This is a genomic window from Micromonospora sp. WMMD987 (assembly GCF_029581435.1).
Taxonomy (GTDB): Bacteria; Actinomycetota; Actinomycetes; order Mycobacteriales; family Micromonosporaceae; genus Micromonospora; species Micromonospora rifamycinica.
On record NZ_CP120861.1, the window covers coordinates 2932421 to 2990091 of the forward strand.

General features: G+C 73.2%; 47 protein-coding genes and 1 riboswitch (2 of these 48 running past the window's edge). Of the genes, 23 read left to right on the top strand and 24 right to left on the bottom strand.

The genetic code is table 11. The features are described from left to right. The 4 genes from O7612_RS12365 to O7612_RS12380 form a co-directional block, all read right to left on the bottom strand. On the bottom strand, positions 1–380 hold the 5' portion of the coding sequence (locus O7612_RS12365; RefSeq protein ID WP_282273246.1) for a class I SAM-dependent methyltransferase. It extends 319 nt beyond the left edge of the window; only the first 380 of its 699 coding nucleotides appear in the window; the start codon lies at positions 378–380; its stop codon lies beyond the left edge, outside the window. Further along, on the bottom strand, positions 377–1198 hold the full coding sequence (locus O7612_RS12370) for a glycosyltransferase domain-containing protein (RefSeq protein ID WP_282273248.1): 822 nt from the start codon (positions 1196–1198) through the stop codon (positions 377–379). Before O7612_RS12370 ends, O7612_RS12365 begins: the two co-directional genes overlap by 4 nt. Positions 1199–1393: 195 nt before the next feature. Beyond that, entirely contained in the window at positions 1394–2425 is a 1032-nt protein-coding gene (locus O7612_RS12375) for an AfsR/SARP family transcriptional regulator (RefSeq protein WP_348774286.1), read from the bottom strand. Between the two features lie 46 nt (positions 2426–2471). Beyond that, positions 2472–2750: an acyl carrier protein gene (locus O7612_RS12380; RefSeq protein ID WP_282273253.1), complete on the bottom strand. Its 279-nt coding sequence runs from the start codon at positions 2748–2750 to the stop codon at positions 2472–2474. A gap of 563 nt (positions 2751–3313) precedes the next feature. Here O7612_RS12380 and O7612_RS12385 point away from each other — a divergent pair. Next, positions 3314–4165, top strand: a complete 852-nt coding sequence (locus O7612_RS12385) for an SDR family oxidoreductase (protein WP_282273255.1) — start codon at positions 3314–3316, stop codon at positions 4163–4165. Between the two features lie 27 nt (positions 4166–4192). Then, entirely contained in the window at positions 4193–5452 is a 1260-nt protein-coding gene (locus O7612_RS12390) for a glycosyltransferase (RefSeq protein ID WP_282273257.1), read from the top strand. Positions 5453–5470: 18 nt separating this feature from the next. Here the strand turns inward: O7612_RS12390 and O7612_RS12395 are convergent, their stop codons facing one another. Then, positions 5471–6583, bottom strand: a complete 1113-nt coding sequence (locus O7612_RS12395) for a methyltransferase (RefSeq protein ID WP_282273258.1) — start codon at positions 6581–6583, stop codon at positions 5471–5473. Positions 6584–6737: 154 nt separating this feature from the next. Here O7612_RS12395 and O7612_RS12400 point away from each other — a divergent pair, with 154 nt between their 5' ends. From O7612_RS12400 to O7612_RS12410, 3 genes are all read left to right on the top strand, one after another. Next, a complete protein-coding gene (locus tag O7612_RS12400) occupies positions 6738–7307 on the top strand; it encodes a 4'-phosphopantetheinyl transferase superfamily protein (RefSeq protein WP_282273260.1) in 570 nt (189 codons plus the stop codon). Then, entirely contained in the window at positions 7307–8656 is a 1350-nt protein-coding gene (locus O7612_RS12405) for an FAD-dependent oxidoreductase (protein ID WP_282273262.1), read from the top strand. Before O7612_RS12400 ends, O7612_RS12405 begins: the two co-directional genes overlap by 1 nt. A gap of 143 nt (positions 8657–8799) precedes the next feature. After that, entirely contained in the window at positions 8800–9642 is an 843-nt protein-coding gene (locus O7612_RS12410; protein WP_282273264.1) for an AfsR/SARP family transcriptional regulator, read from the top strand. 6 nt (positions 9643–9648) lie between these two features. On the opposite strand, the gene O7612_RS12415 is transcribed toward O7612_RS12410, so the two are convergent. The 8 genes from O7612_RS12415 to O7612_RS12450 all read right to left on the bottom strand — a co-directional run bounded on the left by O7612_RS12415 (position 9649) and on the right by O7612_RS12450 (position 22980). Beyond that, positions 9649–11046, bottom strand: coding sequence for a condensation domain-containing protein (locus O7612_RS12415; RefSeq protein ID WP_282273266.1), 1398 nt, complete (start codon positions 11044–11046; stop codon positions 9649–9651). Positions 11047–11051: 5 nt separating this feature from the next. Then, positions 11052–12410, bottom strand: a complete 1359-nt coding sequence (locus O7612_RS12420) for an MATE family efflux transporter (RefSeq protein ID WP_282273268.1) — start codon at positions 12408–12410, stop codon at positions 11052–11054. Positions 12411–12436: 26 nt separating this feature from the next. After that, positions 12437–16030 carry a type I polyketide synthase gene (locus O7612_RS12425; RefSeq protein ID WP_282273270.1) on the bottom strand — a complete coding sequence of 1198 codons (3594 nt, stop codon included), beginning with the start codon at positions 16028–16030 and terminating at the stop codon, positions 12437–12439. A 15-nt stretch (positions 16031–16045) separates the two neighbouring features. Further along, positions 16046–16837 carry an acyltransferase domain-containing protein gene (locus O7612_RS12430; RefSeq protein WP_282273272.1) on the bottom strand — a complete coding sequence of 264 codons (792 nt, stop codon included), beginning with the start codon at positions 16835–16837 and terminating at the stop codon, positions 16046–16048. Then, positions 16785–17981, bottom strand: a complete 1197-nt coding sequence (locus O7612_RS12435) for a hypothetical protein (RefSeq protein WP_282273274.1) — start codon at positions 17979–17981, stop codon at positions 16785–16787. Before O7612_RS12435 ends, O7612_RS12430 begins: the two co-directional genes overlap by 53 nt. Before the next feature lie 338 nt (positions 17982–18319). After that, the gene (locus O7612_RS12440) at positions 18320–19297 is read right to left on the bottom strand and encodes a ribonucleotide-diphosphate reductase subunit beta (RefSeq protein ID WP_282273889.1); all 978 of its coding nucleotides are present in this window, start codon (positions 19295–19297) and stop codon (positions 18320–18322) included. Between the two features lie 53 nt (positions 19298–19350). After that, entirely contained in the window at positions 19351–21726 is a 2376-nt protein-coding gene (locus O7612_RS12445; RefSeq protein ID WP_282273276.1) for a ribonucleoside-diphosphate reductase subunit alpha, read from the bottom strand. 119 nt (positions 21727–21845) lie between these two features. Continuing rightward, a riboswitch (cobalamin riboswitch) is annotated at positions 21846–22064 on the bottom strand. Between the two features lie 28 nt (positions 22065–22092). Continuing rightward, positions 22093–22980, bottom strand: coding sequence for a helix-turn-helix transcriptional regulator (locus tag O7612_RS12450; RefSeq protein ID WP_282273278.1), 888 nt, complete (start codon positions 22978–22980; stop codon positions 22093–22095). A 128-nt stretch (positions 22981–23108) separates the two neighbouring features. Between O7612_RS12450 and O7612_RS12455 the strand changes: the two genes are divergently transcribed. Both O7612_RS12455 and O7612_RS12460 read left to right on the top strand, forming a co-directional pair. Then, a complete protein-coding gene (locus O7612_RS12455; protein WP_282273280.1) occupies positions 23109–24011 on the top strand; it encodes an oxidoreductase in 903 nt (300 codons plus the stop codon). Between the two features lie 55 nt (positions 24012–24066). After that, complete coding sequence (locus O7612_RS12460) at positions 24067–24786, top strand: hypothetical protein (protein WP_282273282.1); 720 nt, start codon at positions 24067–24069, stop codon at positions 24784–24786. Between the two features lie 92 nt (positions 24787–24878). On the opposite strand, the gene O7612_RS12465 is transcribed toward O7612_RS12460, so the two are convergent. From O7612_RS12465 to O7612_RS12485, 5 genes are all read right to left on the bottom strand, one after another. Next, positions 24879–25472 carry a TetR/AcrR family transcriptional regulator gene (locus O7612_RS12465; RefSeq protein WP_282273285.1) on the bottom strand — a complete coding sequence of 198 codons (594 nt, stop codon included), beginning with the start codon at positions 25470–25472 and terminating at the stop codon, positions 24879–24881. A gap of 7 nt (positions 25473–25479) precedes the next feature. Then, complete coding sequence (locus O7612_RS12470; protein WP_282273287.1) at positions 25480–27918, bottom strand: PEP/pyruvate-binding domain-containing protein; 2439 nt, start codon at positions 27916–27918, stop codon at positions 25480–25482. 87 nt (positions 27919–28005) lie between these two features. Then, positions 28006–29796 carry a HAMP domain-containing sensor histidine kinase gene (locus tag O7612_RS12475; RefSeq protein WP_282273288.1) on the bottom strand — a complete coding sequence of 597 codons (1791 nt, stop codon included), beginning with the start codon at positions 29794–29796 and terminating at the stop codon, positions 28006–28008. Further along, positions 29793–30482 (bottom strand): response regulator transcription factor, encoded by a 690-nt coding sequence (locus O7612_RS12480; RefSeq protein WP_282273290.1) that lies wholly within the window; start codon positions 30480–30482, stop codon positions 29793–29795. Before O7612_RS12480 ends, O7612_RS12475 begins: the two co-directional genes overlap by 4 nt. Before the next feature lie 231 nt (positions 30483–30713). Next, the gene (locus O7612_RS12485) at positions 30714–31271 is read right to left on the bottom strand and encodes a hypothetical protein (protein ID WP_282273292.1); all 558 of its coding nucleotides are present in this window, start codon (positions 31269–31271) and stop codon (positions 30714–30716) included. Between the two features lie 352 nt (positions 31272–31623). Between O7612_RS12485 and O7612_RS12490 the strand changes: the two genes are divergently transcribed. Continuing rightward, positions 31624–32334, top strand: coding sequence for a ThuA domain-containing protein (locus O7612_RS12490; RefSeq protein WP_282273294.1), 711 nt, complete (start codon positions 31624–31626; stop codon positions 32332–32334). Then, entirely contained in the window at positions 32304–33407 is a 1104-nt protein-coding gene (locus O7612_RS12495) for a Gfo/Idh/MocA family oxidoreductase (protein WP_282273295.1), read from the top strand. The genes O7612_RS12490 and O7612_RS12495 overlap by 31 nt, the downstream gene beginning before the upstream one ends. 109 nt (positions 33408–33516) lie before the next feature. Here the strand turns inward: O7612_RS12495 and O7612_RS12500 are convergent, their stop codons facing one another. Then, a complete protein-coding gene (locus tag O7612_RS12500) occupies positions 33517–34593 on the bottom strand; it encodes a bifunctional NAD(P)H-dependent oxidoreductase/GNAT family N-acetyltransferase (RefSeq protein ID WP_282273296.1) in 1077 nt (358 codons plus the stop codon). A gap of 31 nt (positions 34594–34624) precedes the next feature. Between O7612_RS12500 and O7612_RS12505 the strand changes: the two genes are divergently transcribed. Beyond that, positions 34625–35122, top strand: coding sequence for a MarR family winged helix-turn-helix transcriptional regulator (locus O7612_RS12505; protein WP_282273297.1), 498 nt, complete (start codon positions 34625–34627; stop codon positions 35120–35122). 86 nt (positions 35123–35208) lie between these two features. On the opposite strand, the gene O7612_RS12510 is transcribed toward O7612_RS12505, so the two are convergent. The 3 genes from O7612_RS12510 to O7612_RS12520 are packed head-to-tail and all read right to left on the bottom strand — an operon-like array spanning position 35209 to position 39381. After that, positions 35209–36153, bottom strand: a complete 945-nt coding sequence (locus O7612_RS12510) for an acyltransferase domain-containing protein (RefSeq protein WP_282273298.1) — start codon at positions 36151–36153, stop codon at positions 35209–35211. A gap of 56 nt (positions 36154–36209) precedes the next feature. Then, the gene (locus tag O7612_RS12515; protein WP_282273299.1) at positions 36210–37826 is read right to left on the bottom strand and encodes a fatty acid--CoA ligase family protein; all 1617 of its coding nucleotides are present in this window, start codon (positions 37824–37826) and stop codon (positions 36210–36212) included. Beyond that, on the bottom strand, positions 37816–39381 hold the full coding sequence (locus O7612_RS12520) for an NAD(P)-binding domain-containing protein (RefSeq protein WP_282273300.1): 1566 nt from the start codon (positions 39379–39381) through the stop codon (positions 37816–37818). Before O7612_RS12520 ends, O7612_RS12515 begins: the two co-directional genes overlap by 11 nt. A gap of 63 nt (positions 39382–39444) precedes the next feature. Between O7612_RS12520 and O7612_RS12525 the strand changes: the two genes are divergently transcribed. The 11 genes from O7612_RS12525 to O7612_RS12575 all read left to right on the top strand — a co-directional run bounded on the left by O7612_RS12525 (position 39445) and on the right by O7612_RS12575 (position 51381). Beyond that, complete coding sequence (locus O7612_RS12525) at positions 39445–40962, top strand: aromatic amino acid ammonia-lyase (protein ID WP_282273301.1); 1518 nt, start codon at positions 39445–39447, stop codon at positions 40960–40962. Further along, positions 40943–42514 carry an NAD(P)-binding domain-containing protein gene (locus O7612_RS12530; protein ID WP_348774287.1) on the top strand — a complete coding sequence of 524 codons (1572 nt, stop codon included), beginning with the start codon at positions 40943–40945 and terminating at the stop codon, positions 42512–42514. The genes O7612_RS12525 and O7612_RS12530 overlap by 20 nt, the downstream gene beginning before the upstream one ends. Next, positions 42501–43577, top strand: a complete 1077-nt coding sequence (locus O7612_RS12535) for an alpha-hydroxy acid oxidase (protein WP_282273303.1) — start codon at positions 42501–42503, stop codon at positions 43575–43577. Before O7612_RS12530 ends, O7612_RS12535 begins: the two co-directional genes overlap by 14 nt. Then, the gene (locus O7612_RS12540; RefSeq protein ID WP_282273304.1) at positions 43574–44911 is read left to right on the top strand and encodes a cytochrome P450; all 1338 of its coding nucleotides are present in this window, start codon (positions 43574–43576) and stop codon (positions 44909–44911) included. Before O7612_RS12535 ends, O7612_RS12540 begins: the two co-directional genes overlap by 4 nt. Next, positions 44908–46173, top strand: coding sequence for a cation:proton antiporter (locus O7612_RS12545; RefSeq protein ID WP_282273305.1), 1266 nt, complete (start codon positions 44908–44910; stop codon positions 46171–46173). The genes O7612_RS12540 and O7612_RS12545 overlap by 4 nt, the downstream gene beginning before the upstream one ends. 50 nt (positions 46174–46223) lie before the next feature. After that, positions 46224–46895, top strand: coding sequence for a response regulator transcription factor (locus O7612_RS12550; protein WP_282273306.1), 672 nt, complete (start codon positions 46224–46226; stop codon positions 46893–46895). Then, positions 46895–48175, top strand: a complete 1281-nt coding sequence (locus tag O7612_RS12555) for a HAMP domain-containing sensor histidine kinase (RefSeq protein ID WP_282273308.1) — start codon at positions 46895–46897, stop codon at positions 48173–48175. Before O7612_RS12550 ends, O7612_RS12555 begins: the two co-directional genes overlap by 1 nt. Positions 48176–48338: 163 nt before the next feature. Next, positions 48339–48746 carry a YciI family protein gene (locus O7612_RS12560; protein WP_282273310.1) on the top strand — a complete coding sequence of 136 codons (408 nt, stop codon included), beginning with the start codon at positions 48339–48341 and terminating at the stop codon, positions 48744–48746. Between the two features lie 4 nt (positions 48747–48750). Continuing rightward, complete coding sequence (locus O7612_RS12565; RefSeq protein WP_282273312.1) at positions 48751–49899, top strand: DUF6596 domain-containing protein; 1149 nt, start codon at positions 48751–48753, stop codon at positions 49897–49899. A gap of 160 nt (positions 49900–50059) precedes the next feature. Continuing rightward, on the top strand, positions 50060–50185 hold the full coding sequence (locus O7612_RS12570) for a hypothetical protein (protein WP_255554102.1): 126 nt from the start codon (positions 50060–50062) through the stop codon (positions 50183–50185). 128 nt (positions 50186–50313) lie between these two features. Then, a complete protein-coding gene (locus O7612_RS12575; RefSeq protein ID WP_282273314.1) occupies positions 50314–51381 on the top strand; it encodes a TauD/TfdA family dioxygenase in 1068 nt (355 codons plus the stop codon). Positions 51382–51655: 274 nt separating this feature from the next. On the opposite strand, the gene O7612_RS12580 is transcribed toward O7612_RS12575, so the two are convergent. Both O7612_RS12580 and O7612_RS12585 read right to left on the bottom strand, forming a co-directional pair. Next, positions 51656–53914 (bottom strand): cytochrome P450, encoded by a 2259-nt coding sequence (locus tag O7612_RS12580; RefSeq protein WP_282273316.1) that lies wholly within the window; start codon positions 53912–53914, stop codon positions 51656–51658. Between the two features lie 209 nt (positions 53915–54123). Continuing rightward, a complete protein-coding gene (locus O7612_RS12585; protein WP_282273317.1) occupies positions 54124–55206 on the bottom strand; it encodes an NAD(P)-dependent alcohol dehydrogenase in 1083 nt (360 codons plus the stop codon). 73 nt (positions 55207–55279) lie between these two features. Here O7612_RS12585 and O7612_RS12590 point away from each other — a divergent pair, with 73 nt between their 5' ends. Both O7612_RS12590 and O7612_RS12595 read left to right on the top strand, forming a co-directional pair. Beyond that, positions 55280–56749, top strand: a complete 1470-nt coding sequence (locus tag O7612_RS12590) for an aldehyde dehydrogenase family protein (protein ID WP_282273318.1) — start codon at positions 55280–55282, stop codon at positions 56747–56749. Then, positions 56746–57671: the 5' portion of a helix-turn-helix domain-containing protein gene (locus O7612_RS12595; RefSeq protein ID WP_282273320.1), read on the top strand. It continues 340 nt past the right edge of the window; only the first 926 of its 1266 coding nucleotides appear in the window; it begins with the start codon at positions 56746–56748; the stop codon falls past the right edge of the window. Before O7612_RS12590 ends, O7612_RS12595 begins: the two co-directional genes overlap by 4 nt.

The window sequence follows — 57671 nt, forward strand, 5'->3', positions numbered from 1 at the left end:
GACTGGACGGGCGTCAGGGGCGCGTGCACCACGGTGACCACGTCGGCCAGGCCCTCGTCGGCCAGCTCACGACCGATCAGCTCCGCCCAGCGCCGGTCGTGCTCGACGGTCCAGAGATGCCCGCCGCGCTGGCGCAGCAGCCGACCGAGGTAGAAGGTGGAGACGCCGCTGCCCAGTTCGACGACGCACCGACGCCGGTTGACGAAGACCTCGTTGAGTACCGCGACGACCCCGCTCGGCCGCATCGCGCTCTCGCTCCACGGCAGGTAGGTCGGGGAGAGCGGGGCCAGCGCCTGCATGGCCAGCAGGTCGTTGCGCTGGAGTTCGTTGCGCTGGAGCGTCGGGCGACGGCGCTCCTCGTAGGACGCCAGCTCACTCATCGCGGCAGCACCTCCGTCAGCCAGGAGGGCAACTGTCCCTCGTCGAGCAGGTCCAGCACGACGGCCTTCGTCAACGAGGAGGCGAAGTGGACCTGGGCGGCACCGCTGGGCGACTGGAGCCGCGTCCGGAGCCGGGCGTGTTCCCGCCGGTAGCTGGGCGCCTGTCTGCCCCGGGCGCGGAAGTCGCTCGACCAGCGGGACAGTTCGCAGAAGTTGGTGACGGCGGGCGCGAAGTTCTCGAACAGGACCGCGCCGTTGTCGAGCCCGACGGTGTCCGGTTCGAGGAGGCGGACGAGGGTCCAGTAGTACTGGTCGCTGGGGCCGTACAGCCGGTCGGCGTCGAAACCGTGGGTGCGTAGCTGGTCGAGGAGGGGGAACCGGTCGCTGGGCGGCGTCGGGTACCTGGCGCAGAGGGCGAGGATGTCACCGGCGGGGCCGATGAAGCCGCCGCTGTTGAGGTAGGGGTAGGGAGGGACGGGCGGATCCGGGTGCAGGGCGAGGCCGACGGTGCCGAGCGGCCAGCTGTTCGACTCGGCGCTGAACACGACGGGCTGGGGGAAGGTCGCGTACGCGGTGCGGAGGTGGTCCTCACCCCGCAGGAACATGGTGTCGTACGCGTCGGTGAACACGATCAGTTCGTCCGGCGCGACGTGCCGGGTGAGGTGGTCGGTCAGGCAGGCCCGTTTGTCCCGGGGACGGAACCCCTTCTGGTCGGCCACCAGGACGACCAGTTCGAGCCCGACCGCCTCGCAGGAGGGTGCCAGCAGCCGCCGCAGGAAGGGATGCTCGGGGTCGGTCGCAATGGTGATGACCTTCATGTTCGGCGTCCCATCGTGCTGGTGGCTCGTGCCGCTGGACCGCGCCGGACGCGGGGGGACGGCCGCCGGTGGCGTGGCGGGTGGCGACCGGACGCCAAGCTATCGATCAACCGTGGTCGCTGTCGAGGGTGACCGCCCCGGGCCATGCCGGTCGTCGAGCCGTTCTCAAGCCCGGCTGCGGTCGGCATCCCGGCGTCACCGTCCCCGGGCCTGTTCGAGGACCAGGTGGTCGAGGACCTGGGTCAGCCCGTCGTCGCGCGGCGCCACCTCCAGCACCGGATCCTCGGCCAGGATGGCCCGTTGCAACAGGCGCAGCCGGTGGGACGGTTCCAGCCCCAGCTCGTCGACCATCGAGACGCGCAGCCGGTGGAAGGCCTGCAACGCCTCCTGCCGCCGCCCGCTGCGGTGCAGGGCCACCATCAGCTGGGCGCACAGGTTCTCGTTCAACTCGTGCTCGGCCGTCAGCATGGTGAGTTCGGCCAGCACGTCCTGATGGTGGCCGAGCCGCATGCGCGCCTCGATGCACTGTTCCAGGGTGTGCAGACGGATCTGTTCCAGCGCCCGCAGGCGGGGTCCGATGACCGCACCGGCGCGGATGTCGACCAGTGCCGGCCCCCGCCACAGGTCACGGGCGCGCGTGAGCAGCGCCGCCGCCTCGACGTTCTCGCCGGCCGCGAGGGCCTGCCGCCCGGCGGTGGCGAGCTGCTCGAAGGTCCGCAGGTCGAAGTCGGTGGCGTCGAGGCGTAGCTGGTATCCGCCGGGCACGGTGACCAGCATCCGCTTGGCGATCTCGGCCACCGCCGCACCCAGCAGCTGGCCGAGGCACTTGCGGACCTGGAGGATGTACGTCTGGAGCGTCGTCTGCGCGCTGGCCGGCGGGTTCCTGCCCCACAGGTCCTGGATCATCGTCGATGCCTGCACCACCTGATCGGCATTGAGCAGCAGCAATGCCAGCACACTGCGCGGTTTGGGTGCCGTCAGGGCGATCGTGCGATCGGTGTGGCTAAGGACAAGTGGGCCGAGGATGCAAATTTCCATATCCACCCTCAAAAGAAGGGAAAATAGGACCCCCATCGGAGGACCCGATCGAGAGGCTAGCGTGTCCCGGCATCCGTGTCCGCAGTTTCTCGAGCCATTCCGTCGATCGTCGGGAGGTCCGGTCCGGAGCGGTCCCACGAAGTGCCGACGCGCGCGATGGCGGTGACCGGCCATTCCGGTCACCGCCATCGGTCGTACGGTCAGTGGGTCGTCGGACCCGGGGTGCCGGTCGTCGTCAGCCCCGCACCCCGTCGGTCTGTGCGACCAGCGCCGCCCGCTTGGCCACCTCCGCGGCGAACTCGCCGAGGGTCATGATGGCCAGGGTCTCGATGTCGTCGTCGTCGAACGTCACCCCGTACTCGTCCTCGATGCGCATCGCGAGCTCGGACACGGCGAGCGAGTCGAGGTCCACGCCGGCCGGTCCGAGCAGCGAGTCCGGACCGGTGTCGTCGGTGTAGTAGTTCATCTCCTGGAGCGCCTGGACGGTGAACGCCATGACGTCGTCGGCTGACATGGTTCAGCTGCCTTCCTTTCGCGGGGTGGTGCGCGGCGGCAGGCCGGTGGGCGGTGCCGACGTCCCCGGAGGGAGCCGCCGCCGACCCGACGCCCGGCCGCGCCGCCGGACCGGGGGCGTGGCCGGCTGGTCGGGCAGGTGCCGACCCGTCCGGGATCGACCGCGATTCCACCGAACGCGGTGGATTCAGGCGGTAGAGTCGATTTCTGCCACCGACGGCCTCCAGGATTGTCGCGCCTACCGAGCACGCATTTCCGAAATGCGTCGTTCGACGTTATCAGCGGACTGTCGGGCCGGTCAATGCGGGACAATGCGGTCTCCAACTGTGCTACAGCAGGAGCGGCGACCGGGTTCAAGCATTTCTCAGCCCGCCGTCGAGGCCGTGGGTACCGCCTCCGGCAGGGTTTCCACTAAGGTTCCTCCGGAAACCCCGGCCGACCGAGTGGAGCGACGCGGTTGAATGTCACTAGCGTTTGCCGGTGTCCCCCGGGTGTGTTTCCGCCGGCCGTGACCGACACCGGCCGGACCCGCCGGACCGGCGTCGCCCCGACGGGGAACCGGGCATGACCGCACCCACCCGCACCTGGCTCGTCACCGGAAGCTCGGCGGGGCTCGGCCGGGCGCTGGTGACCGAACTGCTCGCCCGCGGCGAGACGGTGGCGGCCACCGCCCGGGATCCGGCCGCGCTGTCCGACCTGCGGCCCGCCGTGCCGGGCACCCTGTGGACGGCGCAGCTCGACGTCACCGACCCGGACCGGATCCGGCGCGTCGTCGGCGAGGCCGTCCACGCGCTCGGCCGCATCGACGTGCTGCTCAGCAACGCCGGGTACGCCCTGGTCGGCGCGGCCGAGGAGGCCAGCCCCGAGCAGATCGAGCGGCAGCTCCGGACGAACCTGACCGGACCCGTCCACCTGGCCCGGGCGGTGCTGCCGTACCTGCGGGCACAGGGGCGCGGGCGGATCGTCCAGATCTCCAGCATGGCCGGACAGCGCGGATCCCCCGGCACCGCGGTCTACTGCGCCAGCAAGTGGGGCGTGGAGGGCTTCTTCGAATCGCTGGCCGCCGAGGTGAAGACCTTCGGGATCGGGGTGACCATCGTCGAACCGGGCACGGTGCGCACCGGCTTCTTCGGCCGGGGCAAGGAGCTGACCGCCGCCCTGCCCGCGTACGCCGACACGCCGGCCGCGATCCTCCGCCGCCGGGCCGAGGACGGCCGCCTGCCGTGCCGGGGCGACCTGACGAAGATGGCCCGCGCCATCGTCGACGTCGCCACCCGCCCGACCGCCCCGCTGCGCGTCGTCCTCGGCAGCGACGCGTACGGCTCGATCCGACGGGGACTGACGGCACGCCTGGCGGACCTCGAAGCCCAGCGGGACGTCGCGTTCTCCACCGACCTGGCCGACGGGTCCGCGTGACGACGCCGCGACCGGAGAGGAGCGGGCATGCGCATCGCCGTCCTGGCGCTCGGCAGCCGCGGTGATGTCTACCCGTTGACGGCGCTCGCGGCCGAGCTGGCCCGCCGTGGCCACGAGATACGCATGGGCGCGTCGCCCAACCTGGTGGACCTGCCCCGGCGGCTCGGGCTCGACGTGGTGCCGGTCGGCTGGGACCAGCAGCGGATGATGCAGTCCGAGCAGGGCCGGGAGTGGGTCACCACGACCGACCTCGACCTGTTCCTCCGCCGCTCGCACGAGTCGTACCAGGAGCACGGCGACCGGTTCGGCGAGGAGGCGGTCGCGCTCAGCGACGGCTGCGCGGCGATCATGTGTGCCGTGGTCAGCGAGCAGTGGGCCACCGCGCTGGCCGAGGCGCGCGACGTGCCGCTCGTCGCGTACGACCTCACCCCGGCCCGGCCGAACGACGTGGTGCCGCATCCGCTGGTGACCCCCGATCCGCTGCCGGACGCCGCCGCGAACCGGGCGACCTACGTGCACTACGCCCGACGGGCCTGGCGGTACCGACGCGACCAGGTGTTCCGGTTCCGCCGCCGGCTCGGCCTCGCACCGATGCCGCCGCGCCCGGCCCGGCTGCGACGGCCGTTGGAACTCCAGGGCTACAGCCCCACCCTGGTGCCCGGGGTGACCTGGGACGCCTACCGACCGATCGTCGGCGACCTGCGGCTGACCCCGGCCGACCTGCACCGCGTCGGCATGTCGACCCTGGACCCCGACCTGGTGCGCTGGCTGGACGCGGGCGAGCCGCCGGCACTGGTCACGTTCGGCAGCACCCACATGCCGGATCCGGAGGCGATGCTGGCCGGCATCGGACGGGTCTGCCGCTCCCTGGGCGTGCGGGGCCTCGTCGTCACCGGCTGGGGCCTGGCGGGCGTCGAACCGGCCGCGACGCCGTGGCTGCGCGTGCTGCCCTACGTGGACTACGACCTGGTCCTGCCGCGCTGCGCCATGGTGGTGCACCACGGCAGCGCCACCATCACCGCCGCCGGGGTGCGCGCCGGCATCCCGACGATGGTCTGCTCGTCCTTCGCCGACCAGCCGTTCTGGGGCCGCCAGCTGGAACGACTCGGTGCCGGCGTGCACGTGCGGTTCACCGAGCTGTCCGAGGAGGTGCTGCGGGCGGGCATGACCCGGCTGACCGCGGAACCGCTGCGGCGGCGCGCGGCCGAACTCGGCGAGCGGATACGCGCCGAGCCGCACGGCACGCTCGTCGCCGCCGACGCGGTCGACGGCTACCTCGCGGGGTGAGGCGGGGTGCCGGCCGGATCAGGCGGGGACCGCCTCGATCGCCCCTGCGGTCACGCTCCTGACCGTGAAGCCGGCGTCCGCGAGCAGCCGCCCGTACTCCTCGGCGGTGCGGTCCCGGCCCTCCATGAGGACCAGCATCAGCAGATCCACGATCCGGTTGCGGGGCGCGGCCCAGGCGCCCGCGCCGGCACCGGACCGCTCGGGCTGTTCCGGTAGCAGTTCCTCCAGCACCAGCAGCCGCGCGTCGGCCGGCATCGCCGCACGGACCCGGGCCAGCACCCGGGCGGCGTTGCCGTCGTCCCAGTTGTGCAGCACCCGGCGCAGCACGTACAGGTCGCCACCCGGGGGCACGTGGTCGAAGAAGCTGCCGACGACGACGTCCACCCGGTCCAGCACACCGGCGGCGGCGAGCCGGTCGCGTCCCCGGGCGGCGGCCTCCGGCAGCTCCACGAGCACCCCGCGCCGGTGCGGACAGTCGGTGAGGACGCCGACGAGCAGGCCCCCGTCACCGCCGCCGACGTCCACCACCGTGCGTACGCCGTCGAACAGGCCGGGCGGGGGTGGTGGTGGTTCGGGGACGGCGGACATCGCACCGTGGAAGGTCGCCGCCACCGACGGGTGACCGCCGAGGTACCGGTAGAAGGACTCGCCGAACCGGTCGGTGAAGGCCGGCCGGCCGGTCCGGACGGTGTCGAGCAGGCCGGCGAACGAGGTGAAGACCTCCTGGCCGTAGAGCACGGCCGTGTCGCGGACCGAGCCGGGCACGTCGGAGCGCAGGTACTCGCCCATGCCGGTCAGCTCGAAGCGGTCGGGGCCGGTCTGGCGCAGCACTCCGGCGTCGGCGAGCGCGGCGAGCAGCCGGCGTAGCGCCACCGGGTCCAGCCCGGCGGCGGCGGCCAGGTCGGCCCCGCCCGTGGTGCCCCCGGCGATCCGGTCGGGCAGGCCGAGCAGGGCGAACACCGAGCAGGCCTGTGCCGTCCAGGTGGCACAGAGGACGTTCAGCAGCCGCTTGCGGAAGTAGTCGCCGTCGCGCGCGACCGGCGACCCGCCCCGCGACCCGTGCCGTGGCGGGACCGGGGTCCGGGACCGGTCGGTGGACGGTTGCGGGACCTCGTGCTGCGACGGCGTCATCGTTCTCCACTGAGGCTCTAGTGAATGTCCAGAGAAGCGTGGGTCGCAAATGCGTGCCACCTCGGTATCGTCGATACCGGTCCGAGGGATCCTCGCATCGGCCGGGGTGTGCTGACAATTCTCGGAACGGACCTGTGGGGGCCGGGTGGGTGTGGTGCTGACCGCGGTGCCGCCGGATCTGGTGGTGCGGCTGGGCCACGGTGCGGGCGACGGACGGGCGACGGCCCGCGCCCTGCTGGCCCGGACGGTCGCCGCGATGGCCGGTGTCCCGGTGGGGGCGGTCGTGGTCGACCGTGCCGCCGGGGGTGCGCCGCTGCTGCGCGGCGTCGCCGCCGGGTGGCACGCCAGCGTCAGCCACACCCGTGGACTGGTCGCGGTGGCGGTGTCCCGGCTCGGACCCGTCGGCGTCGACGTGGAGGCGGTCCGACCGCTGCCCGCGCTCGCGCTCAGCCGGCGGTGGTTCGCCCCCGAGGACACCGACTGGCTCCGGGAGCAGCCGGTCGAGCGCCTCGGCGTCGGCTTCCAGTCCCTGTGGACCGGCAAGGAGGCGGTGGCCAAGCTGTACGGCACCGGGCTGCGTGGCGGCCGGCTGCTCCGGTTGCGCACCGCGCCGCCGCAACCACCGGCCTGGCGGTCCACCATCGACGATCCCGACGTCCTGGTCACCCATCGGGAACTGCCCGGCCACCTGCTGGCGGTCGCCCACCCCCGGGTGGGCCACTGATGGAGACCGCCCTCGTCCTCGGCGGCAGCATCGCCGGCCTGGTCGCCGCGCGGGTCCTGGCCGACCACGCCGACCAGGTGTGGATCGTCGAGCCCGACCTGCTGGAGGACGCGCCGGTGGTCCGCCGCGGCACGCCGCACGGCGGGCAGGCGCACACCCTGCTCGGCCGGGGGCGGACCGTCATCGACCGGCTGCTGCCCGGCATCGTCCGGCAGTTGGTGCGCGAGGGCGGTCAACTGGTCGGTAGCGGCCCCGGCGGGGCGCAGTGGTTCCTCGACGGCCGGCCCAAGGTCCCGGTGCGCGGCGGCAGTGTGGTCAGCGTGTCCCGTCCGTTCCTGGAGTGGCACATCCGTCGGCGGGTCCTCGCGTTGCCGAACGTCGCCCTGCTCGGGGGCACCGCCGTCGGGCTCACCGCGACGGCCGGCCGGGTGGACGGCGCGCTGGTCCGCCCGCCCGGCGCGACCGGTGCCCAGCGCCACGGCGCGACCCTGGTGGTGGACGCCACCGGGCGGTCCAGCCGGCTGGCCGACTGGTTGGGGCGGATCGGTTACCCGGCACCGGACAAGCGCCGGATGGCCCTGGACCTCGGCTACGCCACCTGCCTGTTCCACCGGGAGCCCGGCCAGCGGCTGGCCGGGCACGTGGCGGTGTACTCGGTCCACACGCCGAGCAGGGCACTGACCGGCCCCAGTTCGATGACCCCTGTCGAGGGGAACCGCTGGCTGACGCTGGTCAGCGGGTACGGCGACCGGCGACCGGGCCGTGACCTGGACGACTTCCTGGCCCGCTGCCGGTCCGATCCGGCCCCCCCGCTGCAGGCGCTGCCGGCGGCGTGCGAGCCGGCCGGCGAGGTACGCGTGCACCGTTTCCCGGACAGTGTCCGCCGCGAGTTCGACCGGCTGGACCGGTTCCCGGCCGGCCTGGTCGCGATCGGCGACGCGGTCGCCTCGTTCAACCCGACCTACGGGCAGGGCATCTCCGTGGCGGCGATGCAGGCGGTCGCGTTGGCCGAGTGGCTGGCCGAGCCCGGCGCGGTGGACGGGCCGGCGCACGCGTACTTCCGGCGGGTGCGCGCGGTGGTGGACGACGCCTGGGAGTTCTCCGCCGCGCAGGACTGCTACCTGCCGCACGTGACCACCGCCAGGCCGTTCGGCTGGCGGTTGCGCCGCGGCCTGGCCGAGGCGGTGCAGAGCGCGACGGTGACCGACGAGGTGGTGCACCGGGCGTTCCTGGAGGTCGTCAACCTGACGGCCGGTCCCGCCCGGTTGCGTCGCCCGGACGTCCTGTGGCGCACCGGGGTCGCCGCGCTGCGCCGAGCCCGGCCCGGGCCGTCCTCGAAGACCGCTTGAGCAATCGACGACGGCGGCCCGAAAACCCGCTAGCATCGCAGTCGAATCTGACGTCCATCTATGGCGACGGGTAAGGCTCTCGCCATTTTTCGGGGCCCCGCAGCACGTCGCGCAGAAGGCAGCTCGCTCCCGGGGGAGAGACCATGGAAATCCAGATCCTGGGACCGCTCGTGCTCGCCCACCGCGGTCGCACCGCCACGCCGACCGCCCCGAAGACCCGCAGCGTGCTGGGCCTGCTGTTGCTCAACGCCGACCAGGCCGTGCCGGCCGCCGCGTTGACCAGGGAGCTGTGGGGGGCGTCCCCACCGGTCAGCGCGCCGACCACCGTCCAGACGTACGTGCTCCAGATCCGCAAGTGTTTCGGCACCCTGCTCGACGTGCCGGTCGCCGAGGTGGCCCGGCGGGTGCTGGTCACCGTCCCCGGCGGTTACCTGCTACGGGTCGACCCGGACGGGTTCGACCTGCGCCGGTTCGAGCGGTTGGCCGGGGCCGGCCGGCGGGCGCTGGCGGCCGGTGACCTCGTCGACGCGGCGGCCCTGCTGGTGCGGGCCTGTGCGCTGTGGCGCGGGCCGGTCCTGGCCGACGTGCGGGCCGGCGTGGTGGCCGGGCCCCGGCTCAAGGCGCTGGAGGAGACCCGGCTCACCACCGTCGAGCAGTGCATCGAGGCGCGCATGCGGCTCGGCCACCACCAGGACGTGCTGGCCGACCTCACCCTGCTGATCGCCGAGCACCGGCTGAACGAGAACCTGTGCGCGCAGCTGATGGTGGCGTTGCACCGCAGCGGCCAGCGACGCGAGGCGCTGGCGGTGTTCCAGCGGCTGCGGGCGTCGATGGTGGGGGAGCTGGGGTTGGAGCCGTCCAAGCGGCTGCACCTGCTCCAGCAGGCGATCCTCACCGACGACCCGGCACTGGAGGTGGCGCCGCGCGACGACGGGTTGACCCAGCTGCTCGACCACCTCGTCCTGCAGCGTGCCCGCGCCCGTTAGCCGCCGTCAGTCACCGTCCCGGGCGTACCGTGCACGACTCTCGGTGAACCAGCGTGCGACCTGGTCCAGCCCGACGTCCTCGAAGGCGAGCGTCACGGCGGTCCGTTCGAAGGTGTCGAGGAAGGCCCGGATGTCACCGGGGGGTAGCAGGGCCGTGTCGACGAAGAGCGAGAGGTGGATGCGCTCAGCGGTGCCCCGGATGCCCATGAAGAGGTCCTTGTTCTTCTCCGCCACCCGCTCCACCCAGGAGAAGCTGCTGCCGGCGGTGACCGCCGACAACTCCGCGAGCGTGGCGGGCGGACGGGGGCGTCCGGGCAGCTGCGACCAGATGTCGTTGAACTGGCACCCGCGTCGCGCGGCCGCCCTGCTGATCAGGCCCAGGGTGGTGCGTTGCCGGTGCCGACCGTGGTGCCGCACCTCGGTCAGCACGGTCGTGCACTGCGCGACCAGGTCGGCGAAGGAGTCGCCGGTCAGCTCGACCACCGTCATGATGCCCTGGCTGAGGCTGCACACCATGTTGGCCAGCTCCGGGTCCATACGGTTGCTCTGCATGATGTCGACCGGGCAGACCGGTCCCGGGCAGACCGACCGCATCAGCGCCGCGAAGATGGACAGCAGGATCGTCGAGGGGGTCGTGCGGTACCGGCGGGCCGCCGGCCCCACCGCCATCGCGACGGCGTCGGACTCCAGCTGTCCACGGTGGAACCGCGGCGTGGCGGGCGTCGCCCGCGCGGGCAGCATGTCCGGGTGCGTGCGGCTGAGCTGCCGCTGGATGAACCTGGTCGCCTCGATGTCCAGCAGTTGCCCCTCCGGCCGCTCCTCGCGGGCCGCCAGGTCCGCCGGCTGGAGCGCCGGCCGGGCCGGGGGCACCGGCCTGCCGTCCACCCGGGCGCGCAGCAGCGCGGTCAGGTCGGCGACGAGCAGGTCGGCGCTGATGAAGTCGGCGGACAGGTGGGAGACGGCGAAGGTGAGCAGGATCGGAATGCCGTCCTGGAGGATCACCGAGAAGCGGACCGGCAGCTCGCTCTCGTGGTCGAAGCCGCCTTCGGCGTTGCGGGCCAGGCAGTCGGTGACGATGTCCGTCCACTGCGTGGGATCCTCGATCGACCGGTCGACGAGTTCGACCGGTAGCGAGCCGGTGGCGAGCACCTCCTGGGTGCCGTCGCCGGTGGGCGTGCGGTGGTAGCGCGTCCGGAGCGCCTCGTGCCGTCGCATCAGGTCGCCGATGCCCTCCCGCACGTCGTCGAGGCCCAGCACCAGGGGGATCGACATCCAGCGGGTGAGCACGGCGAACGTCCGGGCGTTCTCCCAGTCGCGCATGAGGTCCCAGATGACCTCCTGCCCCCAGGTCAGTGGTGCGGTGCGGACACGGCCGCCGTGGAACTCCACCTCGGTCGTACGCATGGTGATCATGGTGAGCTGGGCACCTCCACGGAGCGGGGCGGGGCGTCGTCGAGCGGGGCACGCGGCGGCGCGAGGACGCGACGCAGGCAGAAGACCGTGTACGTCAGCCCGGTGGTCCAACTCGCGACCACGGCCCACATCACGGCCTGGATGCCCAGCGGTCCGTTGAGCAGGTAGGCGAAGGGGAGCTGCACCATGACGAAGGCGACGATGGTGCAGATCAGCGGTGCGGTCGTCCGACGCGCGCCGTTGAGGTAGCCGTGCAGCACGACCATGACGGTGTAGAGCGACAGGAACGGAAAGATGATCATGAGATACCGCCCGGTGACCCGACGGGTCGCCTCGTCGTCGGTGAACAGGGCGGCGATGGGGCGGTGCGCCACGATGACCACGACGGACACCAGCACCGTCAGGCCGACGGTCAGCCCGAGCACCCGCAGCAGACCGTACCGCGCCCGCTCGGTGTGGCCGGCGCCGAGGTTCTGCGCCGCGAACGTCACCATCGCGCCGGACAGCGACAGGAAGGGCAGGGCGGTGAACGCCTCGATCCGCGAGACGATGGTGAACGCGGCCATCACCACCTCGCCGTACGCCTCGATGATCCAGACCAGCACCATGATCCCGGCGGCGAGGATGATGTGCTGGGTGGCCAGCGGAAAACCGAGCCGGGTGGCGTCGGACAGCTCACCGGTCACCGCCCGGCGGCTCGGCCGGCCCCGCGGCAGCGGATAGAGCCGCCCCGCCGCGACGACACCGACCACCATCGCCACGGTGGTCGCCGTCGCGGTCGCCATCGCGGCGCCGGCGATGCCGAATCCGAGCCCGCCGACGAAGAACAGCGCCAGCGCGATGTTGAGCAGGTTCCCGGACGCCTGCACCCACATCGCCGCCCGGGAGTTGCCCAGCCCGCGCAGGTAGGCGCTGACCGCGGCGGATCCGAAGATGCCGGGGAAACCGACGGACAGCACCCCGATGAAGTGGGCGCACTGCTCCGCCAGGTCACCGGTGATGCCCATCAGGGCCAGGACCGGCCCGGCCAGCACGGTGACCAGCAGCATGCAGCCCAGCGACCAGCAGACCGTGACCGTGGCCAGGGCCACCACGACGTTGCGCCGCTCCTGGTCCTGCCGTGCGCCGCGCAGGTGGGCCAGCCGGATGGTGAACGCCGTCCCCAACCCGATGAACATCGCGTTCAGCAGATAGAACAGCGGCCCACTCGCGCCCACGGCGGCGAGCCCGTCGATGCCGACGTAGCGCCCGACGACGATGCTGTCGACCAGCAGGTACACCTGCTGGAACAGGCTGGCGACGGTCAGCGGCACGGCGAAGCCGACGATCTGGCGAACCGGTGGTCCAGTGGTCATGTCGGTCATGACGTCCCCGATCGTGGTCAGCTGGTGGCGGCGAACTCGCCGAGCTCCTCGACGTGGTAGGCGATCTCGGCGGCGGTCCGGTCGGCGAGCAGGTCGGCCACGTCGTACGGCACCCCGTGGCAGACCGAGATGTTGCTGGCCACGGTGGCCGCCATCAGGGAGTCACCGCCCAGGTCGAAGAAGTCCGCCTCCACGTCGAGCCGGTCGTAGCCGAACGCGAGCGCCAGACACTGCCCGACCGACCGCTCGGTGTCGGAGTAGTCCCCGCCCGGCCGACCCTCCAGTTCCACCGTCACCGCCGACACGGTGGCCCGGATCTTCTCGGTGGCCTTGGCCAACCGGGCCTCCAGCGCGTGCATGTGCCGCTCCACGGTGGCCTCGATGTCGGTCGACAGCCCCACGTCGTAGGAACGCAGCAGGTGGACGAGTTCCCCGCCGTAGTTCAGCTCCCCGCCGAACAGGCGTGACCGGCGCGACCGCAGGCCGGCGTCGAGGACGGCCAGGCCCACGGCGGTCGGGATGGCCTTGAACATGGTGTCGCCGTTGGTGCCGAAGTCCACCGCCATGCCGATCTCCTTCCACGCCACCCAGTCCAGGGCGATCACGTGGCAGTCCCGGCCAGCCTGTGCCCTGGCCAGGTTGTCGAGGTAGTAGTTGGCGGCGGCGTAGTCGGCCTGCCCGGGGGCGGGGAACACCGCGGCGACCGAGGAGAAGTGGACGATGAAGTCCGGCGGGTCGTCCCGGGTCACCGCGTCGAGCACGAACGCCGCGTGCAGTTTGGCCCGCACCACCGCGTCGAAGTCGTCGAGCTGGCGGAACATGACCGTGCTGCCGCCGGGCAGCCCGGCGGCGTGCACGATCCCGTCGATCCGGCCGTACCGCTGCCGGAGCTGGCCGACCGCCTCGGCGAGGGCCTTGCTGTCACCCGCGTCGACCGCCACCGCGTGCACCGACGCGCCCAGCGCCTCCAGTTCCCGCACCGCCCGCAGCCGGCCCTGCACCGGGCCGTCCGGTCCCGCCGTGGACAGCTCGTCCCACTGGTCGCGCGGGGGCAGTCCGGACCGGCTGAGCAGCACCACGGTGATGTCGGGCCGGGCACCGACGAAGTCCCGGGCGACCGCCAGCCCGAGCGCGCCGGTGCCGCCGGTGATCAGGTAGGTGCCCCCGGACCTGAGGTAGGGCCGGTCGTCCTGCGCGCCGACCGCCGGTTCGATCTCGGTGACCTCGACGAAGACCTCACGCAAGCGTTCGTCGCCGCGCAGGACCGACAGGCCGTACTCGTCGGCGAGCAGTTCCGTGCGCAGGGCCGTCGCGGGCACGGCCGGGTCGACGTCGACGTGCTTGACCCGGATGTACGGGTACTCCCGGACGAGCACCTTGCCGAGGCCGACGAGCGCGGCGTTCTCGGTGACCGCCGTCGCGTCGCCGTCGTGCGCGCTGACCGCGTTGCGGGTCAGCACCACCAGGTCGAGCTTCGTGCCCGCCGCCATCAGCGCCTTGGCCAGGTGGAAGAGGCCGTACAGGTTCTTCGTCGTCCGCCGCTCGATCTCCTCGATGTCGTCCGCCGCGGTCTGCTCGAAGGCCAGCGCGTAGACCAGGTGGGTGATCTCGTGTTCGTCGACGAGCCGGGCGAGCCGGTCGTACGACGACGGGCTGTCGGCGGCGACGACCTCGTCGTCGGGGGAGAGCCGGTCACCGAGCCGGACGACCAGGCCGGTGCCGGAGAGCACCGGGGCCAGCACCGCCTCGGCGTCGGTGGTCGGATCCACCAGGGCGAGGATCCGCGCCTCCTCGGTCACCCGCGTGGGCGCCGGCATCGGCCTCAGCTCGACGTCGTGGATCACCGGATGCTGCTCGGTGGCCCGCTCCAGCGACATCGTCTCCCGCCAGTTCTGCGGGAAGTCCAGCCAGGCGGTGCTGTCGTCGAAGACGTAGCGGGGGAGCTGGACGGTACGGTACGTCCGGCCCGTCGCCAGCGCTTGCCAGTCGACGGCGGCCCCCCGCAGGTAGGCCTGCGCCGTCTCGCCGAGCGGGCCGTCGAGGGCGGGCTGCCCGCCACCGGCGAGCAGCTCCTCCAGCCCCCGGCGGAGGTCGTCCGGACCGGTGACCACCAGTGCGACGCGGTGCCGGTGCGACGACCGCGACACCCGCGTGGTGTGGCAGACGTCGGCGAAGTCCACGCCGTCGAGCCCGCCGTCGTCGATGAACCGGAGGTAGCTGCGCAGCAGGCCGGTCAGCGACCTCGGGGTGGCCGCGCTCAGCGTGAACAGGTGTTCGCCGGGCGGCGCGGGCTCGGCCGCTGGCGCGACGTACTCCTCCACCACCACGTGGGCGTTGGTGCCGCCGAGACCGAACGCGCTCACCCCGCAGCGGCGCGGCCCGTCGGGGGACTCCCACGGTTGCAGGGCGGTCGGCACGAACAACGGGCCGGAGGTGAAGTCGAGCTTGGGGTTGGGGTTTACGAAGTTGGCCTGGGGCGGGAGCATCCGGTGGCGCAGGACGGCCACGGCCTTCAACAGGCCGATCACGCCGGAGCCCTCGAAGAGGTGACCGACGTTCGCCTTGACCGTGCCCACGGCGCAGAACCCCCGGTCCGAGGTGTGCCGGGCGAATGCCTGCTTGATGCCCTCGTGTTCGATCGGGTCGCCGACCCTGGTGGCCGTGCCGTGCGCCTCGAAGTAGCCGAGCGTGCGCGGGTCGATCCCGGCGTTGCGCCAGGCGGTGAGCAGCAGCTCGGCCTGCGCCTGGGAGCTCGGGCTGGTGATGCCGTCGGTGTGCCCGTCGTGGTTGACCGCGCTGCCCCGGATGATGGCGTAGATCTGGTCACCGTCGGCCACGGCCTGTTCGGTCCGCTTGAGGACCACCGCGCCGGCCCCCTCGCCGAAACCGGTGCCGTCGGCGGCCTCGTCGAAGGTCCGGGTGACCCCGTCGGACGATTCGATGCCGATGTTGGTGTGCGGGTGCTTGACGGGGGCGAAGACGATCCGCGCGCCGCCCACCACCGCCATGTCGCAGTCCCCCGCCAGCAGGGCGTTCTTCGCCTGGTGCAGGGCGACCAGGGTGGCCGAGCAGGCGGTGTCCACGACCAGACTCGGGCCGCGCAGGTCGAGCAGGTGGGACAGCCGGTTGGCCAGCATGGCGGGGATGTTGCCGGTGATCGCCTGCTGGCCGGAGGACGGTTCGATCCGGGCGAGGTAGTCCATGTAGGTCGACCCGGGGTTGGTCGCGAAGCCGACGAAGACCCCGGTCCGGCTGCCGCGGAGCCGGTCCGCCGAGTAGCCGGCGTCCTCGAACGCGAGGTACATCGCGCGGAGCGCCATCCGGTGGTGCGGGTCGGTCAGCATGGCCTGCCGGGGCGTCATCCCGAACACGGCGTAGTCGAAGGTGTCCACGGCGTCGAGGTAGCAGCCGTGGTGGAAGTCCAGGCTGGTGTCGTCCACCGGCTCGACGGTGGTGGCCCGCACGTAGTGGATGTACTCGCTCAGGGTCTCCCGGCGGTGCTGGGGGAACGGCCTGGTGAGGCTGGTGCCGGTGCTGATGACGCGCCAGAACCCGTCCAGGCTGTCCACCCCCGGCAGCTCCACCGAGGTGCCTACGATCGCGATGCTCATCGTGCGTACATCCCTTCACCGAATCCTGTTCACGAGCGCGCTGAGCGTGCTTCCGTTGACCTCGTCGAACTGGGTGACGCCCAGGGCGCGCAGGGTGGCGACGGCACGCACCCAGTCCACCGGGGTGGACACCTGGCGGGTGAGCAGCTCGGCGCCCTGGTCGGTGGGGAAGACCTCACCGGTCACACTGGAGACGACGGTGCCGGTGCCGGTGCCGAACACGCAGCTCTCCAACGCTGCCCGCAGCTCCGGCTCGACCGACGCCATCAGCGGCGTGTGGAACGGACCGCTCACGTTGATCGGGACGACCCGCGCACCGGGTAGCGCGCCGATGGCCTTGGCGGCGACGGCCACCTCCACCCGGTCCCCGGCGATCGTCGTCTGGGTGTCGGCGTTGAAGTTCGCGATGTGCACCCCGGACAGTCCGGTCTCGCGTAGCGCCCGTTGGACGAAGGCCGCCGGTACCCCCTGTACGGCGGACATGCCGCCGCCGGTGATGCCGGCCATCAGCTCACCGCGTCGTCGCACCAGGCGCAGCGCCGTCTCGAAGTCGAGTATGCCGGCGGCGCAGAGCGCGTTGTACTCGCCGAGACTGTGCCCGGCGTAGAACCGGTAGCCGTCCGGTTGCTCGGCGACCCGCTGCCGGCCCAGCAGGGCATTGGCCACGAATACGGCGGGCTGGGCGTAACGGGTGTCGCGGAGTCTGCGGTCCGGATCCCGCGTGCACAGTTCCTCGATCGAGTAGCCGAGGATCTCATCCGCCAGCGCGGTGGTCTCCGGGAACTGGGCGAACAGGCCCGATCCCATTCCCCGGCGTTGCACGCCCTGGCCCGGAAAGAGCAGACATCGCACGCTGGCCTCCTGAACCCGGTGGTGTGGAGAATTGTTGTGCCGATTCGAATACGACCCGGCGGGGATGGTCACGGAGGCATTCCTTCGTGAAGCGTCGCGCGCCTGCTCCGGGGCCGTGGTCGACTATTCGGTCGATCGCGGAGTCGGTGACGGCGTGCCGGGTCACGTGTTCCCATTCGACCGGGCGTGACAGCACCTGCTGGCAGAACTCGTCCACCAGGTCCGGTGCGTCGCGCAGATCGCGGGGGGCGTCGGTGGCGTACACCGGCAGGCGCAGCCGGTCGCCGCCCGGCAGGTGGCCGACGAAGTCGCGGTCCCCGGCGATCCCGCGCACCGCCGGCAGGAGGCGCGGGCTGTGGAACGGGATCGTGTTGTTCAGGAACGCCCAGGTCGCGCCGGTCCGCGCGAACCTCGTCTCGTGGCGGAAGTAGAAGTCGAGCAGTTCGACCGTCGGGCCGCTGAGCACGTGTGCCCGTGCCGCGTTCGTCAGGCTCACCGTGACCGTGGTGCCGTCGGACTCCGTCAGCAGTTCGTCGATCTCCTCGCGGCGCAGGCCGGTCAGGGCGGCCATCGGCCCCGGCGCGGCACTGCGGCGGACCCGGGCACGGAACCGGTCGACCGCGTCGCGGTCGGGCGTCGGCCCCTCGGCGTACTGCTGGCCGCGGACCAGGGTGACCGCCGCCAACCGCAGGCAGGCGGCCGTCACCTCGAGGTAGTCGTCCGTGCGGCGGACGCCGAGACCGGCCAGGACGGCGGCCAGCAGACCGATGCTGTGGCCGAGCGCCGCGACGGCGTCGTCCGGCCGGCGGCGGATCGGCTGGAGCTGGCAGGCCTGGTAGAGGTGGATGCACAGGCCGGCGGTGACCGAGCCCCGGGGGATGCCGTCCGGCGGTGCGGTGGCGGCCGTCAGCCACTGCCGCAACGTTGTTCCGTCCGGGCATAATCGCACCCGGTCGACCGGTTCGAGGTAGGCGGCCGCCTCGTCGAGCACGCGGAATGCCGCGGAGAAGTAGGTGGCGTTGGCCGGAATTGTGTAGAGCCCGCGTAACGCCGGTAACAGCCCGTCGTTCGCTCCGCCGAGACCATCGAATAGCAGCATCGTACGCACGAAAATGAGCCTCTGCCCTCGGAATCATGGGCGATGACGGGTGGGAGTGTCGGATGACGGATACGTTGACGATCTTTCGCGATTGCTGAGTCAAGATGCTAGCACCGCGTCCAGGCTTCATCAACATCGATCGACGTCTAATGCGTTTAAGTCATTTTTATGGTCGCGTAACTTTTGTGGAGCTTTTTCGTGGACAATTCGGCCCCGGTCTGCCGATGTCGGTCGAATGACGCACCGTGATCCCGGCGGTGGGCTCCCCACAACCGCGGAGCCGGACGGCGGCCCGACCCGGTGGGTACGCCACCGGGCCGGGCCGCCGCCCCACCGGATCAGAAGTCGTCGTCGAAGGTGACCGTGCCGCTGACCCCGACCTGGTACGCCGACACCCGCCGCTCGAAGAAGTTCGACAGCTCCTGCACGTCCTGCAGGTCCATGAACGCGAACGGGTTCTGCGTGCCGTAGCGCGGCGCGATGCCGAGCTGGGCGAGCCGACGGTCCGCCACGTGCTCCAGGTAGGCCCGCATGTCCTGAAGCGACAGCCCGGAGACGCCCTGGTCGAGCAGGTCCTCGGCGAACTGCGCCTCGCACTCGACCGCCTCGGCGAGCATCTCGGTGACCTGCCGCTCCAGCTCGGCGTCGAACAGCTCCGGCTCCTCCCGCCGGACGGTCTCCACCACGTCGAACGCGAACGCCATGTGCATCGACTCGTCGCGGAACACCCAGTTGGTGCCCGACGCCAGCCCGTTGAGCAGGCCCCGCGACCGTAGGAAGTAGACGTAGGCGAACGCGCCGTAGAAGAACAGCCCCTCGATGCAGGCCGCGAAGCAGATGAGGTTGAGCAGGAACGCCCGCCGGTCCGCGCGGGTACGCAGCTCCCGCAGCGCGAAGACCGAGTCGATCCAGCGGAAACAGAACTCGGCCTTGCGCCGGATCGACGGGATGTTCTCGATGGCGGCGAACGCGGCGAAGCGTTCCTGCTCGTCGGGGACGTACGTGTCGAGCAGGTTCAGGTAGAACTGCACGTGCACGGCCTCCTCGAACAGCTGCCGGGACAGGTACAGCCGGCCCTCCGGGGAGTTGACGTGCTGGTAGAGGTTGAGCACCAGGTTGTTGGCGACGATCGTGTCGCCGGTGGCGAAGAACGCCACCAGCCGGGACATCAGGTGCCGCTCGGCCGGCGAGAGCCGTTCCAGGTCGGCCAGGTCGGAGTGCAGGTCGACCTCCTCCACCGTCCAGGTGTTACGGATGGCGTCGCGGAACCGGTCGAAGAAGTGCGGGTACCGCATCGGGCGCAGGGTGAGGTCCATGCCGGGGTCGAGCAGCAGCTGCCGCCCGGCGGTACGGGGTTCGTCGACGGTGGTCACTGGCACGCCTCGCAGCTCTCGGGGTTCTCCAGGGAACAGGCCAGCGCCTCGGCGTCGGCCGCGACGGCCGAGGCGACGGTGACGGTGGCCTGCTGGATCCGGGTCGCCGGACGCGACCGCAGGTAGTAGGTGGTCTTCAGCCCGGACTTCCAGGCGTACAGGTACATCGAGGAGAGCTTGCCGATGGTCGGCGCGCTGAGGAACAGGTTCAACGACTGCGACTGGTCGACGTACGGCGCCCGCGCGGCGGCCAGGTCGATCAGTGCCCGCTGCGGCAGCTCCCACGCGGTGCGGAACAGCTCCCGCACCTCGGCGGGCAGCTCGACGATGCCCTGCACCGAGCCCTCGGCCCGCTTGATCCGGTCGCGGATCTCCGGCGTCCACAGCCCGCGCGCCTTCAGCTCCCGCACCAGGTACGTGTTGACCTGGAGGAACTCCCCGGACATGGTTTCGCGCTTGAACAGGTTGGACACCTGCGGCTCGATGCACTCGTAGCAGCCGGCGATCGACGCGATCGTGGCGGTCGGGGCGATCGCCACCAGCAGCGAGTTGCGCAGGCCGTGCGCCGCGATCCGGGTACGCAGCGCGGCCCAGCGCCCGGTCTGGGTGGGCTCGGCCCCCCACAGGTCGGGGTGCAGGTCACCCCGGGCCGCCCGGGTCTGCGGGTACGCCGGGTGCGCGCCGAACCGTTCGGCCAGGTCGGTCGAGGTCTCCAGCGCGGTCAGGAAGATCTCCTCCTGCACCCGGGTGGACAACTCCCGGGCCGCCGCCGAGTCGAACGGCAGGCGCAGCGCGAACAACGCGTCCTGGAGCCCCATCAGCCCCAGCCCGACCGGCCGCCAGCGCGGGTTCGAGGCCGCCGCCTGCTCGGCCGGGTAGTAGTTGATGTCGATCACCCGGTCCAGGAACACCACCGCCGTCCGGACGGTCTCGCGCAGTTTGTCCCAGTCGACGCCGTCGCCGGTCAGGTGCGCGCCCAGGTTGACCGACCCCAGGTTGCACACGGCGGTCTCGGTGTCGCTGTTGACCTCCAGGATCTCGGTGCACAGGTTGGACAGGTGGATCGTGTTGCCCGGCACACCGGTCTGGTTGGACAGCCGGTTGGACGGATCCTTGAACGTCATCCACCCGTTGCCGGTCTGCGCCAGGGTGCGCATCATCCGTCCGTACAGGTCCCGTGCCCTGACGGTGCGGACCGCATTCTTCTCGGCGACCCGGTACGCCGCGTCGAACTCCTCGCCGTACAGGTCGGGCAGTTCCGGGGCGTCCGACGGGTCGATCAACGACCACTCGCCGTCGGCCTCGACCCGGCGCATGAACTCGTCGGGGATCCAGTTGGCCAGGTTGAGGTTGTGGGTACGCCGGGCCTCCTCGCCGGTGTTGTCCCGCAGCTCCAGGAACTCCTCGACGTCCGGGTGCCAGGGTTCCAGGTAGACGCAGGCCGCCCCCTTGCGCCGGCCGCCCTGGTTGACCGCCGCGACCCCGGCGTCGAGGGTCTTCAGGAACGGCACGATCCCGTTCGACCGGCCGTTGGTGCCCCGGATCAACGCGCCCCGGCCGCGCACCCGCGTGAAGGAGATGCCGATGCCGCCGGAGAACTTCGACAGCTTCGCCACCTGGTGGTACCGCTCGTAGATCGAGTCCAGCTCGTCGCGCGGCGAGTCGACCAGGAAACACGACGACATCTGGGTGTGCCGGGTGCCCGAGTTGAACAACGTCGGGGAACTCGGCAGGTAGGCCAGCGACGACATCAGCCGGTAGAACCCGACCGCCTCGTCGGGCGTGGTGGACAGCCCGCAGGCCACCCGCAGCAGCCAGTACTGCGGGGTCTCCACCACCAGCCGCGACCGCGGGTGCCGCAGCAGGTACCGGTCGGCCACCGTCCGCAGCCCGAAGTACTCGAACCGCAGGTCACCTGTGGGGTCGACAGCGTGGTCGACCTGCCCGGCGTGCCGGGCCACGAACGCGGCGGTGTCGTCGGCGATCAGGCCGAGACCGTGGGCGTACCGGACGGACTGGCTGAAGCCCGCCACCGCCTGCCCGCGTACCTCCTTCGCCACGGATGCGGCCAGCAGCCGCGCCGCCAGCCGGGAGTACTGCGGTTCCGTGCCGATCAGCTCCGCCGCCGTCTGGATCGACAGCCTGTCCACCTCGGCCGTGGTCGCCCCGTCGTAGAGGCCGGCGACCGTCGTGGTGGCCACCCGCAGCGGGTCCACCTCGGGCAGGTCGGTGGCCCACCGCCCGACCGCTCTGACGATCCGGTCGACGTCCACCGGCTCGGTGCCGCCGTCGGGCGTGCGCACCCGCAGCACCGGCCGGCGCGGCTCCACCTCGCCCACACCGGGTGGGGGACTCTCCTGTACGACCGTCATGACCTCTCCTCGCCGTCACCGATGACCATCGGACGCGGGAGAACGCCAACGGGCGCGGCGCGACGGCCGCCCCGGAACCTGGCGTCGGTCGTCCCGCGCGACCTCAGGCCGCCGCGCGCGGCAGCGCACGGCGCGCTGGCAGGTCTTCGGACTCGCGGGCCTGACCGGGGTCCACCGGTCGCCTACTGGCCGTCGCTTCCCGGACCTCGCGGTCCAGTGCTCGATGACGGCGGTCGTTCCCACTCACCGCTGCGGGGCAGTCCCGGATTTCCACCGGGTTCCCTGTTGCCTCGACCGCACCCGTCCGGGTGGGGCGAACCAGCTGCGTGGCACACCATATATGGCGTGCATGGGGGAGAGGCAACACTAGATGTCGCGGGGGCGTGTCGGATAACTCTCATCCGACCGTCCGGTGGCCCGCAGCGACGCCAGCAGCCGCAGCGCGTCGGCGTCGGCGCTGCCGGGCTCGGCGGTGAAGACCAGCATGACCGGCCCGGGGCTGCCGGGCAGCGGATAGGTGTCCCAGTCCAGGATGATGTCGCCGACCCCGGGGACCTGGAAGGTCTTGGTGCCGCTGACCGACTCGCGCACGTCGTGCCGGGACCACAGCCGACGGAACTCGGCGCTGCGGATGCTCAGCTCACCGACGATCGCGGTGGCCCGGGGATGGGTGGGGTCGGTGGCGACCGCGGCCCGCAACATGCCGATGTAGTCCATCGCCTGCCGCTCCCAGGCCGCGCACCGCCGCGTCCGCGTCGCCGCCTCGTCGAACATCAGCAGCAGCATGTTGAGCCGGTCCGGCGGGTGGCCGGCCGGGTCGCCGAGCAGCGCCACCGCCCACCGGTTCCAGGCGAGCAGGTCCAGGTGGCGGCCGAGCACCACCGCCGGGGTGTCCATCACCCGCAGCAGCCGCCGGGTGCTCTCCGGCACCCGCTCCGGACCGTGGTCCACCCGGGCCGGCACCGGCCGGCGGGCGGCGCGGGCCAGGGTGAACAGGTGCCGGCGTTCCCCGGCGTCGAGCCCGAGCGCGGCGGCGAGCGCGTCCAGCACGTCGTCGGACGGGCGGACCTCGCGACCCTGCTCCATCCGTTGGTAGTAGTCGGTGCTCAACCCGGCCAGCAGCGCCAGCTCCTCGCGGCGCAGCCCGGTGACCCGGCGGCGTCCGCCCGGCTCCAGGCCGACGTCGCGGGGGTGCAGCCGGCCGCGCCGGGCGCGCAGGAAGTCACCGAGTTCGCGGGCGTACGGATGGGTCATGGGGCCAGTGTGGCGCGGCCCGGACCGGCCCGGGTAGGTCTGCGGGACCTAGGCAACCGGGAACGACCGCGCCCGGCCGGTCCGCCCCTAGCGTCGACGCTCCCACCCCGACCGACCAGGAGCAGCAGATGACATGGACCACCGACCGCATCCCCGACCAGCACGGCCGCACCGCCGTCGTCACCGGCGCGAACTCGGGACTCGGCCTGGTCACCGCCGCCGCGCTGGCCCACCGGGGCGCGCACGTCGTGCTGGCCGTCCGCGACCCCGCCGCCGGTCGGCAGGCCGCCCGCCGGATCGGCGGGACCGTCGAGGTACGCGAGCTGGACCTGGCCTCGCTGGCCTCGGTACGGGCGTTCGCGGCGCGGCTGGCCGCCGACCATCCGGTGCTCGACCTGCTGGTCAACAACGCCGGCGCGGTGCTGCTCGGGCCGCGCCGCACCAGTGTCGACGGCCACGAGCTGCACCTCGCCACCAACCTGCTGGGCCACTTCGCGCTGACCGGCCTGCTGCTGGGCAACCTGGCCGCGGCAGGGGCCGCCCGGGTGGTCAGCCTCAGCTCGATCACCCACCGCAACGCGCACCTGGACTTCGCCGACCTGATGGGCGAGCGCGGCTACCGGGGCACCACAGCGTACGGCCGGTCCAAGCTCGCCACCACCGTCTTCGGCGTCGAACTGGACCGTCGGCTGCGCGCCGCCGGGTCGCCGGTCCTCAGCGTGCTGGCCCACCCCGGCGTCACCCGTACCAACCTGACTCCCCGGGCGTGGGAGCACCGGGGCCGGTGGGGCCGGGTGATCGCCCGGCTCGGCCTGCTGGCCACCCAGCCGGTGGAGCGGGGCGCGTTGCCCCAGCTGCGCGCCGCCACCGATCCCGGGGTACGGGGTGGCCAGTTCTTCGGCCCGGCCCGGTTCTTCCAGACCCGGGGTCCGGTCACCGAGGTCCGGTACAGCCCGGAGGCCGCCGATCCGGTCGTCGGCCGTCGGCTCTGGACGGCGGCCGAGGAACTGACCGGCGTCGGCTACCTCTGACACAGGGGCGCACTAGCATGGCTGCGGTCGGTGACGGCGGCGGAGACGAGGCGAGATGAGATGGCTGGGGCGGGTGCTGGGCGGTGGGAGCCGGCAGGTCCAGGAGGATCCGGTCCGGCAGGCGGCGCTGTCGGCCGAGGTGCGGCAGCGGTTCGGCACCCACCTGGCCGTCCGACCGGCCGACCAGGTGGCGGCGATCGTCGGCCTGCTCGACGACGGGGACGGCCTGGCGGTGGCGGCCGCGATCGTCGGTGAGTTCGCCGCCGCGGCCCACGCGGACCTGCTGGCGCAGACGGCGGAGCTGTACCGGCGTACCGGTCACCGGTTCCCGGTGGACCGGCGCAACTACCGGCCCCTGTGGCGGGAGGCCGGCGGGCGGCTGCACTGGCCGCTGTTCGCGCTGCCGGGCGGCCTGCACCCGTACGTGCACGTCGCCGCCGCCGCCACCGTGGTGGGGGCGCGGGCGTCGCAGCTGGTCCGGGCGACCGACCCGCATCCCCTGCTCGCCCACCTGTTCGAGGTGCTCGACCTCACCACCTGCGGCTGGGAGTACGGCCGGGTGCGGGTGGACCACGACGGGGCGTCACTGGTCGGTCGGCTGATCTCGACCACCCGGGACGTCCGGGCGGCGATGAAGGAGCCCCCGTCGCTGCCGCCGTCGGTGCGCGAACTCATGCGCACCAACCGGACGGTCGACGTCTTCGACCTCACCGGCGGCCGGGTCGTCGGCACCATCAACGTGGGCGGTGAGCTGCGACCGGCGCTGCTGACCTGACGCCGGGCCGACCGGCGGCCGACGCGGCTGCCGCCGGCCGGGTCCGCCGACCGCCGTCGACGCCCCGGTCCGGCGCACCGCCCACGACCGGGTCAGGCGAAGACCAGTTCCAGGTGGTGGTCGAGGACCGCCGTCGCCTGCTCCGGGGTGTACTGCCCGCCGAGCAGGTACATCCCCAGTCCCTCCACCAGCGCCAGCAACCCCGCCGCGGCGTCCGACGCTGCCCCTGCCCGGCCGGCGGGTGACGCCGGTGGACGCGGCAGCAGCCCGGCGACGAACTCCACCAGTTGCTCGGTGTCCGGCCGCAGGCCGGGAGCCGCCGCCGGGTGCAGGGCGGTCCAGGACAGGAACGCCAGCGCCACCCGGCCGTCCGCGCGGGCCGCCTCGTCCAGCGGCAGCAACGCCTCCAGCAGGGTGCGCAGCAGCAGTCGGGGCGCCGGGTCCGGGCCGAGCGCCGCGACCGCCGACTCGACCCGTGCCCGGCCCCGGTCGCGGACGACGGACAGGGCGAACGCCATCATCTCGTCCTTGGTGGTGAAGTAGTGCTGCACCATCCCGGCGGAGACCCCCGCCTCGGCGGCCACGTGCCGCAGGCTCACCGCCTCCAGGCCCCGGTCGGCGGCGACCCGCATGAGCGCGTCGGCGATCAGGGTGCGCCGCTGGCGGGGGTCGACCCTCTTGGGCATCGGGGTCCTACCGTCCCGTCGTCACGGTGCCGGCCGCACCGTCCACGGTGACCACCTGGCCGGTGACGATCCGCGAGGTGACGCCCGGCACGCTGATCACGGCCGGAATCCCGTACTCGCGGGCCACCGTGGGGCCGTGCGCCATGATCGCGCCGGTCTCGGTGACCAGGGCCGCGGCGGTCAGGAACAGCGGCGTCCAGCCCGGGTCGGTGGTGGCGGTCACGAGGATCTCCCCGGGTTCGAGGTACGCGGTGGCCGGGTCGGTGATCACCCGGGCCGGGCCGGTCACCCTACCCGTCGCCGCCCCCACGCCCCGCAGCAGTCCCTCCCCGTCGTCGCTGGCCGGCAGGGTGCTCTCCACGTCGGTCCCGTCGGAGAGGATCGCCACCGGCACCACCCGGCGGCGCAGTTCGCGCCGGTGCGTCGCCCGGCGTCGGGCGACCAGCCCGGTCAGGTCGGCGCCGTCGAGGGCCGCCTCGACCTCGTCGAGGGTGAGGAACATGACGTCGTCCGCCACCGGGAACAGCGTCGCCCCGATCAGCAGCAACTGCTCGCGGACGGCCTGGAGCCGGTACAGTCCGGCGAACTTCCCGGACTCCCGCAGTCCCGCCAGCCGCCGCGCCCGCCGCAGCAGGAAGACCGCGATCCGGCCCCGGACCGGGCGCTGCCGGACCGCCCGCGCGGCCAAGCTGTCGAGCGCGGCCCCGGCGGCTTCGGCGGCCTCGGCGAAACGCCGGTCGGGGGCCAGCGCGGGGTCGGTGAGCCGCAGGTAGTTCGCGATCGCCGCGAAGACCGGGGTGGGGTCCTCGGCCCAGCGCGGCACGCCGACGTCGGCCTCGGCCGCGGCCCGGTGGCCGTAGCGGGACAGGAAGGCGGACAGGTCGATCTCGGGCAGCCCGCCCCGGAGGTACCGGGCCGCCAGCTCGGCCGGTGGCGTGTCGAGGAGCAGCTCGCGGTGCGGCCGGGCGGCCGATGCCAGCGCCCAGAGCGCGAGGTCCATCTCGATGGTCACGTTGTGCGGGACGCCGCGCAGCACGGCGTGGATCTCGTCCTCGGTCGCGACCCCCTTGAGGAGCTGGGCGGGCAGGGCCGAGGCGAGCATGCCGGCCACGATCGGCCAGGTGAGGTCGTCGGCTGTCCCGTGGCCACCCTCGCCGTGGTCGCGGACGAACCGCAGCCGCTCGTGGGGCGTGTGGAGTTCCGGCGCCGTCGACTCGGCCCGGAGCCGGTCGACGGCGGCGACCAGCCGGTGCCGTGCCGCGTCCGGTCGGGCCAGCGCCCGCACGATGCCGCGCAGGGCGCGTACCGCCGTGCCCAGCGAGGCGTCCGCCGGGCGGCGGGACCTGCCGCCCGACGGCGCGAACCGTGGATCCCGCAGGACGTGCTCCATCACCGCCTGGGCGCGGGGCCCGAAGTCGACGGCCATCAGTCGGACGAGACGCCTGCGGCCGGCGGGCCGGCGGACCAGGTCGGTCAGGTCGCCGTAGAGCCGCCCGCCGATGTCCACGATCTCCACCCGCAGCCCGAGCGAGGCGACCATGGCGGCGATCATCCTGCTGAGCGTGGCCATGCCCATCGGGGTGACCGGGCGCAGCATCCCCTGCACGTTGCCGAACTCGACGTACACCCGCAGGTCGCCGGTCTGCGGCGGGAGCGGAAAGAGTGTCGTGACCGGCCGGGACTGGAGCAGCCACAGCGTCCCGTCGTGGTCGATCGCCCACTCGACGTCCTGCGGCCCGCCGAAGTGCGCCTGGATCCGCCGGCCGGCGGTCCACAGGTCGTCGTGCCAACCGGGGCCGGGTGCCGCTCCCCGCCGCGCACCGGCTGCTCCGGCCGGGCCGTCCTCCGGGTGGGCGGCACCGGTCAGCACGAGGTGGTTGGCGTCCGTGTGGCCGTCGACCACCCGGGTGCCCAGGCCCGTCCCGACGTCGACGAGCATCTCGGTGCGGTTGCCGGTGACCGGGTTCGCCGTGTAGAGCACGCCCGCCCGCACCGGGGTGACCATCCGTTGCACCACCACCGCCATCCGCGCGTCGGCGGGGTCGGTCCCGTGTGCCTTCCGGTAGGCCACCGCCCGGTCGCCGTGCAGCGACCTCCAGCAGGTGTCGATCGCCGCCACCAGGTCCGCCTCGCCCTCGACGTCCAGCACGGTGTCGTGCTGACCCGCGAAGCTGGCGTCCGGCAGGTCCTCGTCGGTCGCGCTCGACCGCACCGCCACCGGGCCGCCGCCCAGCCGCGCGTACGCCGCCCGGACCTCGTCCTGCGGCACCACCCCGGCCCCGTACGCCTCGGTGGTCACGCAGAATCCGTCCGGCACCCGCTCACCGGCGCGGATCAGCTCGCCGAGACCGGCCGCCTTGCCGCCGACCAGCGGGACCAGGCCGGCATGGGCCTCCGACAGGGGGAGCACCGACACCTGCGCCTCTTCTTTGCAATACGACTGCATTGCAAAGAAGGTACGCGGTTCGCAGTGCAACTGCAATGTGAAAAGTCGGAGACGGCCGTAGCCGGGTGGGACGCAGGGTGGCGGAGCTCAGCTCCGGGCCGGCACGACGACCGGCAGCCGGACGGTGAAGGTGCTGCCCCGACCCGGAACACTCTCGACGCCGATCGTGCCCCCGTGCGCCTCGGCGAGCTTGCGGGCGATCGACAGGCCCAGCCCGCTGCCGCCGGTGCTGCGGGTCCGGGAGTCGTCGGCCCGCCAGAACCGGTCGAAGATCTTCGCCTGGTCGGCGGGGGCGATGCCGGTGCCGGTGTCGGACACGGCGATGGTGAGCTGGTCGTCGCGCACCTCCAGGCGCACGGTGACCGACCCGCCGGCCGGGGTGTGCCGCACCGCGTTGGCGACGATGTTGCCGACGATCTGGCGCAGTCGGGCACCGTCGACGGCCATCTCCAGGTCGGCTCCCACCGAGGTGCCCAGCCGGACCCCGGCCGCCTCGGCAGCGCCCCGGTGCGCCTCGACGACCTGCTCCAGCAGGTCGGCCACGAAGTACGGCTCGCGGTGGATACGCAGGTCACCGGCGTCGGCGGCGGCCAGGTCACGCAGGTCGTCGATGATGTGCTGCAGCAGCAGCGCCTCGTCGAGCAGCAGGGTGAGCAGCTGCGTGTCGAGCTGCGCCAGGCCGTCCTGCGCGGCCTCCAGCCAGCTGCGCATGTTGGTCAACGGCGTGCGCAGCTCGTGCGCCACGTCGCTGACCATGCTGCGGCGCAGAGCCTCGGTCTGTTCCCGCCTTGCCGCAAGGTCGTTGAGCGCGGTGGCCAGCAGGCCGATCTCGTCGCGGGTGGTCACCGGCACCCGGGCCGGTTCGTCCATCGGCTGCCGGGTCGCGTCGGTGAGCGCCCGCAGCGGCCGGACCAGCCGCCGCCCGACCAGCACGGTGATCAGCACGGTGGCCACCAGCACCGCCCCGGTCACCTGGGCGATGCGGACCACGTTCGCCCGGGACAGGTTGAACACCGGCTCGGCGCCGCCCTGCGTCCCGTCGGTGACGAACAGCAGCGCCGGTGGCGCCACGTACGCCCGGAGCTGGGCCGTCCGGGCCTGCTGCAGGCAGCCGTCGATCTGCCGGTCGAAGCGGGTGTCGCGGCTCGGTGCCGCGGTCCGGTCGGCGCGGATGTCGACCCGGGGCGGCGCACCCAGCTCCCTGAGGCAGTTCCTGGTCAGGGTCTCCAGCTGGGCGATCCCGGCGACCTCGCTCGGCATCGGGCTCGTCAGCTCGTCGGGCAGGCAGAACCCGACGATGCCCCGGTCCTTCGGGTCGCTCACCTGCACCGAGGCGCGGCCGGCGGGATCCACCACCACCCGCGCGTCCGCCCGGGACTCGGCGCGCACGCAGCCGAGCTGCCGTTCGGCCATCTCCCGGGTGGTGTTGCTCTCCCGCTTGGTCAGCCGGTACGGCCCGACCGCGCGCGGATCGACCCGTTCGGTCCCGCCGGTCAGGCCGAGGTCGACCTGCAACGGGTCGACGGTCGCCGAGGGCCGGGCGGTCTGCAGCGACGGGCCGTCCGGCGCGGAGTCGGCGATCACCTGCCGGTCCGGGGTCATCAGGGTGATCCGCCGTTCGAGCCGGTCGGCCCGTTCGGCGAGCACCGTGTCGACCCCGGCCCAGTCCCGGTGGGTCGCCGCGTGGTCCAGCAGCGTGTCGTAGATGCTCTTGTCGTCGGCGAGCGAGCGGCCCTGCTCCTGCTGGATCGCCCGGGTGGTCGACTGCACGGCGAGCCAGGTCGTCGCCAGGATCGCGCAGACCGCGACCAGCAGCGAGGTGGCCAGCAGCCGCACCACCAGGCTGCGGTGCAGGGGAACCCGCTGCTGCCGGGTCACGACGCGCCGGCGCTGAGCTTGTAGCCGACGCCGTAGACGGTCAGCAGCTGCTGTGGTCGGCGCGGGTTCGCCTCGATCTTGCGGCGCAGGTTCATCACGTGCACGTCGATGGTGCGTCCGGTCGACTCCCGGTCGATGCCCCGGGTGTGTTCGAGGAGCTGGCCGCGGCTGAACACCCGACCGGGCTGCCGGATCATCGCGGCGAGGATGGCGAACTCGCCGGTCGTGCAGTCGACCGGGACGCCGCCCGCGGTGACCAGGCGGCGCGGCTCGTCGACGGTGAGCCGGCCGAGCCGGTGCACCGGCGACTCCTGCGGCACGGTCCGGACCCGGCGCAGCAGCGTCCGCACCCGGGCCACCAACTCGCGCGGACTGTACGGCTTGGTCATGTAGTCGTCGGCGCCCAGGTCCAGCCCCCGCAGCAGGTCGTCCTCGGCCGACCGGGCGGTCAGCATCAGCACCGGCACGTCCGACTCCTGGCGGATCATCCGGCAGACCTGCATGCCGTCCAGTTTCGGTAGCATCACGTCGAGCAGGAGGAGGTCGAACGGCTGCTGGCGGGCCTCGCGCAGGGCCGCCTCCCCGTCGGCCACGACGGTCGCCCGGTGACCGGCCGCGACAAGGTAGCGGCGCAGGGCCTCGGCCTGCCGCCGGTCGTCCTCCGCGAGCATCACGTGTGCGCACATGGTGGGGAATATAGAGCAGGTCAGAGGGCTCGCGAAGCCGGCGGAAGGCGGTGACACCGGGCTCCTCACTGTCGGTGCGCAGGTGGCCGGGCGGGTGGCGGGGACGCCCGGCGACCGGGAGAAAAAGGTCATGCCCCGCCCTGACCGGTTCCTGACAAACCGGTGCCACGATCGCCCCGGACGGTCGTCGGCGGCGTCGCCCGGGGAGGGCGACGCCGCCGGGCGGTGCGGCTACTTCCGCTTCGCGGCGACCTCGCGCTGGCACGCCGGGGAGTACTTCAACCCCTTGGAGATCGAGTCGGCGTCGTTGTTCCTGCCGCCGAAGGCCCAGCCCGTCCCGTCGGAGCCCACCTCGACGTACCGGACGCCCTTCTCCTTCAGGCACTTCACCACGTCGCGGGCGAAGTCCCTCGCCTCCGGGTTGGCCGGGTCCAGCTCCCACGGCGGCAGTGGCATCAGGTGCCCGCAGGCCTTGGCCGCCCCGCTGGTCCCGTCCGCGCCGGTGCCGTCGCTGCGCCGCCTGGTGATGTCGACGCCGTGCTCGGTCAGGCACTTCGTGTACGGCTTGAGGCGTTCCTTCTGGTCCTCCGGGGTGTCGTCGAGGCGTTCCCGTGGCCGCTCGTCCTGCGGCGTCGCCGCCGACGCGGTGGGGGTGGGCGCACCGGTCTGGAGGGTGGCCACCTCCGCCCCGCCGGTGCTGCCGGCGGCGGGTGGGGCCTCCTCGGCGGTCGAGCACCCGCTCACCAGCAGTACGCCGCTGCACAGCGCAGCCATCACTTGCTTCCTCATCGTCACGCCTCCGGTCAGCTCTGTGGCGATCCCGCCGGTGGCCAGCATCACCGTCGACTGTCAGGAAGCTGTTTGCCGGGCCGGGACTGCCCCACGGGTGGTCGTAAACGTCGGGGCCGGCTACGTCGGCCCCACCTTCGGCCGGCAGATCCCCAGCCCCGGCGAACTGGTCCCCGATGGGACGCCCACGCCCTGCACCCCGGCCCCGGGGCGGCCGCGATCCGCGCGGGGCCATTCGTGCCGGCCGATCCGGGTACGGTTCTCGATGCCCGGCCGGTACGCCCGGCGGGCGGCCCGTAGCCGGGTCGGCACCGGTCGGCCCGGCCGGCGACGGACCGTGGAGGGAGCGAGCGTGACGCAGCGCAGAGCACTGGTGGTACGCGGTGGCTGGGAGGGGCACCAGCCCGTCCGGGCGACGGAGCTGTTCCTGCCGTTCCTGGCGGACAACGGCTACTCCGTACGCGTCGAGGAGTCCACCGAGGTCTACGCCGACGCCGACGCGATGGCCGGCACCGACCTCGTCGTGCAGTGCATGACGATGGCCGAGATCACCGCCGATCAGGTCGCCGGCCTGAGCGCGGCGGTCGTCGCCGGCACGGGCCTGACCGGCTGGCACGGCGGCATCGTGGACGCCTTCCGCGCCTCGTCGGACTACCTGCACCTGGTGGGCGGGCAGTTCGCGACCCACCCGGGGCGGGAGCCCTGCGAGCGGCGCGGCGGCGAGGAGGACAACTTCCTGCCGCACACGGTGACGGTCACCGACCTCGGCCGGGAGCACCCGGTCACCGCCGGGATCGCCGACATCGAGCTGGTCACCGAGCAGTACTGGGTGCTGCACGACGACCTGATCGACGTGCTGGCCACCACCGTCCACCCGACCCGCGACTGGCACCCCTGGCACCGGCCGGTCACCTCGCCGGCGATCTGGACCCGGCGGTGGGGCGCCGGTCGGGTCGTCGTGACGACCCCCGGGCACAGCCTCGACGTGCTGGAGCACCCGTCCGTGCGGACCGTCATCGAGAGGGGCATGCTGTGGGCGACCCGCACGGCGTCGGCATCGTAGGGCTCGGCGTCATCTCCCGCGCCTACCTGGACACCCTGGCCCACCACCCCGGGCTGCGCGTCGTCGCGGTGGCCGACCTGGACGCCGCCCGGTCGGCCGCGGCCGCCGCCACCCTTCCCGACGCCGAGGCGGTGAGCGTCGCGGAGCTGCTCGCCCACCCGGACGTGCAGACGGTGCTCAACCTGACCATCCCCGCCGCACACACCGAGATCGCCCTCGGCGCGATCGACGCGGGCAAGCACGTGTACGGCGAGAAGCCGCTCGCCGTGGCGTTCCCGGACGCTCAGATGATCATGAATCGGGCCGGCTCGGCCGGGGTCCGGGTCGGCTGCGCGCCGGACACCGTCCTGGGCACCGGGACGCAGACGGCCCGCGCGGCGGTCGACGGTGGACTGATCGGGCGTCCACTGGCCGCGTCGGCGGTCATGGTCACCCCCGGGCACGAGGCCTGGCACCCCCACCCCGACTTCTACTACGCCCCGGGCGGCGGGCCGCTGCTCGACATGGGGCCGTACTACGTCTCGGCGCTGGTCCACCTGCTCGGGCCGGTGCGGACGGTGACCGCGGCGGCCAGCCGGCTGCGCCCCGAGCGGGTCATCGGCAGCGGCCCGCGCCTCGGGCAACGCATCCCGGTGCGGGTGGACACCCACGTCAGCGGCGTGCTCGAACACGCCAGTGGCGTGCTGTCCACCATCACCACGAGCTTCGACGGGGTCACCACCACGGCCGCGCCGATCGAGGTGCACGGGGAGACCGGCACCCTCGCCGTGCCCGACCCGAACTACTTCGACGGCGAGGTCCGGCTCTGGCCGCTCGGCGGCGACGGATGGCGGGCGCTCCCGGCGACGGCGGGTTACCGGGAGGGCGCCCGGGGCCTCGGGTTGATCGACGCGGTACGGGCCGAGAGTGGGCGGACCCCGCGGGCGGGCGGTGACCTGGCGTTGCACGTACTCGACACGATGACCGCCCTGCTGCGGGCGGCGGACGAGGGCCGGCGGATCACCCTGACCACGACGGTGCGGCGACCCGACCCGGTGCCGCTCACCCCGGCCGGGGACTGGCAGGGCCGCTGAACGGACGGCTGCCGGTCCCCGGGCCGCCGGGAGCCCCGGTGCCACCCCGGGCCGGTGTGACGGCCCGGAGTGGTGTGACGGCCCGGGGCGGCGGAGTGGCCCGGGGTGGTCAGTCGGTCGCCCCGGCCAGCTCCCTGGTCAGGCAGACCGTGCCGTCCGGGCTGTCCGGTTCCACCGTCCGGTAGCCCGCGCTCCGATAGAGGTCGATGTTGCGCAGGCTCCGGGTGCCGGTGAAGAGCAGGATCCGGCGGCACTGCGGCCCGGCGGCGGCCTCGGCGGCCTGCAGCAACCACCGGCCCAGGCCCCGGCCGCGCAGGTCGGGCACGACGGCGAGCCGGCCAACGTGGCAGTCGGTGCCGTCGGTGCGGGTCCGCACCATGCCCAGCAGTCGGCCGTCCCGCCAGACGCCGGTGGTGTGCCAGCTGGCCAGCCACTCCCGCACCTCCTGCGGCGACTCGTGCAGCGGCGCGATGGCCAGCGTGTCGTTGGCCACCGCCTCCTCGGTCCAGCAGCACCGTTGCAGCACGGTGACCTCGGGTGCGTCGTGCGGGGTCAGCCGTCGCGCGTAGGAGCCCGGCAGGGGGCCGGGCACGCTGTCGGCCTGCCCGCGCTCGCGCATCGGCCGCAGGGCGTGGGCGAGCCGGACCAGCTCGTCCAGCAGGTTGGTGGCCGCCGCGTCCCGGCCGGCGTCCGGCCGCAGCCGACCGTCCACCACCGCGTCGCCGATGCCGATGGCGACCGTGGCGCCCGTCGGGACCAGGCGCAGCGTCGTCACCACCTGCTTGGCGTGTGCCACCGCCCGGGTGCCGGCCGCGGTGTAGCCGTAACTGACGAAGCCGATCGGCTTCCACGCCCACTCGCTGCCGAGGTAGTCCAACGCGTTCTTCAGGGTCGCCGGCATCGCGTGGTTGTACTCCGGGGTGACCGCGATGAAGCCGTCCGCCGCAGCGACCGTCGCACTCCACCGGCGGGTGTGCTCGTGCCGGTAGACGCCCGAGGACGGCGACTCCTCCTCATCGAGGAACGGCAGGTCCAGGTCACCGAGGGCCACCGGGACCACCTCGACAGCGAGGTCGGCGGCCCGGGCGGAGACCGCGTCGACCAGCCACCGCCCCACCAGGGGGCCGAGCGCGCCGGGGCGGGTGCTGCAGGTCAGCGCCAGAATGCGAAGCGATCTCGTTGACATGGAAACGAAGGCTAGATGCTAGGTTGATGACATGTCAACAAAGTCGGGGCCGCCCCGTTGGCTGGAGCCGGCCGAGGAGCGGGCCTGGCGGGCCTGGCGGCGGGCGATGGTCGCCGTCCAGGCCGGCACCGCGCGTGACCTGGCGGTGATCGGCCTCTCCGAAGCCGACTACGAGGTGCTGAGCACCCTGTCGGAGCAGCCCGCACAGACCAGCACGCTGGGCGACCAGGCCGACAAGATGGGTTGGTCGCGCAGCCGGCTGTCCCGGCACGCGAGCCGGATGGAGGCGCGCGGGCTGCTGCGCCGCGCACCGGATCCGGCCGACGGTAGGGGCTGCCTGCTCGTGCTGACCGCACCGGGTCTGGCCGCCCTCCAGGACGCCGCACCGGTCCACGTCGAGTCGGTACGGCGGCACCTCATCGACCGGCTGGCCCCTCGGGACCTCGCCGCCCTCGAACGGATCGCCGGGCGGCTGGAGCAGCCCCGCGCCGACGACGGTCCCGACCGGTCGCGCCCGTCCCCGGTGTGATCATCCTCCGCGCGGGACCGTCCACCGTGGACCCGGTGGGGGGTGGTCCGGCCCCGAGCCGGCCGACCAGCCCGGCCGCCCCCGCGCTAGATCGGGAAGCGGCCGTGCCGCCAGTGCCAGTGGCCGCCGGCCGTCAGGTGGTCGACGATCGCGCGTTGCAGCACGGTACGCCGGGGCAGCTGGTCGAGGGGCGTGCTGAGCGTACGGAAGGCGAACCGGCGTACCTCGACGTCGGCGTCCGGCCCGTCCTGCGCCACGTAGGGCTGCAACACGAACCGGCGCTGGAAACGGATGATGTTGGAGTCCTCGGGGAGGTAGTCGCGGAGCTGCGGATCGAGCAGCCAGGAACCGCAGGAGAAGGCGGTGTAGTGCTCGTCGGGGAAGTGCCGGGGGAAGAACTCCCGGGCCTCGTCCAGCGACGCGTCGACCGCCTCCGGGGTCAACGGCCCGGCGTCCGGGATGTGCAGGTCGATGGCCTCGCCACCGCGCTGGTGCTGGAGCCGGCCCAGCTCGTAGAGGCCGCCACGGGCGTGCAGGGTCAGCCAGCTCTGCATGACCGCCCAGCCCTCGCGGTCCATCCGGCGGTCGATCGCCAGGTTGCGGCCCAGGTCGGCGAGGGTCGTCCAGGAGACGGAGCCGGCGATGCCGTGCTCGCGGTGGAATTCGGTGACCACGTCGACCAGGGCGAGGAAGCCGTAGACGTAGAGGTGCCGCCAGGCGGGGCCCCGGTCACGGGGCAGCTCCGGGCCGGGCGACAGCCAGTCGTAACCGCCGAGGTCGGCCCGGACCAGGGCGGACGAACGGTCGAGCAGCCACCGGAGTTCCGGGGTCCACGACGGAGAGTCGGGATCGGGCCAGCCGGCCATGATCTCGGCGGCGTCGTCCGGGCGTACCGCGAGCCGGTCGAGGAGGGCCGGCGCGTCGGCCCTGGCGGGCAGCGGGGCGGACGGTCGGTCACCGGCGAGCCGGTGCATGCGCTCGACCTCCTCGACGGGCACCCCGAGCCGGGCGGCGATGTGCTCCAGGTCCACCGGCCGATCCTATCGGAGGCCGGTGACGCCGGTGCGTTCGTCGGTTGTCCGACGACTCAGGACTGGCCGGGTGTCCCCAGGGCGCGCTTGTCCGGCTTGCCGCTCGGCCCCACCGGCACCGCGGCGATCACCGCGACGGTCGTCGGGACGGCGGCCGCACCCAGGGCCGCCGCGACCCGGGCGCGCAGCCGTTCCGCGTCCGGCTCGTGACCGGCGGCCGGCACCACGTACGCGTGCACCGCCTCGCCGGTCACGTCGTCCGGGCGGCTGACGACGTACGCCTCGGCGACCGAGGGGTCGGCGGCGAGGACCCGTTCGATCGGGCCGGCGTACACCAGGTTGGCGTTGACGATGATCACGTCCCGGACCCGGCCGAACAGGTGCAGGTAGCCGTCGGCGTCCAGCCGGGCCAGGTCGCGGGTGCGTACCCAGCCGTCGGTGAACACGTCGGCCGTCTCGACCGGATCGGCCCAGTACGCGGTCGCCTGCGCCGGGGTCCGTACGTAGAGTTCGCCCTCGGCGGCGGGTCGGCCGTCGGCGTCGCGGATCGACAGGTCGACCACGGCCGGCGCCCGGCCCACCGAGGCCAGGGTGGCCGGGCGGGCCAGCAGCTCGGCCGGGGTCACCATCGCGATCATGCCGGTCTCGGTCTGGCCGTAGCCGTGGAACACCACCGGGCCGAGCACGTCGAGCGCCTCGGCGAGCCGGGAGGCGGTCAGCGGGGAGCCGGAGACGACGAGGGCGCGCAGGCTGCTCAGGTCGACCGGACGGGCACGCTGGTCGCGGACGAGCTGGTGCAGCTTGCCGACGGTGATCACGCTCGCGGTCGCCCGGTGCCGGGTGATCATGCCGGGGAAGCCCGGCGGGCGGGCGGCGACCAGGGTGCCGCCCGCGGCGAGGGTGAGGATGCCGTACTCCAGCATCACCTGGCTGCTCAGTGAGCCGAAGACCAGGTAGCGCCCCAGCCGGGGGGCGAGGGCGGCGATGGCCGGCGGCCACCGGTCCGGGTACGCCGCCCAGGCCGCGCTCATCGCCGCGTACGTCTGGGCGCAGCCCTTGGGGTTGCCGGTGCTGCCGCTGGTCCAGGTGATCCGGGCGATGTCGGTGGGCCGGCCGGCGGCGACCAGCGGGGTGCCGTCGTCGGGGGTGTCCACCAGCGCGGCGAGCCGGGCGTCGTCGACGAGCAACGCGTCGTCGCTGCCGAGCAGCCGCTCCAGGGGCGTCGGGGGCAGCTCGGGCCGGAGCCCGGACACCCGGGCGCCCACCGCGAACGCCGCGATGACGGCGGCGAACGCCTCCGGGGTGACGCCGAGCCGCAGCGCCACCCCGGTGCCCGGTCCGACGCCGGCGGCGCGCAGCCCGGACGCGATCCGCCGCACCAGGGCCCACATCCCGGTCGCGTCGACGATCCGGTCGCCGTCCTCGAACACCGGCCGGTCGCCGCCGGTGGCGAGCAGCCGCAGCACGGGCTGCGGCCAGACCTCACCACCGGCGGCGGCCCCGCCGGACGGCTCGCCGGCCGCCGCGCCGGACCCGGCCCGGCCGTCCCCCGCCGACTTCGGGACGGCCGGGCCGGGCAGCCCCGGTGCCCGTCGGGCCGGGCCGGCGCCGGCCGGCGGACGCCCGCCGACCGGCACCGGTGGACGCGCGGCCGGGCCGTGCTCAGCCGGCATCGGACGGCACGTCCCCGGCCTCGGCCAGCACGCCCTTGAGGAACAGCGCGAGGGGCTGCTGGTGCACCCCGGGGATGTTCCAGTCGTTCTCCAGGTTCTCGGCGAGGTGGTGCGTGGCGACGACCCGGCCGCCCCGGTGCACCCGGACGACGGGGTGCAGGTAGCTGGCGTCGTGGGCGTGAGCGGCGTCGTTCTCGGCGATCCGGGGAACGGTGATGTCGAACGGGTCGACATGGTCGTGGTCCGGGCCGTACTCCAAAGTGGTCACCAGCGCGAACGGTTCGGGGCCGAGGCCGCCGTCGTGCAGGTAGGCGACCGGGACCTCCTCGTGGTAGCGCGCGGTGCCCCCGGAGACGACGACGACGTCGCCGAGGACGCCGAACTGTTGCCACAGCGCCGAGGTCCGGTTGATCCGGGCGATGATCGCGTCGGTGATCGCCTCGGGGGTGGCGTCCAGCGGGGTGGACGGCCACGGTGTGCCGTGGTGCCGGGCGGCGAGGATCCGGTGCAGGGCGCGGACGCCGTACCGGAAGCCGTGGATGAAGCCGTTGGTGGAGCGCTTGAAGTCGCGCTGCTGGGTGAGGGTGCCGGCGAAGTACAGGCCGGGCACGTTCGCCGACTCGAAGCTGGAGGTCTGCTCGGGGAACCGGTCGTTGATGACCAGGTCGGGCCGGGCCGACGGGTCGAAGATGCCGGCGTCGAACCGGAAGCCGGTGCACAGGATGATCCGGTCGTAGTCGATCTGCCGGATCGACTCCCGGGTCCGGGCGTACCGGAAGTCGATCCGGTAGCCGCCGTCGTCGCGGCGGGCGATCCGTTCGACGGTGCCGTCGAGGACCGCGTTCTGCGACTTGAGCTGGTAGGTGTCGAGGAAGTTGTTGTTCACTGCGCGCAGGTGTCCGACGTAGTGGGTCTGCCAGGCCAGCCGGATCGAGTGCGGTCCGGCGACGTGGATGACGGCGGCGGTCTCGACCAGGGCGTCGGCGGTCTCGAAGGCCGAGTTGCCCTTGCCGATGATCAGGACCCGCTGGTTGGTGAAGTCGTCCGGGTCGACGCTGACGGTGTCGTAGCGTTCGGCGAGGTCGACGCCCTCGATCGGCGGGACGTAGAGCCGGGAGACGCCGGTGGCGACGACGACCCGGCGGGCGGTCAGCGTGTCGTCGCCGGTCTCGACGTGGAACAGGTCGCCCTCGCGGGCGATCCGGGTGACCCGGGTGTCGTACCGGACCCGCAGCCCCTGCGCGAAGGCGGCGAGGTAGCGCACCATGTCGTCGGCGTCGGGGAAGTAGCGTCGGCTGAAGTTGCCGAACAGCAGCGCCGGGTCGTCGGTGAGCAGCGAGTTCCAGTCGGAGCGCAGGTTGAACTCCGGATCGTCGGAACCGGTCCAGACCTTGTTGATCGAGATCAACTGACGGTGTCGTGGGTAGCGGCTGAAGAACGTGCCCGGTGCCGATCCGGCCTCCAGCACCAGATGCTCGCGGCCGTCGCGCTCCAGCAGGGCGGCGAGCTGGAGCCCGGCCGGTCCGGCTCCGATGATCAGGTAGTCGAGCGTCATGCGGCGCACCGTATCGGCCCGATTTCAGAGCGTTCTGAGATTTCGTCTCTAGGGTCCGGTCGCATGACGACAGAGGTAGACCTCGCGGCCCCGCTGCGGATCGCCGACCTGAGCGCCGCCCGCGACCCGGTCCGGGTCGTGGTCGGGCCGCAGGTCCGCGACCGGGTCACGCACACCCGTGTCTTCCTGTCCGAGGTGCTCGGTGAGGACCGCGCGGTGTACGGCAGCACTACCGGCTTCGGCGCCCTGGTCGGGTACGCCGGCCGCGCCGACCTGCGCGACCAGGCCGACAACACCCTCGCCCACCTCGGCGCGGGCCACGGTCCGGACCTCGCCCCCGAGATCGTGCGCGCGACCGTGCTGGTGCGGGCCTGGTCGCTGGCCCAGGGCGCGTCGGGGGTGTCCCCGCACGTCGTCGACGCGTTGGCGGCGATGCTCGGCACCACCTTCGTGCCGGCGGTGCCGAGGTGGGGCTCGGTCGGCGCGAGTGGCGACCTGATCCCGCTGGGCGCGGCGGCCCAGGCGCTGCGCGGTCGCGGTCACGCCTACCTCGACGGGGTGCGCCTGCCGGCGGCCGAGGCGCTGGCGCGGGCGGGCCTGGAGCCGTTGCCGTTGGACGGTCGGGACGCCCTGGCCCTGGTCAACGGCACCTCGTTGACGACCGCGGCGACGGCGCTGGCGTTGTCCGCCGTCCGGGCCGTGCACCGGGCACAGCAGGTGCTCACCTGCCTGCTCGCCGACCTGCTCGGCGCGGACCCGCAGTTCCTCGACGCCCGGCTGCTGCGGGCCTACGGCCACCCGGGCGCGATCGACGTGGGCGCGGGTATGCGGCGGGTCAGCGACGGGCTCGTGCCGTCCGGCAAGCGCCCCCTGCAGGAGCCGTACAGCATCCGGTGCGCCCCGCAGCTGCTCGGCGCGGCCGAGGACGCGTTGCGCCACGTCGACGCCGTGGTCGCCGCCGACCTGGGCAGCGTCAGCGACAACCCGCTGTTCTTCCCGGACGAGGACCTCGTGGTGCACGGCGGCAACTTCTTCGGGCAGCCGGCCGCGTTCGCCGCCGACCTGCTGTCGATGGTGGTGGCCCAGCTGGGCAACCTCGCCGAACGGCAGCTCGACCTGCTGGTCGACCCGCACCGCAACGGTGGCCTGCCGCCGATGCTGGCCGCCGGCCCGGGGCAGCAGCACGGGCTGCAGGGGGTGCAGTTGGCCTCGACCGCGCTGGTCGCCGAGATCCGCCGGGACGCCATGCCGGCGAGCATGCAGAGCCTGCCGACCAACCTGCACAACCAGGACGTCATCCCGCTCGGCACCCAGGCCGCCCTGCGGGTCTTCGACCAGGCCGGGCTGCTCCGGCTGATCGTCGGCTCGCTGGCACTGGGGCTGCGGCAGGCCGCGTACGTGGGGGCGCGGACGCCGACCGCGCCGGGCTGCGGCGAGGCGCTGGCGGCGCTGGCCGCGGCGATCCCGCCGGTCGACCCGGACCGCCCGTTGGACAGCGACGTCCGGCGGGCCGCCGACGTCGTGGACGAACTCGGACTCCCGCTGACCTCTCTCACCCTGGATGGCCGTCGTGACGCTTGACTACCTGATCATCGGAGCCGGACCTGCCGGCCTGCAACTGGCCGCGCTGCTCGAGGCCGACGGCCGGCGCGACTACCTGGTGCTGGAGGGTGCGGACATCCCCGGCGCGTTCTTCGCCACCTATCCCCGGCACCGGCAGCTCATCTCCATCAACAAGCCGCACACCGGCTCCGACGATCCGGAGCTGAACCTGCGGCTGGACTGGAACTCGCTGCTCACCGACGACCCGGCGCTGCGGTTCACCACGTACACCGAGCGGTACTTCCCGGACGCCGACGTGATGGTCCGTTACCTGGCCGACTTCGCCGCCAAGACCGGGGTGAAGGTGCGCTACGGCGCGCGGGTGACCTCGGTGTCCAAGGTGGACGGGATCTTCGAGGTGCACGCGGGGGAGACCTTCCGGGCCCGCCGGGTGGTGGTCGCCACCGGGGTGTCCCGGCCGTACCTGCCGGACATCCCGGGGTTGGAGCTGGCCGAGCGGTACGCGGACATGCCCGTCGACCCGCGCGACTACCTCGACCAGAAGGTGCTGATCATCGGCAAGGGCAACTCGGCGTTCGAGACCGCGGACAGCCTGATGGAGACCACCACGCTGATCCACCTGGCCGGGCCGAGTTCGGTGCGGATGGCCTGGCGGACCCACTACGTCGGGCACCTGCGCGCGGTGAACAACAACTTCCTCGACACCTACCAGCTCAAGTCGGCCAACGCGATCCTGGACGGCACCGTCCGGCGGATCACCCGCGACGACGACGGCTACACGGTGAGCTTCGCGTTCTCCCGGGCCGACGAGGTGGTCAAGGAGCTGCGCTACGACCGGGTGCTGGTCTGCACCGGGTTCGCCTTCGACCCGTCGATCTTCGACGACTCCTGCCGGCCGGAGCTGGCGATCCGGGACCGGTTCCCGGCGCAGACCGCGCAGTGGGAGTCGGTGAACGTGCCCGACCTGTTCTTCGCCGGCACCATCACCCAGGAACGGGACTTCAAGCGTTCGACCAACGGCTTCATCCACGGCTTCCGCTACGCCGTCCGGAGCCTGCACCGGATCCTGGAACGCCGGTACGGGGACACGCCGTGGCCGGCGGAGAAGCTGGACGCGACCGGGGCGGCGATCACCGACGCGATCATCGCCCGGGTCAACCGCACCTCCGCGCTGTGGCAGCAGTTCGACGTCCTCGCCGACGTGGTCACCGTCGCCGGCACCGACGCGCGCTACCACGAGGAGGTGCCGGTGGCGTACTTCGCCGGCACCGGCCTGCGCACCGCCGACCACGACTACTCCGACGCCTTCGTGGTCACCCTGGAGTACGGCCCGGAGCACGACCAGGTGGACCCGTTCGACGTCACGGTCCGCCGGGTGGCCCAGGACGTCGTCGGCCAGGCGCACGACGCCGCGTACCTGCACCCGGTGGTCCGCCACCACCGGGCGGGGCAGGTCGTCGCGACGCACCACCTGGCGGAGAACCTGGAGAACCGCTGGGACCGGCCGGACGTGCACGTGACGCCGTTGGCCGCGTTCGTCGACCGTTGCCTGCGCCGTGTCGGGGACTGACGTGCTGGCCGTCGACGGGCTCGGGCTGAACCTGGCCGAGGTGGCCACCGCCGCCCGCCGTCGGCTGGATCCGGTGCACTGGGACTTCTTCGCGGGTGGGGCGGGGGACGAACGGACCCTGCGGGCCAACGAGGCGGCCTTCGCCCGGCGCTGGCTGCGGCCCCGGGTGCTGCGCGGCCCCGGCGAGCGTGACCTGCGGCTCTCGCTGTTCGGCAGCCCGGTCAGCATGCCGGTGCTGGTGGCGCCGACCGCGTTCCACCGGCTGGCCCATCCCGAGGGCGAGGTGGCCACCGCCCGCGCGGCCGCCGACGCCGGCACGGTCATGGTGGTGAGCATGGCGGCCACCCGGCCGGTCGAGGAGATCGCGGCGGCCGGCGGGCCGCTGTGGTTCCAGCTCTACCCGCACGCGGACCTGGAGTTCACCGCGACCGTGGTACGGCGGGCGGTGGCCGCCGGCTGCCGGGCGCTGGTCGTCACGGTCGACTCGCCGGTGTTCGGCCGGCGCGAGCGCGACCTGCGGCACGGTTTCGTCGACCTGCCGCCCGGCCTGGTCTGCGAGAACATGCGGGACGCGGGCGGGCGGGTCCGGGACGTCGAGATGAACGCCCGGGTGGGCTGGGAGCTGATCGAGGTGCTGCGCGGGCTCACCTCGCTGCCGATCCTGCTCAAGGGGGTGCTCCACCCGGCCGACGCCCGGCTCGCCGTCGAGCACGGGGTGGACGGCGTGCTGGTCTCCAACCACGGCGGCCGGCAGCTCGACGGGGCGCTGGCCACCCTGGACGCTTTGCCGGGCGTCGTGGCGGCCGTCGGCGGGCGGATACCGGTGCTGGTCGACGGCGGCCTGCGGCGGGGGGCCGACGTGCTGGTGGCGCTGGCCCTCGGCGCGACGGCCGTGCTGCTCGGCCGTCCGGTGCTCTGGGGGCTCGCGGCGGGCGGCGCGGCCGGGGTGCGGCACGTGCTCGACCTGGTGCGCGCCGATCTCGACCGGGCGTTGGCGCTGGTCGGCGTCGCACGGCCGGGTGACCTCGACGCCGATCTCGTCACCACCGGAGCCCCGGGGTGAGCGCGCCGGTGGTGGTGGGCGTGCTGGTCGCGCTCGGGGTGGTCGGCACCCTGCCGCGCTGGCTGCCGGCCACGGTGGTGCGGCTGCGGCAGTGGGTCTTCGCCAAGGTCAACGGCGGTGAGGGCATCCCGGTGCCCGGCCCGCTCGTCGACGTCGACCACTTCGAGCGGGTCTACGCGGACCCGGCGGCCGACGGGCGCAGCCGGGGCGCCGGCCTGTCCGACCTGTTCTGGTACTGGCTCTCACCCGGCCCGCACATGCACCAGGAGCACCTGGAACCGGGGGAGCGCTACCGGGCGGTGGCGGCGGTGACCCGGCGGGTGCTCGCGGTGCGTCCGCAGCGTGCCGACGCGCTCGCCACCGCGGCCACCCGTCGGGTGCTCGACGAGTTGCCGGCCGGGCGGATCCACCATGTCCGGCTGCGGGACCTGATGATGCCGGTCTGGGCGGAGGTCTTCCACGAGCTGATCTTCGACGAGGAGTGCCCGCCGGAGGTCCGGGCGCTGATCGTCACCAACGCCACCGACGTGGCCGCCGCCCTGAAGTGCACCGGCCTGCGGCACCTGGACCGGCGGTACCCGCTGACCCGCTACCTGCGCGGGCGGGTCGAGGCGGGTACCTGCCCGGTGACCCTGCCGGCGCCGTTCACCGCCGAGGAGACGGCCTGGTACCTGCACGGCGCGTTCGGCACCACCGCCGTGGTGCAGATGGCCGAGGCGATGGCGCACGTACTGCTGTCGCTGGCCACCCGTCCGGACCTCCAGCGCGGCCTCGACGACGACGCGTTGGACCGGGTGATCGACGAGACGCTGCGGGTGCATCCCCTCTTCGGCGTCGCCCACCGGATCACGTCCGCGCCGATCGTTCTGCCGACCGGGGCGACCCTGCCCACCGGCTCGGTGCTGCTCTTCGACTACCTGGCCTTCCACCGCAGCGGACCGGCCGCCGACGACCGGTTCGACCCGGACCGGTGGCGGACGCTGCGGCACCGCGACGCCCACTTCATCCCGTACGGCGTCACCGCGAACCGGGCCTGCCCGGCGCGCGGGGTCGCGCCGGTGATGTTGCGCGCCGCCACCCGCGAGGTGCTGCGCCGGTACGCCCTGGCGTCCTCGGTCGCCCACAGCCGGTCGCTGCCCAGCCGGGGACCGGCGTACCTGACCCCGGCCGGGGTGGCCGGCCCGGGGCGGCTCCGGCTGGCCGCGATGCGGTCCCGGGACCGCTGGGCTGACGTGGGGCGCGGCATCCGGCAACTCGTGCTCGGCGCGTGGATGGTCGTCGACGCCCGACGGCAACGCTTGTGCACCAACTACTTCGAGGAGGCGGTCCGGTGACCCCGACCCAGTTGGCACCGCGGTTCTTCATCGCGGTCGCGGTGATCCTGATCTTCTGCAAGGCGGTGGCCTGGCTGCTCGGCCGGGTGGGGCAGCCCGCCGTGGTCAGCGAGATGCTCGCCGGCGTGCTGCTCGGCCCGTCGCTGCTCGGCCTGGTCCTGCCGGACGTCAAGGACGCCCTGTTCCCGACCGCCCTGCTGCCGGTGCTCTACGTGGTGGGTCAGGTCGGTCTGGTGCTGTTCATGTTCCAGGCCGGGTACGCGTTCGGCGCCCACCGGGTCACCGGACTCGCCGGCACCGCGGGGCTGGTGTCGCTGGCCGGGGTGACCGCGCCGCTCGTGCTCGGGGTGGCGCTGGTGCTGGTGACCGCGGACGCGGTGCCGATGCGGGCCGACGGGACGTCGCTCGGGGTCTCGGCGGCGTTCGTCGGCGTCGCGCTGGCCATCACCGCCTTTCCCATGCTGGCCCGGATCATCACCGAACGCGGGCACGCCGGCACCCGGCACGGCACCCTGTCGCTGGCCAGCGGCGCGCTCGACGACATGGTCGCCTGGATCATGCTGGCCGTGGTGCTGGCCTTCGCCTCCGGCCGGGCCGGACCGGCGATCGTCACCGCCGGTGGGGCGATCCTGTTCGGGCTGGTGCTCTGGTTCGTCGGGCGTCGGGTGACCACCGCGCTGATGACCAGCCCCCGCCTCAACGACAACGCCCGGGTGCTCGGCACGGTGGCCCTGCTCTTCCTGGTCGCCTGGTACACCGACGAGATCGGCCTGTACGCGGTCTTCGGCGCGTTCGCGGTCGGGGTGGTGATGCCGCACAGCGCGAACACCGACCGGGTGGTGGATACCCTCACCCCGGTCGCCGCGACGGTCTTCCTGCCGCTGTTCTTCACCTACTCGGGGCTGCGGACGGAGTTCGGGCTGCTCGGCAGCGCGCCGGTGCTGCTCTTCGCGCTGGCCTGCGTGACCGCGGCGATCGTCGGCAAGTTCGGCGCCTGCTGGGCGGCGGCGCGGGTGCGGGGTGAGTCGCAGGGTGTCGCGCTGCGGGTGGGCGCGTTGATGAACGCCCGGGGTCTGATGCAGCTCATCGCGCTCAACGTCGGGCTGGAGGCGGGCATCGTGAACGCGTCGCTGTTCACCGTGCTGGTGGTGGTGGCGCTGGTCACGACGATGATGACGACGCCGTTGCTGAGTCTTATCGAGCGACGGGAGGCCCGGGGGCGCGACGCGGTCCAGCCGCCGGCGCTCGCGGTGGCGAAATGACAAAGAGATAGCTATCTCTATTTAAGGCTGCTCTGTGGGATCGTGGACGCATGCGCGGGGAAAGACCGAACCGGTTGCTGCTGGTCGAGGACGACGACGAACTGGCGGGCTTACTCACCGAGACACTGGTCTACGAGGGGTTCGTCGTCGACCGCGCCGCGGACGGCCAGCGGGGTCTGCACCTCGGGTTGACCCGTACCTACGACGTGCTGGTCATCGACCGCAAGCTGCCGGCGCTGGACGGGCTGGACCTGGTGGCCCGGCTGCGGTCCCGGCGGGTTCCGGCCCGGGCGCTGATGCTCACCGCGCTCGGCACGGTCGGCGACCGGATCGCCGGGCTGGACGCGGGCGCCGACGACTACCTGATGAAGCCGTTCGACCTGGACGAGTTGAGCGCGCGGATCCGGGCGTTGTGCCGACGCACCTCCGAGTCGGCCAACGTCCTGCGCATCGGCGCGGGCCGGCTCGACCTGACCCCCCGCGACGCGGTGCTGCCCGACGGTACCCGGGTGGCGCTGTCGGCCCGTGAGTTCGAGCTGCTGCGCGTGCTGGCGGCCCAGCCCGGCACGGTGCACTCCCGGGCCGAGCTGCGCCGCCGGGTCTTCGACGAGGCCGCCGCCGCGTCGATAGTGGACACCTACGTCTACTACCTTCGACGCAAGCTCGGCCGCGCGGTGATCCGCACCGTGCACGGGCTGGGTTACCGGCTCGGAGGGCTCTGATGGAGTTGGTGGAGCAGGCGATGGTCCGACGGGCCCGACTGCGGATCGGCCTGCTGGTTGGCCTGGCGATCGGGGGCCTGCTGCTGACGGCCGGCGGCATCTCCTACGCCGTCCTGGTCCGCAGCCAGGAGGCCCAGATCCAACGCGAACTGGCCTGGGGCACCAGCCACGCCACCATCGCCGGTCCGCCCGCCTGTAGCTGGATCTTCCAGTACAACGGTCTCACCACCGACACCGGGGTCAACCCGCCGCCGTCGGGCTTCCCGCTGACCGAGGTGCTGACCTCGGTGGCCGCCACCGGCGTCACCGAGGTCGGAGCCGTCACCCGCAACGGCACGACCTACCACGTGCGCACCGAGTCCCGCAGCGACGGGATGGTCGTCCAGGCGGTGTTCGACGCGCGTTTCCAGTTGTCCGACCGCCGGCACCTGCTGCTCGCGTTCACCCTCGCCGCGACGGTCGGGCTGCTGGTGGCCGTGCTGACCGGCGCGCTCGTCGGGCGGCGGGCCGTCGCACCGCTCGCCGAGGCGCTCACCCGCCAGCGTCGGTTCATCGCCGACGCCAGCCACGAGCTGCGCACCCCGATCGCCCAGGTGCACATCCGTGCCCAGGTGATGGCCCGGCGGGCGCGTACCGGCGGGAGCGCCGCCAACCTGGAGGATCTGGACCGGCTGATCGGCGGCACCCGCCGGCTCGGCGAGATCGTCGACGACCTGCTGCTCTCTGCCCAGCTCGCCGCCGCTCCCGCCGACCGGCGGACGGATCCGCCGGTCGACCTCACCGTGCTGGTCGGGGCGGCGGTCGCCGCCGAGACCGAACGCGCCGCGGAACGCCGTATCGCCCTGGCCGTGGACATGCCCACCGAGCCCCTCCCGGTGCCGGGGGTGGAGTCGGCGCTGCGCCGGGTCGCCGGGGAGCTGCTCGCCAACGCGCTCGCCCACACGCCTCCCGGCGGCCGGATCGACGTGTCGTTGCGGGCGGCGGGCGACTACGCCGAGTTCGTGGTCGCCGACACCGGGGACGGGTTCGACCAGGCGGACGCGCGCCGCATCTTCGACCGCTTCCACCGCGGCGCGGGTGCCGGGGAGCACCGCTTCGGACTGGGGCTGGCCCTGCTCCAGGAGGTCGTGACGAGTCACCGGGGCACCATCGAGGCGCAGGGGCGTCCGCACCAGGGCGCGGTGTTCACCGTGCGGCTGCCCGCGACCCGGCCGTCCCCTCCGACGGAGCGGGTCTCGGGGATCCGCCGGCTGCGGGCCCGGCAGCTCGTGGGACGGTGAGTCGGGCGACGCGCCGGCAGTGGCGCTGCGGGCCGACACCGTCGCGCGCGTACCGTCCCAGGGAAGAAATTGTGGCCGGCGATGTCGAGAACGGGGCGGCGGCGTCGTCCCCGGGGTGAACGCGGCCGCAACGGCTGCCGCACCGGCACCGAGGAGAATTCTGATGGCGAAGTACCTGCTGCTCAAGCACTACCGGGGGGCTCCGGCCGCGGTCAACGACGTACCGATGGACCGGTGGACGCCCGAGGAGATCGCGGCGCACGTGCGGTACATGAACGACTTCGCGGCGCGGCTGGAGGGCACCGGGGAGTTCGTCGACGCCCAGGCGCTCGCCCCCGAGGGGACGTTCGTCCGGTACGACGGCGAGGGGCGTCCGCCGGTCACCGACGGCCCGTTCGCCGAGACCAAGGACCTCGTCGCCGGCTGGATGGTGATCGACGTGGACAGCTACCAGCGCGCCGTCGAGCTGGCCGGGGAGCTGTCGGCCGCTCCGGGGGCGGGTGGGAAGCCGATCCACGAGTGGCTCGAGCTGCGCCCGTTCCTCACCGAGCCGCCGACGATCACCGAGTGACCTGATGGACGCCGACCTGCTGCGCCGCCTCACCCCGGAGGTGCTCGGAGCGCTGGTCCGCCGGGGCGCCGACTTCGCGGCGGCCGAGGACGCCGTGCAGGACGCGCTGGTGCGGGCGGTCGGGGTCTGGCCTGTCGATCCGCCCCGCGACCTCAAGGGTTGGCTGGTCACCGTGGCCTGGCACCGGTTCCTCGACGCGACCCGGGCGGACACCGCCCGCCGTCGGCGGGAGGACCTCGTCGTCGAGGAACCGGCGCCGGGCCCCGTGTCCGGGGCGGACGACACGCTCCAGCTCTACTTCCTGTGCGCCCATCCCTCGCTGACCCCGTCGTCGGCGGTCGCGCTGACCCTGCGTGCCGTGGGCGGGCTGACCACCCGCCAGATCGCCCAGGCGTACCTGGTGCCGGAGGCGACCATGGCGCAGCGGATCAGCCGGGCCAGACGCACCGTGTCCGGCGTACGGTTCGACCAGCCGGGCGACGTCGCCACCGTGCTGCGGGTGCTGTACCTGGTCTTCAACGAGGGCTACTCCGGCGACGTCGACCTCGCCGCCGAGGCGATCCGGCTCACCAGGCAGCTCGCGGCGGTGATCGACCACCCCGAGGTGGCCGGGCTGCTCGCCCTGATGCTGCTGCACCATGCCCGGCGGGCCGCCCGGACCGCGCCCGACGGCAGCCTGGTGCCGCTCGCCGCGCAGGACCGCACCCGGTGGGACACCGTCGCGATCGCCGAGGGGGTGCGGATCCTCCAGACGGCCCTCGCCCGGGACCGGTTGGGCGAGTTCCAGGCCCAGGCCGCCATCGCGGCGCTGCATGCCGACGCGCCCGCCGCCGGGGAGACCGACTGGGTGCAGATCGTCGAGTGGTACGACGAGTTGGCGCGGCTGACCGACAGCCCGGTGGTCCGGCTCAACCGCGCGGTGGCGGTCGGCGAGGCCGACGGGGCGCACGCCGGTCTGGCCGCCCTCGCGGTGCTGGACCCGGCGTTGCCCCGGTATGCCGCGGCGGCGGCCTACCTGCACGAGCGCGCCGGTGACCTGGCCACGGCGGCCCGGTTGTACGCCGAGGCGGCCCGGTTGGCCGGCAACCTCGCCGAACGTGATCACCTGGTCCGCCAGGCCGCCCGGCTCAACGCCGCGACGGGGCCGGGATGACCGACCGGGCGAAGCGGGCGGAACCGGGGTAGGCGGCCGCCCCCCGTCCGGCCCCGGTCCGACGTCCGGCGTGAGTCAGATTGCGAGATGCCGTCTCTGTTGACGGTGCGGCGAGGGTTGGCTAGCCTGGGGCGATCATCGCCAGCCGCAGGAGAACGCCATGATCCGAGTTCCGCAAGGTTCTGGATTGCTGGTGCGCGGCTACGAGGAGCCGTTGCGGGTACACCCGCCGCGGGAGGGCATGCGCCCCGGGACCGCCGCCGGGGATCCGCAGACCCCGTTCTGACGGGCAGGACCGCCGTCCCCCGTGCGGGACACGGCGGTCGCCCACGTCGTTGATCAGCCCGGTAGCGGTACGCCCGCCCCGGGACATTGACCCGTTTCCCGCAGAACCGACCCTCGGAGCGCACCATCATGACCACTGCAATCGATCTCGCCCCCATCTCCGGCCCGTCCGCCTGGCGCGGTGACGAGTTGCGTACCTCGACCGAATGGGTCTACCAGCTCAGCGACGCCGAGCGCGCCGAGCTGGAGACCGTCGGCCGCCGGTTCGTCGCCGACGACCCCGACCTGCGTACGGTGACCGCCGCCGACTACCCGCTGCCGGCCTGCGCCGGGCTGAACGAGGAGTGCGCCCGCCAGCTCGACTCCGGCCGCGGCTTCATCCTGGTCCGGGGTCTGCGCACGGAGGAGTACGGCGACACCCTCGCCGGGGCGATCTTCTTCCTGATGGGGCTGCACCTCGGTGTGCCGATGGGGCAGAACCAGATGGGTGACGTGCTCGACCACGTCATCGCCACCTCCAACAAGACCCTCGACGACCCGTCGGCCCTGCCGTCGCGGGTCCGCGACCGGCTGCCGTTCCACTCCGACAGCTCCGACGTGGTGGCGCTGATGTGCCTGCGGGCGGCCAAGGCCGGCGGGGCGAGCAGCCTGGTCAGCGGCACCACCATCTACAACGAGATCCTGCGCCGCCGGCCGGACCTCGCGCCGCTGCTGTTCGAGTCGTGGCACTGGGACTGGCACCGGCAGGACCCGGACGCCCCGGCCCGCACCTACACCTCGCCGATCTGCAGCTACGTCGACGGCATCTTCAGCACCTACGCCGGCAGCTCGATGATCTTCTCGGCGCAGGACTACCCGGAGGTGCCCCGGCTCACCGACGCGCAGATCGAGCTGCTGCACCTCTACGACGAGGTGTCCCAGTCCGCCGGCCTGGCGCTGGACATGGACTTCCAGCCCGGCGACGTGCAGTGGCTGCTGAACTACGCCGCCCTGCACTCGCGTACCGGCTACGTCGACTTCCCGGAGCCGGAGCGCCGTCGGCACCTGCTGCGGCTGTGGCTCAAGCGCGACGTCGGCCGTCCGCTGGTCGACGGGTTCGGCAAGCACGTGGTGACCGAGCGGGGCAGCGAGATCGCGCCGGGCGGCCGGTTCCGCATCGCCGAGGCGGTCGAGCCCAACTTCGAGTGGGGCAACTGACCCACCGGCCCCTCGTCAGGACGGCCCGCAGCGCCCCAGAGTCGTGGCGCGGCGGGCCGTCCGCGTAGGTCCGGCGGATCACCCTCCGGTGCTGCGCGGCCGGGTGGCGCTCAGGACCGGGCGTCGGTGTCCGGTGCGGCCCGGCGGGTGGCGCCGGACCGGGCCACCCGGCCGTGGACAGCCCGGGCCACCCGGCCGTGGACAGCGCCTGCCACCCGGCCGTGGACAGCCCGACGGGCCGGCCCCGAGGGGTCGGCCCGTCCGGGTCAGGGCGTTACAGGTCGAGCACCAGCCGCTCGGAGCGGCACCGTCCCACGCAGATCATCATGCTCCGGCCGGCGTCGCGTTCCTCGTCGGTCAGCAGCGAGTCGCGGTGCTCCGGCGTACCGGCCAGCACCCGGGTCTCGCACGCGCCGCAGTAGCCCTTCTCGCAGTCGTAGGTCAGGCCGGGCACCACCTCGCGCAGCACGTCGATCATGCGGCGGTCCCGGGGAACCCGCAGGGTCGCCCCGGTCCGGGCCAGGTGGACCTCGAACTCGGTGTTCGTCGCCGGGTCGAACGCGACCTCCAGGTCGTCCCCGGCGGTGAACCGTTCGACGTGCAGCCGTTCCGACCGGCCGATCGCGGCGCAGACCCGCTCCAACGCGTCGATCATGCCGGTCGGCCCGCAGCAGTAGACGGCGGTGTCCGGCCCGGCGGTGTCCAACAGCGCCCCCAGGTCGGGCAGGCCGGCCTCGTCCTGCGGCAGCAGGGTCACCCGGTCCCCGGCGAGCGCCGTCACCTCGTCGACGAAGGCCATCGAGGCGCGGGTACGGCCGCCGTACACCAGCCGGAACGGCACGCCCCGACGGTCGGCCTCGCGGGCCATCGCCAGGATCGGGGTGATCCCGATGCCACCGGCGAGGAAGAGGTAACCGGGGGCGTCGACGAGCGGGAAGTGGTTGCGCGGGCCGCGCACCGAGAGGGTGACGCCCGCGCGGGCGAGCGCGTGCAGCTCCACCGAACCGCCCCGGCCGGCGGGCTCGCGCAGGGCCGCGATCCGGTACTGCCGGGTGTCGGCCGGGTCGCCGCACAGCGAGTACTGCCGGACCCGCCCGGACGGCAGCCGCACCTCCAGGTGTGCGCCGGGTGCCCAGGACGGCAGTTCCGCGCCGGTCGGGTCGGCCAGGCGTACCTCGAGCACCTCGTCGGTGGCGGTGGTGGTGGCCAGCATGACCAGTTCCCGGTCGCCGGTCAGGCCGGCGGTGGGCCGGGCCCCCGCCGCGTCGGCGTCGCGGCGGGGGCCCGGAGTGAAGACGGCCGGGATGGCGTCCCAACCGCTCTGGTTGCCCCGGGTGGGGTAGGCGACGAGCCCCTCCTCGACGACCTGGAAGTCGGGCAGCCGGGTGAGCACCTGCGTGATCATCTCGCGGAACATCAACCGGGCCAGGTGCGCGCCCGCGCAGCGGTGGCTGCCGATGCCGAAGCTCAGGTGCCGGGCGGCGTCGCGGTCCAACCGGAGCTGCTCCGGGTCGGGGAAGACCACCGGATCGTGGTTCGCCGCGACCCAGGGGATCAGCACCCGCTCACCGGCGGTCACCGGGCAGCCGCCGACCTCGGTGTCGGTGCGCACGGTACGGGCCATCGACTGCGACGGGGCGAACACCCGGAGGAACTCGTCGGTCGCGGTGAGCAGCAGGTCGGGGGAGTCGATCAGACGTTGCCGGTCCTCCGGGTGCCGGCTCAGGTGCACCAGGGTGGAGCCGGTCAGCGAGGTGGTGGTGTCCACCCCGCCCGCGATCAGCAGCCCGATGACCGACACCAGTTCGTCGGCGTCGAACAGTTCCCCGTCCGCCCGGCGCTGGGCGGCCAGGTAGCTCACCGCGTCGCCGGTCGGCGCGGCCCGCCGCTCGACGATCAGCTCCCGGATCCGCTGGTCGAGGTAGGCCAGGCCGGCGGCCCCACGGGCGGCGCGTTCGCTGCCGGGCAGGGCGGCGAAGATGTCGTGGATCGGGCCGGCGAGCTTGGCCCAGTCGGATTCGGGGAAGCCCAGCCAGTCGAGGGTGACGGCGGCCGGCAGCGGGTTGGTCAGGTCGCGGACGAAGTCCACCGACCCCTCGGCGATGAACGCGTCCACCACCCGGGTGGTGTGCCGGGCGACCATCGGGGCCAGCTCGGCCACCGCGTCCTGGGTGAGCAGCGGGTTGATCAGGTCGCGGTAGCCGGTCGCGGCGGGCGGGTCCAGCTCGATCGGGTACTGCTCCAGGCCGGGGCCCCGGGGGATGACGATGGCGGTGCCGTCACCGCCGGCGGTGGCGCGGGCGGAGGAGAAGGTGTCGTCGTCGCGGGCGATCCGGACCACGTCGGCGTACCGGGTGGTGTAGACGAAACCGCCGTGCGCGTCGGTCCGGCCGACCGGGCAGGTCTGGCGGAACTCGCGGTAGTAGCCCACCGGGTCGGTGTTGCACTCGGCCGAGTGGTGGTCGAAGGGCGCGGGCCGGTCCTCGGTCGCGGTCTGCGCGGCGGCCGGTGCGGTGCGCTGCTGTTCGGTCATCGGGACGTGCTCCACAGGTGCGGGACGCTGCGCGGTGTTGCCCAGCCGCGCCACTGGGTGTGGGTCTGACGCCAAGGGTAATGTCGCTCACATTGCGAGACAACGTTTCACGATAAGATGCATCGCCGTCAATGGCGGCCGGACGGGCCGGCGGGTGCCGCCGGGCCGGGGCGACGTCGGACCGCCGCCGCGGTGGACCGGCCGGCCGGTCAGAGGGTCAGTACGGCCTTGCCGACCTCGCCGGACCGTAGCGCCGCCACCGCCTCGTTGATCTGCTCGAACGGGAACCGGGTGATCAGGCGGTCCACCGGGAAGTTGCCGGCGGCGTGCAGGTCCAGCAGCTTCGGCAGGAAGACCTGCGGGAGGCTGCTGCCGCCGATGATGCCGGTGATGCTGCGGCCGTTGAGCACGCTGCGCCACTCGAAGCTCATCTGCTCGCTCGGGCCGATCCCGACCACGCCGCACCGGCCGAGCGGGCCGAGCGACTCGACCGCGAGGCGCAGCACGTCCTCCCGCCCGGTGGTGTCGATCGCGACGTCGAAGCCGTGCGGGGCGATCGCGGTCAGCAGTTCGCGCGGGTCTCCGTCGGTGGAGTTCACCCCGTGGGTCGCACCGAGCAGCCGGGCGGTGTCGAGCTTGCCGGCGTTGACGTCGACCGCCGCGACCACGGCGCAGCCGGCCGTCCGTGCGGCGAGGATCGCCGCCACGCCGACCGCGCCGGCGCCGAAGACGACGAGCGAGGACCCGACCTCCGGGCGCAGCACGTTGAGCACCGCGCCGGCCCCGGTGCCGAAGCCGCAGCCGAACGGGCCGACCACGCCGAGGTCGATCTCCTTGCTGATCGGCACCACCGCGCGGGCCGGGGCGACCACGTGGGTGGCGAACGACGACTGGCCCAGGAAGTGGCCGTTGACCGGCTGCCCGTCGCGGGAGAGCGCCGTGCTGCCGTCGGGTCGCCGGCCGGTGAAGTTGACCGCGTCGAACTGCCGGCAGTAGGCGGGGTTTCCGCCCCGGCAGAGCGGGCAGTCGCCGCAGGAGGTGAAGCTCATCGCGACGTGGTCGCCCGGGGAGACGCCGGTGACCCGCGCGCCGACCTGCTCGACCACCCCGCTGCCCTCGTGGCCGAGCACCGCGGGGGTGGGGAAGAAGTTGGCGAACTCCAGGTCGGTGGCGCAGATCCCGACGCTGTGCACCCGGACCAGCACCTCGTCCGGCCCCGGGTCGGCGAGGTCGATCTGCTGGAGGGTGAACGGCCCTCCCGCGTTCTCCAGCACCGCCGCTGTGATCCGCACGCGCCCTCCCTAGTGACTCACAAAGCGAGATTGCATCTTGACATGTGAAACGTGAAGGGTCAAGGATTCGCACATGGCTGACCTGGACATTCCCACCGCCCGCCAGCTCATCGACGGCGACTGGACCGCCGCCGCCGACGGTGGCGAGCTGCCGGTGCTCGATCCCGCCACCCGGGAGACCATCCAGTCGGTGGCCCGTGCCCGCGCGGTCGACGTCGACCGCGCCGTCGCCGCCGCCCGTCGGGCCGCGCCCGGCTGGGCGGCCACCTCGCCCAGCGAGCGCGGCGCGATCCTGTCGCGCTGGGCCGCGCTGATCGGCGAGCACGTCGAACAGCTCGCCGTGCACGAGGCGCGTGACGTGGGCAAACCCCGTTCCGGTGGGCGGCTCAACATGTACATCACCCAGGGCATCGTCGACTACTTCGCCGGGGCCGCCGACAAGCTCACCGGGGTCACCCTGCCCACCCGTACGCCGGACTACTTCGGCTACACCCGGCCCGAGCCGTACGGCGTCTGCGCGGTGATCATCCCGTGGAACGTGCCGGCCGTGCTCACCGCGGCCAACGTCGCCCCGGCGCTGGCCGCCGGCAACACGGTGGTGCTCAAGCCGTCCGAGGTCGCGCCCCTGTCCCCGTTCGCGCTGGCCGAGCTGGCCCGGCGGGCCGGGTTGCCGGCGGGCGTGCTCAACGTGGTCACCGGGCTCGGCCCCGAGGCCGGGGTGGCGCTGACCGGGCACCCCGACATCGATCACATCAGCTTCGTCGGCTCGACGGTGACCGGGCGGGCCGTCATGCGGGCCGCCGCGCAGCACCTCGTCCCGGTCAAGCTGGAGCTGGGTGGCAAGTCCCCGAACGTGGTCTTCGCCGACGCCGACCTGGACGTGGCGGTCCCGGCGATCATCGCCTCGATCACCGAGAACGCCGGGCAGAACTGCTACGCCGGCTCCCGGCTGCTGGTCGAGGAGTCGATCCGGGCGCAGGTGGTGGAGCGGGTCGCCGCCGGGATGGCGGCCATCCGGACCGGCCCCTGGGACCAGGACCTGGACATGGGGCCGCTGGTCAGCCAGGCCCAGTACGAGCGGGTCCGGGGTTTCCTGGCCGAGGCCCCGGGCGCCGGCGCCCGGCTGGTCACCGGCGGTGAGCCGGCCACCGCCGCGTTCGACGACGGCTGGTACGTCGCCCCGACGGTCTTCGACCAGGTCGACTCCGACATGCGGCTGGCCCGGGAGGAGGTCTTCGGGCCGGTGCTGGCGGTGCAGGGTTTCCGGGGCGTCGACGAGGCGGTGGCGCTGATGAACGGCACCGACTTCGGGCTGCTGGCCTGCATCTGGACCAGCGACGTGTCCCGGGCGCTGCGGGTGGCCGGGCAGGCCCGGGCCGGGCAGGTGGCGGTGAACCAGTTCCACGACGCCGGGGTGATCGGCTTCCCGTTCAACATGCAGAAGGAGAGCGGCTTCAGTCGGGGCGGCGGCTATGCGGCGCTGCGCGAGTACACCCAGGAGAAGGCCGTCGCGGTCCGGCTGCTCGACCGACCGTCGGCGTGAGCCGACCGGGTGAGCTGGCGGCGGCGCGACCACGGCTGGCCGTCGCCGCCGCGCCGTCGCCGGCCGCGTTCGCCCAGTGGCTCGCGGAACTCGCGTTCGGTGGTGCCGGCTGGCCCGAGCTGCTGGCCGCCGTGGCCGAACGCACCGGAGCGGCCTGCCGGCTGGTGGCCGAGACGGGGGAGTTGCTCGCCGCCAGCGACGGTCGGGGCGGTCCCCGACGGGACGCCGCGCCGGACGACGTACGCCGGGCGCTGGCCGCCGGTCGGGCCGGTGGCGTGGGGGCGTCGCCGGTCCGCTGTGCCGACGGGTGGACCGGTCGGGCGGTGGCGGTCGGTGCGGGGCACCGGCGGCTCGGCGCGCTGCTGCTGGCCGAGCCGGTCTCGGCCGGGCAGCTGGCGCTGGCGGTGGCCGCGACCACCGCGTTGCTGATCGAGGCGGTCCGGCACGAGTCGCCGCCCCCCGCCGTCCGGGACGCCGCGACGGTGCTGCGGGTGCTGCGCGACGGTCTCGGGGAGGCCGCCGGGTCGCCCGCGCCGACCGTGGCCGGAGCCGGCCCGGCCCGGGCGGCCGAGACCCAGCTGCTGCGGGCGGGCGAGGCGGAGCTGCTCCGGGCAGCCGCGGCGTACGGCTGGCGGCTGGACCAGCCGCACGCGGTGGCCGGGATCGCGTACACCGGGGAGCAGCCGCGCCGCTGGGCGTCCGCGCTGAGCTGGCTGGACCGGCCGATGCTGGCCGAGGGCCGACGGGCCTGGACCCTCCTGCACGGCGACGTGGACCGGGAGGTGACCCGGTTGCGGGTCCGGCTGGACCAGATCGTCGGGGCCGGTCAGGTACGCGTGGTCGCCGGGGCGCCGGTGACCGGGCCGGCCCGGACGACGGACTCCTTCCGGGACGCCGACCGGCTGCTGCGGCTGCTGCTGCG

Excerpts from the sequence above, each read along its gene's own strand:
- O7612_RS12465 (WP_282273285.1), bottom strand. The coding sequence starts at position 25,472 with ATGCCCAAGAGGGTCGACCCCCGCCAGCGGCGCACCCTGATCGCCGAC.
- O7612_RS12565 (WP_282273312.1), top strand. The coding sequence starts at position 48,751 with ATGGACGCCGACCTGCTGCGCCGCCTCACCCCGGAGGTGCTCGGAGCG.
- O7612_RS12520 (WP_282273300.1), bottom strand. The coding sequence starts at position 39,381 with ATGACGCTCGACTACCTGATCATCGGAGCCGGACCGGCCGGGCTCCAG.
- O7612_RS12375 (WP_348774286.1), bottom strand. The coding sequence starts at position 2,425 with ATGGCGGTGACCGGAATGGCCGGTCACCGCCATCGCGCGCGTCGGCAC.
- O7612_RS12380 (WP_282273253.1), bottom strand. The coding sequence starts at position 2,750 with ATGTCAGCCGACGACGTCATGGCGTTCACCGTCCAGGCGCTCCAGGAG.
- O7612_RS12590 (WP_282273318.1), top strand. The coding sequence starts at position 55,280 with ATGGCTGACCTGGACATTCCCACCGCCCGCCAGCTCATCGACGGCGAC.
- O7612_RS12570 (WP_255554102.1), top strand. The coding sequence starts at position 50,060 with ATGATCCGAGTTCCGCAAGGTTCTGGATTGCTGGTGCGCGGCTACGAG.
- O7612_RS12505 (WP_282273297.1), top strand. The coding sequence starts at position 34,625 with ATGTCAACAAAGTCGGGGCCGCCCCGTTGGCTGGAGCCGGCCGAGGAG.
- O7612_RS12435 (WP_282273274.1), bottom strand. The coding sequence starts at position 17,981 with ATGCTGCTATTCGATGGTCTCGGCGGAGCGAACGACGGGCTGTTACCG.
- O7612_RS12480 (WP_282273290.1), bottom strand. The coding sequence starts at position 30,482 with ATGTGCGCACACGTGATGCTCGCGGAGGACGACCGGCGGCAGGCCGAG.
- O7612_RS12430 (WP_282273272.1), bottom strand. The coding sequence starts at position 16,837 with ATGGGATCGGGCCTGTTCGCCCAGTTCCCGGAGACCACCGCGCTGGCG.
- O7612_RS12450 (WP_282273278.1), bottom strand. The coding sequence starts at position 22,980 with ATGACCCATCCGTACGCCCGCGAACTCGGTGACTTCCTGCGCGCCCGG.
- O7612_RS12560 (WP_282273310.1), top strand. The coding sequence starts at position 48,339 with ATGGCGAAGTACCTGCTGCTCAAGCACTACCGGGGGGCTCCGGCCGCG.
- O7612_RS12390 (WP_282273257.1), top strand. The coding sequence starts at position 4,193 with ATGCGCATCGCCGTCCTGGCGCTCGGCAGCCGCGGTGATGTCTACCCG.
- O7612_RS12420 (WP_282273268.1), bottom strand. The coding sequence starts at position 12,410 with ATGACCACTGGACCACCGGTTCGCCAGATCGTCGGCTTCGCCGTGCCG.
- O7612_RS12410 (WP_282273264.1), top strand. The coding sequence starts at position 8,800 with ATGGAAATCCAGATCCTGGGACCGCTCGTGCTCGCCCACCGCGGTCGC.
- O7612_RS12580 (WP_282273316.1), bottom strand. The coding sequence starts at position 53,914 with ATGACCGAACAGCAGCGCACCGCACCGGCCGCCGCGCAGACCGCGACC.
- O7612_RS12385 (WP_282273255.1), top strand. The coding sequence starts at position 3,314 with ATGACCGCACCCACCCGCACCTGGCTCGTCACCGGAAGCTCGGCGGGG.
- O7612_RS12460 (WP_282273282.1), top strand. The coding sequence starts at position 24,067 with ATGAGATGGCTGGGGCGGGTGCTGGGCGGTGGGAGCCGGCAGGTCCAG.
- O7612_RS12395 (WP_282273258.1), bottom strand. The coding sequence starts at position 6,583 with ATGACGCCGTCGCAGCACGAGGTCCCGCAACCGTCCACCGACCGGTCC.
- O7612_RS12530 (WP_348774287.1), top strand. The coding sequence starts at position 40,943 with ATGGCCGTCGTGACGCTTGACTACCTGATCATCGGAGCCGGACCTGCC.
- O7612_RS12500 (WP_282273296.1), bottom strand. The coding sequence starts at position 34,593 with ATGTCAACGAGATCGCTTCGCATTCTGGCGCTGACCTGCAGCACCCGC.
- O7612_RS12525 (WP_282273301.1), top strand. The coding sequence starts at position 39,445 with ATGACGACAGAGGTAGACCTCGCGGCCCCGCTGCGGATCGCCGACCTG.
- O7612_RS12425 (WP_282273270.1), bottom strand. The coding sequence starts at position 16,030 with ATGAGCATCGCGATCGTAGGCACCTCGGTGGAGCTGCCGGGGGTGGAC.
- O7612_RS12415 (WP_282273266.1), bottom strand. The coding sequence starts at position 11,046 with ATGCGTACGACCGAGGTGGAGTTCCACGGCGGCCGTGTCCGCACCGCA.
- O7612_RS12405 (WP_282273262.1), top strand. The coding sequence starts at position 7,307 with ATGGAGACCGCCCTCGTCCTCGGCGGCAGCATCGCCGGCCTGGTCGCC.
- O7612_RS12515 (WP_282273299.1), bottom strand. The coding sequence starts at position 37,826 with ATGCCGGCTGAGCACGGCCCGGCCGCGCGTCCACCGGTGCCGGTCGGC.
- O7612_RS12455 (WP_282273280.1), top strand. The coding sequence starts at position 23,109 with ATGACATGGACCACCGACCGCATCCCCGACCAGCACGGCCGCACCGCC.
- O7612_RS12555 (WP_282273308.1), top strand. The coding sequence starts at position 46,895 with ATGGAGTTGGTGGAGCAGGCGATGGTCCGACGGGCCCGACTGCGGATC.
- O7612_RS12470 (WP_282273287.1), bottom strand. The coding sequence starts at position 27,918 with ATGCAGTCGTATTGCAAAGAAGAGGCGCAGGTGTCGGTGCTCCCCCTG.
- O7612_RS12440 (WP_282273889.1), bottom strand. The coding sequence starts at position 19,297 with ATGGACCTCACCCTGCGCCCGATGCGGTACCCGCACTTCTTCGACCGG.
- O7612_RS12575 (WP_282273314.1), top strand. The coding sequence starts at position 50,314 with ATGACCACTGCAATCGATCTCGCCCCCATCTCCGGCCCGTCCGCCTGG.
- O7612_RS12485 (WP_282273292.1), bottom strand. The coding sequence starts at position 31,271 with ATGAGGAAGCAAGTGATGGCTGCGCTGTGCAGCGGCGTACTGCTGGTG.
- O7612_RS12370 (WP_282273248.1), bottom strand. The coding sequence starts at position 1,198 with ATGAAGGTCATCACCATTGCGACCGACCCCGAGCATCCCTTCCTGCGG.
- O7612_RS12445 (WP_282273276.1), bottom strand. The coding sequence starts at position 21,726 with ATGACGGTCGTACAGGAGAGTCCCCCACCCGGTGTGGGCGAGGTGGAG.
- O7612_RS12550 (WP_282273306.1), top strand. The coding sequence starts at position 46,224 with ATGCGCGGGGAAAGACCGAACCGGTTGCTGCTGGTCGAGGACGACGAC.